The organism is Bradyrhizobium sp. 141 (genome assembly GCF_023074055.1).
Taxonomy (GTDB): domain Bacteria; phylum Pseudomonadota; class Alphaproteobacteria; order Rhizobiales; family Xanthobacteraceae; genus Bradyrhizobium.
Genome location: NZ_JADPKR010000097.1, coordinates 1 through 57,671, shown reverse-complemented (window position 1 = coordinate 57,671; position 57,671 = coordinate 1). Strand labels below are relative to the sequence as shown.

General features: G+C 63.6%; 47 protein-coding genes (1 of these 47 running past the window's edge). 21 read left to right on the top strand and 26 right to left on the bottom strand.

Annotated elements, in window-relative coordinates; all coding sequences use genetic code 11:
- On the bottom strand, positions 1-826 hold the 5' portion of the coding sequence (locus tag IVA81_RS29385) for a hypothetical protein (protein WP_247324435.1). The gene continues 659 nt to the left of window position 1, outside the view; 826 of the gene's 1,485 nt are visible here — the first part of the coding sequence; the start codon lies at positions 824-826; its stop codon lies off the left edge, out of view.
- 52 nt (positions 827-878) lie between these two features.
- Entirely contained in the window at positions 879-1,649 is a 771-nt protein-coding gene (locus IVA81_RS29380) for a helix-turn-helix transcriptional regulator (RefSeq protein WP_247324667.1), read from the bottom strand.
- Between the two features lie 187 nt (positions 1,650-1,836).
- On the opposite strand from IVA81_RS29380, the gene IVA81_RS29375 reads away from it, so the two are divergent.
- The 3 genes from IVA81_RS29375 to IVA81_RS29365 all read left to right on the top strand — a co-directional run bounded on the left by IVA81_RS29375 (position 1,837) and on the right by IVA81_RS29365 (position 5,991).
- Positions 1,837-4,095 (top strand): marine proteobacterial sortase target protein, encoded by a 2,259-nt coding sequence (locus IVA81_RS29375; RefSeq protein WP_247324433.1) that lies wholly within the window; start codon positions 1,837-1,839, stop codon positions 4,093-4,095.
- A gap of 171 nt (positions 4,096-4,266) precedes the next feature.
- A complete protein-coding gene (locus IVA81_RS29370; RefSeq protein WP_247324431.1) occupies positions 4,267-4,836 on the top strand; it encodes a class GN sortase in 570 nt (189 codons plus the stop codon).
- 162 nt (positions 4,837-4,998) lie between these two features.
- Complete coding sequence (locus IVA81_RS29365) at positions 4,999-5,991, top strand: glycosyltransferase (protein ID WP_247324424.1); 993 nt, start codon at positions 4,999-5,001, stop codon at positions 5,989-5,991.
- Positions 5,992-6,003: 12 nt separating this feature from the next.
- Here IVA81_RS29365 and IVA81_RS29360 read toward each other — a convergent pair whose 3' ends face one another.
- Positions 6,004-7,650 (bottom strand): glycosyltransferase family 2 protein, encoded by a 1,647-nt coding sequence (locus IVA81_RS29360; protein WP_247324422.1) that lies wholly within the window; start codon positions 7,648-7,650, stop codon positions 6,004-6,006.
- A 211-nt stretch (positions 7,651-7,861) separates the two neighbouring features.
- Between IVA81_RS29360 and IVA81_RS29355 the strand changes: the two genes are divergently transcribed.
- Together IVA81_RS29355 and IVA81_RS29350 are read left to right on the top strand one after the other, a co-directional pair.
- A complete protein-coding gene (locus IVA81_RS29355; protein ID WP_247324420.1) occupies positions 7,862-10,081 on the top strand; it encodes an acetate--CoA ligase family protein in 2,220 nt (739 codons plus the stop codon).
- Between the two features lie 142 nt (positions 10,082-10,223).
- On the top strand, positions 10,224-11,054 hold the full coding sequence (locus tag IVA81_RS29350; protein ID WP_247324419.1) for an MlaD family protein: 831 nt from the start codon (positions 10,224-10,226) through the stop codon (positions 11,052-11,054).
- A gap of 59 nt (positions 11,055-11,113) precedes the next feature.
- Here IVA81_RS29350 and IVA81_RS29345 read toward each other — a convergent pair whose 3' ends face one another.
- The 9 genes from IVA81_RS29345 to urtA all read right to left on the bottom strand — a co-directional run bounded on the left by IVA81_RS29345 (position 11,114) and on the right by urtA (position 22,475).
- Positions 11,114-14,104 carry an autotransporter outer membrane beta-barrel domain-containing protein gene (locus IVA81_RS29345; RefSeq protein WP_247324418.1) on the bottom strand — a complete coding sequence of 997 codons (2,991 nt, stop codon included), beginning with the start codon at positions 14,102-14,104 and terminating at the stop codon, positions 11,114-11,116.
- 324 nt (positions 14,105-14,428) lie between these two features.
- A complete protein-coding gene (locus IVA81_RS29340; RefSeq protein ID WP_247324417.1) occupies positions 14,429-15,469 on the bottom strand; it encodes an aliphatic amidase in 1,041 nt (346 codons plus the stop codon).
- A 44-nt stretch (positions 15,470-15,513) separates the two neighbouring features.
- Positions 15,514-15,891 (bottom strand): zinc ribbon domain-containing protein, encoded by a 378-nt coding sequence (locus IVA81_RS29335; protein WP_247324416.1) that lies wholly within the window; start codon positions 15,889-15,891, stop codon positions 15,514-15,516.
- Between the two features lie 103 nt (positions 15,892-15,994).
- On the bottom strand, positions 15,995-17,224 hold the full coding sequence (fmdA, locus tag IVA81_RS29330) for a formamidase (RefSeq protein WP_246920139.1): 1,230 nt from the start codon (positions 17,222-17,224) through the stop codon (positions 15,995-15,997).
- Positions 17,225-17,251: 27 nt separating this feature from the next.
- Positions 17,252-17,941, bottom strand: coding sequence for an urea ABC transporter ATP-binding subunit UrtE (urtE, locus tag IVA81_RS29325; protein ID WP_247324415.1), 690 nt, complete (start codon positions 17,939-17,941; stop codon positions 17,252-17,254).
- Positions 17,942-18,165: 224 nt separating this feature from the next.
- Positions 18,166-18,921: an urea ABC transporter ATP-binding protein UrtD gene (urtD, locus tag IVA81_RS29320; RefSeq protein WP_247324414.1), complete on the bottom strand. Its 756-nt coding sequence runs from the start codon at positions 18,919-18,921 to the stop codon at positions 18,166-18,168.
- A gap of 65 nt (positions 18,922-18,986) precedes the next feature.
- Complete coding sequence (urtC, locus tag IVA81_RS29315; RefSeq protein WP_247324413.1) at positions 18,987-20,126, bottom strand: urea ABC transporter permease subunit UrtC; 1,140 nt, start codon at positions 20,124-20,126, stop codon at positions 18,987-18,989.
- 17 nt (positions 20,127-20,143) lie between these two features.
- Positions 20,144-21,070, bottom strand: a complete 927-nt coding sequence (urtB, locus tag IVA81_RS29310) for an urea ABC transporter permease subunit UrtB (RefSeq protein WP_247324412.1) — start codon at positions 21,068-21,070, stop codon at positions 20,144-20,146.
- A gap of 145 nt (positions 21,071-21,215) precedes the next feature.
- Positions 21,216-22,475 (bottom strand): urea ABC transporter substrate-binding protein, encoded by a 1,260-nt coding sequence (gene urtA, locus IVA81_RS29305; protein ID WP_247324411.1) that lies wholly within the window; start codon positions 22,473-22,475, stop codon positions 21,216-21,218.
- A 170-nt stretch (positions 22,476-22,645) separates the two neighbouring features.
- Between urtA and IVA81_RS29300 the strand changes: the two genes are divergently transcribed.
- Both IVA81_RS29300 and IVA81_RS29295 read left to right on the top strand, forming a co-directional pair.
- Positions 22,646-26,017 (top strand): ATP-binding protein, encoded by a 3,372-nt coding sequence (locus tag IVA81_RS29300; RefSeq protein WP_247324410.1) that lies wholly within the window; start codon positions 22,646-22,648, stop codon positions 26,015-26,017.
- The gene (locus IVA81_RS29295; RefSeq protein ID WP_247324408.1) at positions 26,001-26,927 is read left to right on the top strand and encodes a response regulator; all 927 of its coding nucleotides are present in this window, start codon (positions 26,001-26,003) and stop codon (positions 26,925-26,927) included. The genes IVA81_RS29300 and IVA81_RS29295 overlap by 17 nt, the downstream gene beginning before the upstream one ends.
- Before the next feature lie 123 nt (positions 26,928-27,050).
- On the opposite strand, the gene IVA81_RS29290 is transcribed toward IVA81_RS29295, so the two are convergent.
- Both IVA81_RS29290 and IVA81_RS29285 read right to left on the bottom strand, forming a co-directional pair.
- Positions 27,051-28,553 carry an NAD(P)/FAD-dependent oxidoreductase gene (locus tag IVA81_RS29290; protein WP_247324406.1) on the bottom strand — a complete coding sequence of 501 codons (1,503 nt, stop codon included), beginning with the start codon at positions 28,551-28,553 and terminating at the stop codon, positions 27,051-27,053.
- A 124-nt stretch (positions 28,554-28,677) separates the two neighbouring features.
- Positions 28,678-29,436, bottom strand: a complete 759-nt coding sequence (locus tag IVA81_RS29285) for a trypsin-like serine protease (RefSeq protein WP_247324405.1) — start codon at positions 29,434-29,436, stop codon at positions 28,678-28,680.
- Positions 29,437-29,547: 111 nt separating this feature from the next.
- Here IVA81_RS29285 and IVA81_RS29280 point away from each other — a divergent pair, with 111 nt between their 5' ends.
- Positions 29,548-30,183, top strand: a complete 636-nt coding sequence (locus IVA81_RS29280) for an HAD-IA family hydrolase (protein ID WP_247324404.1) — start codon at positions 29,548-29,550, stop codon at positions 30,181-30,183.
- Positions 30,184-30,277: 94 nt separating this feature from the next.
- On the opposite strand, the gene mtnA is transcribed toward IVA81_RS29280, so the two are convergent.
- The 3 genes from mtnA to IVA81_RS29265 all read right to left on the bottom strand — a co-directional run bounded on the left by mtnA (position 30,278) and on the right by IVA81_RS29265 (position 32,713).
- Positions 30,278-31,384 (bottom strand): S-methyl-5-thioribose-1-phosphate isomerase, encoded by a 1,107-nt coding sequence (mtnA, locus tag IVA81_RS29275; protein ID WP_247324401.1) that lies wholly within the window; start codon positions 31,382-31,384, stop codon positions 30,278-30,280.
- A gap of 18 nt (positions 31,385-31,402) precedes the next feature.
- Positions 31,403-32,278 (bottom strand): S-methyl-5'-thioadenosine phosphorylase, encoded by an 876-nt coding sequence (locus IVA81_RS29270; RefSeq protein ID WP_247324400.1) that lies wholly within the window; start codon positions 32,276-32,278, stop codon positions 31,403-31,405.
- A gap of 162 nt (positions 32,279-32,440) precedes the next feature.
- Positions 32,441-32,713, bottom strand: coding sequence for a phosphopantetheine-binding protein (locus tag IVA81_RS29265; protein ID WP_247324398.1), 273 nt, complete (start codon positions 32,711-32,713; stop codon positions 32,441-32,443).
- Between the two features lie 357 nt (positions 32,714-33,070).
- On the opposite strand from IVA81_RS29265, the gene IVA81_RS29260 reads away from it, so the two are divergent.
- From IVA81_RS29260 to IVA81_RS29230, 7 genes are all read left to right on the top strand, one after another.
- Positions 33,071-34,288: an acyl-CoA dehydrogenase family protein gene (locus tag IVA81_RS29260; RefSeq protein WP_247324397.1), complete on the top strand. Its 1,218-nt coding sequence runs from the start codon at positions 33,071-33,073 to the stop codon at positions 34,286-34,288.
- A gap of 39 nt (positions 34,289-34,327) precedes the next feature.
- Positions 34,328-35,308 (top strand): amino acid--[acyl-carrier-protein] ligase, encoded by a 981-nt coding sequence (locus tag IVA81_RS29255; RefSeq protein WP_247324395.1) that lies wholly within the window; start codon positions 34,328-34,330, stop codon positions 35,306-35,308.
- A 116-nt stretch (positions 35,309-35,424) separates the two neighbouring features.
- A complete protein-coding gene (locus IVA81_RS29250; RefSeq protein ID WP_247324394.1) occupies positions 35,425-36,300 on the top strand; it encodes an acyl-CoA acyltransferase in 876 nt (291 codons plus the stop codon).
- A gap of 241 nt (positions 36,301-36,541) precedes the next feature.
- Positions 36,542-39,409 carry a PAS-domain containing protein gene (locus IVA81_RS29245; protein ID WP_247324393.1) on the top strand — a complete coding sequence of 956 codons (2,868 nt, stop codon included), beginning with the start codon at positions 36,542-36,544 and terminating at the stop codon, positions 39,407-39,409.
- A gap of 206 nt (positions 39,410-39,615) precedes the next feature.
- A complete protein-coding gene (locus tag IVA81_RS29240; protein WP_247324391.1) occupies positions 39,616-40,593 on the top strand; it encodes a tripartite tricarboxylate transporter substrate binding protein in 978 nt (325 codons plus the stop codon).
- A gap of 148 nt (positions 40,594-40,741) precedes the next feature.
- Positions 40,742-41,227 (top strand): tripartite tricarboxylate transporter TctB family protein, encoded by a 486-nt coding sequence (locus tag IVA81_RS29235; RefSeq protein ID WP_247324390.1) that lies wholly within the window; start codon positions 40,742-40,744, stop codon positions 41,225-41,227.
- A 4-nt stretch (positions 41,228-41,231) separates the two neighbouring features.
- The gene (locus IVA81_RS29230; RefSeq protein ID WP_247324389.1) at positions 41,232-42,740 is read left to right on the top strand and encodes a tripartite tricarboxylate transporter permease; all 1,509 of its coding nucleotides are present in this window, start codon (positions 41,232-41,234) and stop codon (positions 42,738-42,740) included.
- A gap of 107 nt (positions 42,741-42,847) precedes the next feature.
- On the opposite strand, the gene IVA81_RS29225 is transcribed toward IVA81_RS29230, so the two are convergent.
- Entirely contained in the window at positions 42,848-44,542 is a 1,695-nt protein-coding gene (locus IVA81_RS29225; RefSeq protein WP_247324388.1) for a bifunctional diguanylate cyclase/phosphodiesterase, read from the bottom strand.
- 206 nt (positions 44,543-44,748) lie between these two features.
- Between IVA81_RS29225 and IVA81_RS29220 the strand changes: the two genes are divergently transcribed.
- Positions 44,749-45,024 (top strand): hypothetical protein, encoded by a 276-nt coding sequence (locus IVA81_RS29220; protein ID WP_247324387.1) that lies wholly within the window; start codon positions 44,749-44,751, stop codon positions 45,022-45,024.
- Here IVA81_RS29220 and IVA81_RS29215 read toward each other — a convergent pair whose 3' ends face one another.
- The 3 genes from IVA81_RS29215 to mtgA form a co-directional block, all read right to left on the bottom strand.
- Complete coding sequence (locus tag IVA81_RS29215; protein ID WP_247324381.1) at positions 45,025-45,678, bottom strand: hypothetical protein; 654 nt, start codon at positions 45,676-45,678, stop codon at positions 45,025-45,027.
- Positions 45,679-45,821: 143 nt separating this feature from the next.
- A complete protein-coding gene (gene rpmF, locus IVA81_RS29210) occupies positions 45,822-46,004 on the bottom strand; it encodes a 50S ribosomal protein L32 (protein WP_007598106.1) in 183 nt (60 codons plus the stop codon).
- A gap of 168 nt (positions 46,005-46,172) precedes the next feature.
- On the bottom strand, positions 46,173-46,847 hold the full coding sequence (mtgA, locus tag IVA81_RS29205) for a monofunctional biosynthetic peptidoglycan transglycosylase (protein WP_247324665.1): 675 nt from the start codon (positions 46,845-46,847) through the stop codon (positions 46,173-46,175).
- Between the two features lie 161 nt (positions 46,848-47,008).
- Between mtgA and IVA81_RS29200 the strand changes: the two genes are divergently transcribed.
- Entirely contained in the window at positions 47,009-47,932 is a 924-nt protein-coding gene (locus IVA81_RS29200; RefSeq protein WP_247324378.1) for a polyprenyl synthetase family protein, read from the top strand.
- Positions 47,933-47,941: 9 nt separating this feature from the next.
- Positions 47,942-48,634 (top strand): DUF1345 domain-containing protein, encoded by a 693-nt coding sequence (locus IVA81_RS29195; RefSeq protein ID WP_247324377.1) that lies wholly within the window; start codon positions 47,942-47,944, stop codon positions 48,632-48,634.
- 34 nt (positions 48,635-48,668) lie between these two features.
- Here the strand turns inward: IVA81_RS29195 and IVA81_RS29190 are convergent, their stop codons facing one another.
- Complete coding sequence (locus IVA81_RS29190; RefSeq protein WP_247324376.1) at positions 48,669-50,495, bottom strand: caspase family protein; 1,827 nt, start codon at positions 50,493-50,495, stop codon at positions 48,669-48,671.
- A gap of 180 nt (positions 50,496-50,675) precedes the next feature.
- Positions 50,676-51,104 carry a GFA family protein gene (locus IVA81_RS29185; RefSeq protein ID WP_247324375.1) on the bottom strand — a complete coding sequence of 143 codons (429 nt, stop codon included), beginning with the start codon at positions 51,102-51,104 and terminating at the stop codon, positions 50,676-50,678.
- Positions 51,105-51,199: 95 nt separating this feature from the next.
- Here IVA81_RS29185 and IVA81_RS29180 point away from each other — a divergent pair, with 95 nt between their 5' ends.
- The 3 genes from IVA81_RS29180 (at position 51,200) to IVA81_RS29170 (ending at position 54,273) form a co-directional block, all read left to right on the top strand.
- Positions 51,200-51,574 carry a nuclear transport factor 2 family protein gene (locus IVA81_RS29180; RefSeq protein WP_007598116.1) on the top strand — a complete coding sequence of 125 codons (375 nt, stop codon included), beginning with the start codon at positions 51,200-51,202 and terminating at the stop codon, positions 51,572-51,574.
- A 197-nt stretch (positions 51,575-51,771) separates the two neighbouring features.
- The gene (gene bla / locus IVA81_RS29175; RefSeq protein WP_247324374.1) at positions 51,772-52,629 is read left to right on the top strand and encodes a class A beta-lactamase; all 858 of its coding nucleotides are present in this window, start codon (positions 51,772-51,774) and stop codon (positions 52,627-52,629) included.
- A 36-nt stretch (positions 52,630-52,665) separates the two neighbouring features.
- Positions 52,666-54,273 (top strand): Na+/H+ antiporter, encoded by a 1,608-nt coding sequence (locus tag IVA81_RS29170; protein ID WP_247324373.1) that lies wholly within the window; start codon positions 52,666-52,668, stop codon positions 54,271-54,273.
- Positions 54,274-54,306: 33 nt separating this feature from the next.
- Here IVA81_RS29170 and IVA81_RS29165 read toward each other — a convergent pair whose 3' ends face one another.
- The 3 genes from IVA81_RS29165 to IVA81_RS29155 form a co-directional block, all read right to left on the bottom strand.
- A complete protein-coding gene (locus IVA81_RS29165; protein ID WP_247324372.1) occupies positions 54,307-55,119 on the bottom strand; it encodes an N-acetylmuramoyl-L-alanine amidase in 813 nt (270 codons plus the stop codon).
- A 3-nt stretch (positions 55,120-55,122) separates the two neighbouring features.
- Positions 55,123-56,460: a Rieske 2Fe-2S domain-containing protein gene (locus IVA81_RS29160; protein WP_247324371.1), complete on the bottom strand. Its 1,338-nt coding sequence runs from the start codon at positions 56,458-56,460 to the stop codon at positions 55,123-55,125.
- Positions 56,461-56,641: 181 nt separating this feature from the next.
- Positions 56,642-57,538, bottom strand: coding sequence for a TauD/TfdA family dioxygenase (locus tag IVA81_RS29155; protein WP_247324370.1), 897 nt, complete (start codon positions 57,536-57,538; stop codon positions 56,642-56,644).
- Positions 57,539-57,671: the final 133 nt, after the last annotated feature.

Sequence of the window (57,671 nt, the reverse complement as noted above, 5' to 3'; positions counted from 1 at the left end):
TGTAGCGCATCAGCGCCTTCAATGCATGACGCGCGAGCGAAACGTCGTAATCATCCCGCTCGCTCCACTCGATCGGAATCTCGAGCAGCTCGCTGCCGGGATCGCGGCGTGCCTCGGCGAGGTAGCGGATCTCACCCTGAACGAAATCGAGCGTGAACTTCCTTAGCTCGCTGAGCTCCCCGACGTAATAGTGATGGAAGCGCGCCTCTTCCAGATAACCAATGGCATGGCCTTTTGCGTGATATGTCGCAGCCAGCACCCATTCGGCGAAATGGCCGAGCTCCTCCCGCAGGCCTCCGCATTCCCAATAGACGTCACGCCGCGTCACGAAGCACTGATCGAGTACTTTACGCCAAGGATGCTGTTTCATCCCGAACTCGATGTCGGCCTGGTACATCGCAGCCTCTGCCAGGGACAATCGATTGTGGCAGATCGGGACCGAATGGCAGGAAAAGCCGGCCCAGTCGGGATGAGCCTCGATGGCGCGGATGCACAGCTCGATCACGCCGGGCTCGGGCCAGCAATGCGACTCCGTGAAGAACAGATGGCTACCGCGGGCTTTGGTCGCGCCGAAAGCGCACAGCCCGATGTCATGTTCGGAGTCTGTGAACTCGATGCGAGCCTCGTCACCAGCCAGCGCCTTCAACTCCTCGCGCGCCCTAAAATCGGGTGGCACGACCAGGATGATTTCGTAGAGCGACTTGTCCGCGGTCTGCGATGTCCAGCCCAGCCAGGACTGCTCCCATTGCCCGCGGTGATATTCGAGCGGGATGATGATGGAGAACAGCGGAGATCCGCCGCCGTGTCGCCCGGGCCCGTCCTGCATGGTCTTCCCTTATAGACACATGCCAAGGCGGTGCAGGACTATTTCTTGCGGACTATAGCGTCAAAAACAGCGCGAACGACTCTTCTACCGTGCGTCGCAGATGCTTTCGATACAAGGCATGGTTGGCATCGTCGGGCGCAACCCGTCCCAAGGAAGGCTTCTGGACGTTTTTCAGCGGCACGTAGGCGATCGGCGCCGCGATCGGCGTGAGCTGCGAGCCAGGGCCTGCGCGGAGCGTCGAGATGATGCCGTACATCTCGCCGGCGACCGTCGGCCGCGACACCGTGATCACGCGATGCTGGCCATGCTTGATGATGACGAGGTAGATGAAGCCGGACTGATGGGGAACGGCGACCTCGCCGGTATGCTCGTAGGCGGCATCGGTCCGATCGCCCTCGCGGAAGACCAGCGAAGAGATTTTCGGCTCCCAGACGATCTCGGTGCGATAGGCAAAGATCGCATCCTTGTCGCCGAACGACGGCCGCAGCGTGATGTAGACGTCCTCGAGCCAGCTCACCGCGCGGTGCGCATAGGAGCCGAGGCTGTCGGGCGCGACATCATTGGCGGCCGGCGGCGTCACGACGACGACGCTTTTGCGCAAGGAGACGCCCAGCGCCTGCTCCAGCCGGACCGTCGTCGCCAACGTGAACGGCCTGCGGCCGCCGAGCACCTTCTCCAGCGTCGACAGGCTGAGCTTGGCCTGCTCGGCCAGCGCCTGCCGGGAGATCCGGCGTCGGGCGAGCTCCTCGCGAATGGTCTCGGCAATCTCGCGGCTCTGCTCGTCCGAAAGCTGCTTGTCGTTGGATTTATCCTGCATCTGTATCGTTAGCCCTGCTCCAGCACGGCCATCCTAGCAGGGCGGACAAACCAGCACAAAACCGCACATGACCGCCCACAGGCGGCGTGCCCGGGCCGGCCGCGGCGGAACATTGCCGATCATTCTGCTCGCGAAATCGGCCCCTCCCAGCAAATGCTCAGAGCCAGCAAACGTCCTTTCGGGAGCAGGCCAAATGGACACCTACGACACAGCTGACAACGACGAGCACCCCATGTTGAACCGGCTGATCAAGCTCGGATTGCTTCTTCTCGCGCAGGGCATCGCGGTGATGCTGATGGCCTTCGTGGCCCTGCTCGTCAGCTTCGGGACGAGTTGGTCGGCAACCGAGCAGGCCAGCCTGCTCCAGCCCGGCGATGCACGGTCCGGTACGCTGCTTCTGAAGGACTACGGCGCCACCACGGAAGCGATCCGCCTCGGCATCGACGTCGACATCACGGTATCGGGCCCGACGCTGCGCGCCCGGGTCACTCAGGTCTTTCGCAATCCGACGCAGGATTGGGTCGAGGCAACCTATGTCTATCCGCTGGCAACCGGCGGCGCAGTCGATACGCTGAAGATCGTGGTCGGGGACCGCGTCATCGTCGGAGACATCAAGGAGCGGCAGCAGGCCCGCGTGATCTACGAAGAGGCACGCCGCGCCGGTCAGAAGGCAGCGCTCACCGAGCAGGAACGCCCGAACATCTTCACCAACTCGGTTGCCAATATCGGTCCCGGCGAAACAGTGCTGGTGCAGATCGAGTATCAGGAGCCCGTGCATCAATCAGGCAACGAATATTCGCTCCGCCTGCCACTGGTGGTCGGACCGCGCTACAATCCGGCGCCCATCGTCCAGAGCGTCGACTTCCGCAACGACGGCTCGGGCTGGGGCGCGACGACGTCGGACCCGGTACCGGACCGCGACCGTATCGCACCGCCTGTGCTGGATCCCGCCAAGAATCCACCGGTCAATCCGACCACCATCACGGTGCGCCTGAAGGCCGGCTTCGCGCTTGGCGAGGTCAGGAGTCACCACCATAACGTCAAGATCGAGAGCCCGGACAACACGGCACGCATCATCACGCTCGCCGATGGCGCTGTTCCCGCCGACCGCGACTTCGAGCTGACCTGGAAGCCCGCCGCCGAGAAGGCGCCGTCGGTCGGCCTGTTCCGCGAACATGTCGGCGATGCCGATTACCTGCTCGCCTTCATCACCCCGCCCAGCGTCGAGCAGTCAATGCAAAAGCCACTCCCGCGTGAGGTCGTGTTCGTGATCGACAATTCGGGGTCGATGGGCGGCACGTCGATTGTCCAGGCTAAAGCGAGCCTCACTTACGCGCTCTCTCGGCTCCAGCCGACCGACCGTTTCAACGTCATCCGCTTCGACGATACCATGGACGTGCTGTTTCCGGCTTCCGTGCCGGCAGACGCTGCGCATGTCGGCGAGGCGAGTTCGTTCGTGAGCGCGTTGCAGGCGCGCGGGGGCACCGAGATGGTGCCGGCGATGCGCGCCGCCCTGGCCGACAAGCTCGGCGACACCGGCATGGTTCGCCAGGTCGTCTTCCTGACCGACGGTGCAATCGGCAACGAACAGCAATTGTTCGAAACGATCACGGCAATGCGCGGCCGCTCGCGCGTCTTCATGGTCGGCATCGGGTCGGCGCCCAACACCTATCTGATGACACGCGCCGCCGAGCTCGGCCGTGGGGCCTTCACCCATATCGGGTCCGTCGAGCAGGTGGAGGAGCGCATGCGGGGCTTGTTCGCTAAGCTCGAAAATCCGGCCGTAACCGGCCTCATCGCGAAATTCTCCGAAGCCAAGGCCGACATCACCCCGGCGATCATCCCCGACGTCTATCGCGACGAGCCGCTGGTGCTTGCGGCAAAGCTCGACAAGCTCGCGGGCTCGCTCGAGATCCGGGGGCGCGTCGGCGACCGTCCATGGTCGGTGACACTGCCGCTGCAAAATGCCGCCGAAGGCAACGGCCTGTCGAAACTCTGGGCCAAGCGCAAGATCGGTGACGCCGAGGTGGCGCGCGCCATGCGGGAACTCGCCCCCGAGGAGGCCGACAAGGCGATCCTGGCGCTGGCGCTCGACCATCAGATCGTCACGCGCCTGACCAGCCTTGTCGCCGTCGACAAGACGCCGAGCCGCCCCGAAGGCGCACCGCTCAAGCTCAGCGAACTGCCGATCAACCTGCCCGCGGGCTGGGATTTCGAGAAAGTGTTTGGCGAACGGTCGCCGATCCCGGCGCAATTGCGTGAACGCCATGCCGATGCGCGCACCTCGCCGGCCGCGCGGCGTCCAGCACCTGCAGCGCCTGATGCGGTCCGTCTGCCCAAGACGGCAACCTCAGCCGAGCTGAAGATGATCGCAGGTCTGATCCTGATCGCGCTCGCCCTGACCCTGATCGTGTTCAACCGACGTCGGCCCTTGCTCACCGACGTCGCTTGAGAGAGGAGCCCCCCGAACTCCTCTGTTAGCGCGCGCGGCTGCCCGTCCCACACCAACGGCCGCGCGCGCCTTTTTCTCCCGTCATTGCGAGCGCAGCGGAGCAATCCAGGCTGCCTCAACGGAAAGACTCTGGATTGCTTCGCTTCGATCGCAATGACGCGTGTAGAGACAATGCTCCGCCTCTTATCTCCCCTGGTTCTGGCACTGATCGGCCTCATCCTGTTCGGCGACGGCGCCTATATCCATGCCAAGGCGTGGCTCGCGCAGGTGCTGCTGGAGCGCGCCTTCGACAGAAGCCTGGCAACAAGCGAGGTGATCAAGCCGTGGTCATGGGCCGACACCTGGCCGGTGGCGCGGATCGAGGTGAAGCGGATCGGCGCCAGCGCGATCGTGCTGGAAGGCGCAAGCGGGCAGGCGCTTGCCTTTGGACCCGGTCATATCCACCAAACGGTTGATGCCGGCGAGCGCGGTATCGCTGTATATGCCGGACATCGCGACACACATTTCCGTTTCTTGCGGAATGTTGCCATTGGTGACGTGATCGATGTCACACGCCGTGACGGCAAACACTTTCGCTATCGCGCGGATTCATCCGCCGTGGTCCGCTTCGATGCATCGGGCATCGATCCCACGGCGCGGGATGTCGAACTCGTGCTCACGACCTGCTGGCCGTTCGACGCCGTCACGTCCGGCCCGGAGCGGTATGTCCTGCATGCCACCCTGACCGAAACAGGTGAATAGCGGTTCGCAATCGGCCCGATCCCGGATTGATCGAGGCCTCTGAAACCGCGCCGGATAGGCCGCGCCATCGCGTTTGACGGGACCGTGAGCTGGCGCTGCAGGCCTGAGACCTATAGAATGGCCCATTGTTTTTGTACGTTGTGATTTGTGAAAGAACGATAGATGGACGACGAGTTCAGGCAGCGCCTCGAACAACGATTGGAGCAGCTCGAAAATCGCGTCGCACTCCTGGAAAGGAACCAGGATCTCATCGCCGCCGGGCAACGGCGATCCTCGCTGCGGAGCCTCTGGCGGCGCCCGCCGATGTGGACCTTCGAGCAATATCCGCCGCGACTGCTCAATTTGAGGACTTTCCCGCCGGCCCCCTCGATCCACGAGGATGCACCGCGGATCGCGATCGTCACGCCGAGCTACAACCAGGCGCAATATCTCAGCGCCACGATCGAGAGCATCATGAGTCAGAACTATCCGAACCTGCATTATCACGTGCAGGATGGCGCCTCGATCGATGGCACGACAGATCTCCTGAAACGCCGCGGCGAGTACATCAGTTGGAACAGCGAACCTGACAGCGGGCAGTCGAACGCCATCAATCTCGGCTTTGCCGGCATCGACAGCGAGATCATGGCCTATCTCAACAGCGACGACATGCTGCTGCCGGGGACGCTGGCCTATGTCGCCAACTATTTCACGTCGCATCCGCATGTCGACATCGTCTATGGCCATCGCGTCTTCGTCGATCGCGAAGGGCTCGAGGTCGGCCGTGCCGTGCTGCCGCCCCATGACGGGCAGGCGCTGCAATATGCCGACTATATCCCGCAGGAGACGATGTTCTGGCGCAAGCGCGTGTGGGACAGGATCGGGCCGATCGACGAAAGCTTCCATTACGCGATGGATTGGGACTTCATCCTGCGAGCGCAGGCCGCGGGGTTCAAATTCGTGCGCCTGCCGCGATTTCTCGCCTGCTTCCGAATCCATGACGCGCAGAAGACGGCATCAACCTACGCAATCGGCGTCAGGGAGATGGGCATCTTGCGGCGCCGCGTTCTCGGCTTCGATCCGACACAGATGCAGATCCGCCGTGCCATCGCTCCCTATCTCGCGAGGCAGGTCGTCTTTCACTACGCCCACAAGCTGAGCCTGCTGCGGTACTGAGCGGAGCGGCGATCAGCGGTCTCGTGACGCACGGACATCGTCATCGAGCCATATCCGCTCGAGGCCGATGCCGAGGGGACGCACATCGGAGCTCAATCCCAGATCAGCGGGCGAGCGTGGATCGGATAACGACAGGGTGATGGTCAACATCCCGTCGGCGGCAATCGCGGCGGGATCGAGCATCAACCTGCGCAAGCCCGCGAACGCCCCTCTCGAAAACGTCAATTCCTGCTGGGCTCCGTTGCCGACGCGGCAAACCGCGCGCAGTTGCGGATTTCCGTCGGACACGAAGGCCCGGCACGCCAGCACGAGCTCGACCGGGCGTGACGGAATGGGTTGAACCTCGAAGCGGAGCACGCAATTCCTGGCAGCGGACCAGGTACCCCATTGCTCCGGCTCGCTCCATCCTTCGATCAACGCGGCGACGCCTGTCCCGCCACGTCTGAATTCGAGCTCCTCTGCGCCGAGGATCGGCGCGGACACGGGAGCCTCCGGAGCGGCCGGATCGAACGGCTCCTGATCCGGCACGAACTGCGCGATCACGCGCACGGCATCCGCGATCGAATTGAGCCCGAGCGCCGAACCATCCAGCTCGTAAATCACACGACTCTGTCCGATGACGCGAACACCCTTGCCGGGCGGCGGCCGATCCGCAAGGCGGGCAGGAATGATGATGTCGGCAAGGTCGAATCCGTGCGTGCGGGCGAGCTCGCCGATGGTCTGCACGGTCCGGTCATACAAAGGCGGACGGTTGTTGATATCGGTCGCGAGGGCTTGTGCCAGCGCCTTGAAGTCGAGCCGCACGTGGTCGTCATCCGGCAGCAACAATCGTTTCAGGACGAGCATATCCTTGGCGATGAAAAGGTGGAGGGCATTGAGATCGGGGAGCCGGGGATCGTCCTCGATGGGGCCGAAATCCCGCGCCCCGCGTGGCGTTTCGAGCAGATCGGTGGTCTCGAAGAACAGCGCGTGACCGGTGCTGTGCTGCGAGAATCCGGCCATGCTCAAAGGCCGCGACAGTCGGACGAAACTGACGGTCAGCGCAGCATTGGCGATACCGGATGCCACGTCGGGCGATAGGCCGATGAAGTAGCGGCCACCAACCGCACGCATCCGATCGATGACGCTGCGGCGGACGAACGAATTGTAGATCATCGGCAGGTTCGCATAGTGCGCCTGGAAGCCGAAGATGCGCGCCAATTCGTCCCGCGACGAGACGCGCTTTGCCGACGAGGTCAGGTCGATCTCGGCGAGCAGCCGATTGCGGAAAGTCGGATGGTAATAGCCCGGCCAGTAGTAGCTGTAGGCGCGCCAGCTCAGGAGATCGACCTTTCGGCCGGAGAGCAGATCCGATGCCGTGGCACATGCATAGGGCATCAACCCGTCGTCATCGCCGAGGAAGGCGATGTACTCGCCCGAGGCATGGCCGAGCGCTGCCTCCCAATTGTCGGTCATGGTCAGGACGGTTTCGCTGGCAAAATGCTTGAATCGCTGGTCCTGGAGGCCTGCGACCATCTTCGCGATCTCGGGATTGCCGCCGTTGTTCTGAACCACGAACTCGCAGTCCGCATGCGCAGGCTGGCACGCCATGGTCGCGAGCGCGTGGCGAAGCGTGTCGGGACGATCGAGGGTCGGCACCACGATGGACAGAAGCGGCATGATCACCATTCGAGAGAGTGTGCGTCACGGTTCCTAGCATCTTGCCGGATCGTTCGCACTTTCGCCAAAAGTCTCGTGATGCTAGCCTTGTCGTCAGGCCTTGTCGTCAAGACTTGCCCATTCCGTCTCGCGGCATGGAGTCCCGCCACGATCAGCCGGCGAAGCCGACGCAACAGCGCGTTGCAACAAGAACAAGAAGTGAGAGAAGCGCATGGAAGCTCAAGTGCCTGCCGCATCGGTTTCGCAACGCCCATGGTCTCCGGCTCCCGATGCCAGCGACATCGTCAAGGGCATCCATGCCATGCTGCACCCGCTCAACATCGTGCTGGTGGGCGCGACCGACAAGCCCGGCAATTATGCCGAACGCATCTGGAATAATCTGATCAAGTACGGCTACGAGGGCGGTCTCTATCCGGTCAACGCCAAGCGCGAAGCCATCTGGGGCGTCCCCTGCTACAAGGACTTTGCGAGCCTCCCGGAGAAGCCCGATCACGTTCTGGTGCTGGTGCCGGCGCGCTTTGCCGTCCAGGTGATCCGCGACGCCCATGCGGCCGGCGCGCGGTCGGCCACCATCGTCACCTCTGGCTTCAGCGAGTTGCAGGATGAGGAAAGCCAGAAGCTCGCCGCCGAATTGCAGGCGGCGATACGCGAGACGGGGCTTGCCGTCACCGGTCCGAATTGCCTCGGCAACTTAAGCGCCGGCGAAAAGCTCTTCACCAACATCGACGACCGCATCGTCACCATGGAGCAGGGCGCGGTGGCGATCGCCGGGCAGTCCGGCGCCATCGTCATGGCGATCCGTCAGGCGCTGGAAGATCGGGGTGTCGGTGTCGGCTACATGGTGACGACAGGCAACGAGGCCGGACTCGAGACGCCAGACCTGATGCGCTATTTCGCCGAGGACCCGAGCATCAAGGTGATCGTGGTTTATCTCGAAGGCGTGCGCAACACCAAGGCGTTTCGCGACGCCTGCAAGGCGGCGCGCGCCGCAAGCAAGCCCGTGATCGCGCTCAAGCTCGGCGCCTCCGAGGGCGGCCGCGCCGCGGCGATGGCGCATACCGGCGCCCTCGCGGGCTCGATCGAGACGTTCGACGCCATTGCAACGCGCGAAGGGGTGATCCGGGTCGGCGGGCTCGATGAGCTGATCGAGACCACCGAATGCTTCGTTCACGCGGCCGTGCCCAAAGGCAACCGGCTCGCCGCCGTCACGCTGTCGGGCGGCAAACGTGGCATGCTGCTTGACGCCTTCTACAAGGAAGGCCTGAACTTCGCGCCGCTCAGCCCGCACGTCGGCTCCGAACTGGCCAAAATGCTCGGACCGGGCTCGATCGTCGGCAATCCGCTCGACGCCGGCTTTGCCGCGGTGGTCGATCCCTCCGTCTACATGAAGTCGATCAAGCTGATGATCGACGATCCCGACATCGACATCATCATCGTCGACGCCGAACTGCCCAAGACGCCGCATGAGCTGCGCGAGCGCAATTTGCGCATCGTCGACGAGATGGCGCGCCAGGGCGGCAAGCCCGTGATCTACATCAGCGCGATGTCCATTGGCTTCACCGAATTCACCAAGACCTTGCGCAAATCGCTGCCGCATCTCGCGGTCATGCAGGGCATGGACCGAGCGGTGACCGCGATCAAGTCGCTGCTCGACTACGCCAAGCTGCGCAAGGAGGTGCCCGACGTCGTCTCGAGCTCGAAACCTGCCGCGCGCGCCGTGCTGGAGAAGGCGTTGAGATCGGCGAGCGGTGCCGCGCTCGACGAGGTCGCCTCGAAGAAGCTCCTGAAGGCGTATGGCATTCCGACCTCCAAGGAGGCGATTGCACAGACCGCTGCGGAAGCCGCAAAGATCGCCAAGCAGATCGGCTTTCCGGTCGTGGCAAAGCTCGTCAGCGCGGAGATCCTGCACAAATCCGACATCGGCGGCGTCGTGCTGAATCTCAACAGTGCCGCCGAGGTGAAGAAGGCGTTCGCCGACATCACGGCACGGGTGGCGAAGCTGAAAGGCAAGCCGAAGCTCGACGGCATTCTGATCGCGCAGCAGGTCAAAGCCGAGCTCGAGCTCGTGGTCGGCGCCTCGCTCGACGCCGAAATGGGACCGGTCGTGCTGTTCGGCACCGGCGGCATCGACATCGAGCTGATGAAAGACGTCGCGCTCGCCGGCGCGCCGCTGGACGAGGCCGAGGCGCGGCTCCTGATCGGTCGCACCAAGGCTGGAATCAAGATGCGCGGCTACCGCGGCAAGCCGGCCTTGCACGAGGCCTCCGCGGTGAAAGCGCTGGTCGGCCTGTCCAATTTGATCGCGGATGCCGGCGACCGGATCGCCTCAATCGACATCAATCCGTTCCTGATCAACACCAGGACGGGCGTGGCCGTCGATGCCCTGATCGTCCTGAACAACGCTGCGGCAAGACGCGCTGCCGAACATTGAGATCGCGTAGGGCGGACTAGCGTCAGCGTAATCCGCCATCTTGGATCCCGAAAGCAGCGGCGAGTTACGCTTCGCTAACCCGCCCTACTTAAATTACGGACTCCTTCCAACTTCCCTGCTTTGGCCGTAAAACCTTCCCCGCATGGCACGCGCGAGCAATCTGGTGATCGGAACGACGACGCTGGCGGTGATCGCCGTGGCGTTCGGCGGCCTGCTCGGCGCGCAGAAATGGCGCACGATCCAGAGCCGCAGCCAGTTGCGCGTGGTATTCGAGGGCGGGTCCGCCAGCGGCCTGCGTCGCGGCGGGCCGGTCAATTTCGACGGTGTCCCGGCGGGCCAGATCCTGTCGATCAAGCTGGACAATCCGCGCAGGATCGTGGCGCTGGTGATGCTCGACAACACCGCGCCGATCCGCAAGGACACCGTGGCGGGCATCGAGTTCCAGGGCCTCACCGGGGTTGCTGCGATCTCGCTGATCGGGGGCGCTCCCTCGGCGCCACCGGTGCCGCTGGACTCGGACGGCGTCCCCGTGCTGACCGCCGATCTCAGCGACGCCGAATCCATCGTCGACACCCTGCACAGTGTCGACCGCACGATCGTCAGCAACGCCCCTGCGATCAAGGACGGCCTGCGCACGTTCGAGAACTACACTGCCGATCTCCGGAGCAAGGGCGGCGAGATCGATTCCGTCATGGCCAAGGTCGACAGCGCCTTCGCCGGCTTCGACAAGGCGGTCACGAAGATCGAGGGCGTCGTGCCCGGCTTCGTCGACGGCAAGGCCGACGAGCTGTATGAGAAGATCAAGGGACTGCACGAACTTGCCGATACCATGAAGAAGAAATCGGCGGGCTATCTCGAGGACATCCGTCGCTCGCTGCTCGACGTCAGCGAAGCAGCCAACAAGATGAGTGGGACGCCAGCACCCGCCGCCGCCCCGCGTCCACCACGCAAGCCCGAGAAGAAGAGGCAGTAACTCTGCTTTCTTATCCTCCCCTGGAGGGTAGCAGTCCCGCCTAGTCTAGTGACGACATCTCACCACGCGTAGCGCACGAGGCCCTTGCCGGCGTAGGAGCGCGTGACGTTCGAGAACTCGCCCTCGAAGGTGGCCGACGCAGACCAGCCGTTCATCCAGTTCATCTGTACTGATGCCGTCGTCAGAGCAGAATCGCGCGCCTGAGCGGCGCCGTTCACGACGAAGGCCGATCCCGGCAGCGTCTGGAACACCGCAGCCGCCGTGCGATCCGGATTGTAATCATGCGCCCAGGCGAGGCGGCCGCGCAGGGTCACCAGGCCGCCGGCCGCGGCAAACGACTTGTCCGCGCGCAGGCCGAGTTCGGTGCGGGTACTGGTCACGTCCTTGGCGGCATAGTTGAGCGCGAAGATGTTGCTGCCTACCACGGCCGATTCTGCATAGCCAGGAAGGCTGAACAGAGTGGCCTGGAGCGCTGCATAGGGCGTGACGCCGGTCCACTGCGTGGCATAGCGATAACCGCCCTCGATGCGGCCCGAGACTGCGTTGGCGTTGAACTGCGCGCGCAGCTGGTCGTAGCCGGCAGCCGTCACGACGCGGTTGGTCGTGACATCCTGCCAGCCATAGGCGAGCGCCGCCGTGACATAGGCCGGTCCGGCCGTATGACGCACGAAGGCGCCGGCCTGGAACAGATCGGAGCGACCCCAGCCGAGCCCGCTGACGTTGAATCCAGTCCCGCCGCCTGCAAGGGCGAAGCCCGCAACCGTCGACGGCGAGAAGCGGTAATCGAGGCCCACGGCAGTGCCATAGACGCTGCTGCTCGTGTTGTTCGAGCCGAGGCCAGCATTGCCGTCGGTGGTCTGCGAGCCGCCGTAGCCGGCCGCCCACACATCCCAGCGCTGCTCGAACGTCGCGGTCGGTGCCTTGCGGTAGATCGAGGCAAAGGCGTCGCGCGCGTTCCTGTCCCGCGCGTTCGTGTCGACGGCAAATGGCGTTGCACCAGGCGTGCCGCTGCGTCCCGCACTGAAGACATCGGTCAACAGGCTCATGAACAGATTCATCGCATTGAAGGTCGTCTGCTGCGATCCCGTCGCTGGCTCGCCGGAGGCCTGCGTCAGGCCGTTGGGCCCAAGTCCCGCGAATTCGGCTTGCAGGAAACCATTGGCGTTGAAGAAATTCTGAAGCGTCGTGGCGACGTTCTTCTGATTGACGTTGAGAGCGTACTTCGTGCCGTAGTCGAGCGTAAAATCGAGAAAGACCTCGTTGGATCCGACGGTCGTCGTGCCGACGAGGCCGCCGGGCGCGGCGACGCCGGAAAAATTGCCGGTAGGGGTGCCGAAGAACTCCATGATCGAATAATGCTTCTTCACCGTGCTGCCCGGATACAGCGCGACGCCGACGGTGCCATCCAGTGTGACATTGCCCATGACGAGCGCGTGGCTCGTGCTGGACCCGCTACCGACCTGAACGCCATAAACCGAGCCGGGCTGGAAGGTGAGATCGCCCTGAACCTGCATGCTCGAGCCTGGACCGCCGTCGCCTGGAGCATAAATGCCGCCGCTGGCGATCACCGTATTGCCGACGATTCCGGCGCCGAACAACGCGCCGCCCGCATTGACGGTCGTCAGGCTCGATTGTGAGATATCGCCATCGACCCGCAGGATGCCGCCATTCACCGTGGTCGTGCCGGTGTAGGTGTTCGTGCCCGAGAGGATCAGCGTGCCACTGCCGACCTTTTCCAGCGAGCCGGGTCCGATCGGGCCGCAACCGCAGGTATCACCGATGACGCCGCTGACCTCGGTGGAGAGGTTGTTGCCGCCGACGACGAGGGTATTGCCGCCGCCGATGTAGTAGAAGCCGCTGCCTTCGATCGATCCTGCGGTGATGCGACCATCGCCGGCCGGACCGGTGCCTCCACCGAAATCGACGACGCCGGTCCCGGCGGTGATGAAGCGTGCGTTGCCGCCGGTGGAATTGTCGAAGAACTCGGTCCTGCCGCCGTCCTTGGTGATGATCGTGGCATTGCCGGCCGTGGTGAACGCGCCGAAATTGGTGAGACCATCGGCTTCATTGATGATGGTTGCATTGCCGGCGGTCGCCGTATCGGAGCCGGCGAACGTCCCGAACACGGTTCCACTAAAATCCTTGTTCACGATCGTTGCCGAACCCGCCGAAGATTGCTCGATGAATATTGTGCCGCCGCCATTCTGATTGGTGATGTTGGCCGTGCCTGCGTTGGTCCGTCCGAAGAAGCCGATCAGGCCGCTGTCATTGATGATGGTCGCCCGACCGGCCGTCGCGGTGTCGGACCCGCCCCCGGTCGGATCTCCGAAATACACCTGGCCGTTGTTGGTGATCACGATCGAGCTGGCGGAGCTTGCGTTGAGAAACACCGTCGTGCCGGAGAAGGCGTTCACGATCGACGTGATCCCCGACGTGTCGGCATTGACGATGCTGAAGAGGCCCTCATTGGTGACGGCACCGACAATGCTCGCAGTATGGGTCGCATCACCGAGCTGCAACGATCCGCAGGCGCAGATGAAGGTGCCCCCGGCATAGGTGTTGGCGCCGAGCAGCGCCAGGATACCTGGGCCCTGAACATTGATGCCGTCGTTGCCGACGATGCGCGAAACGATGATGGCCGACGGATCATTGGTGCCGGTCACATCGTTGGTGACGAATGTGGTGCCGCCTGAGGCCAGCCTGAGATCGCCGCCCTGGATGGTGTAGACTGAACCATCGGCGGTGAGGTCGAACCCCACGAGACCGTTGAGCTGAACGCCTCCCGGCGTGACCGTCACCGTGCCGCCCGTTGCCGGCGTCGAAGGACCGCTACTGCCGAACAGCGTGCCGACCGACGAGGGATCATAGGCCGTGCTGACCGCGCCGAAGACGTCGGTCCAGTTGGTCGTGGTGTTGTCCCAAACGCCACCTCCGCCGTTGACGGCGCCGTTCGGCGTGGTCTGTGATCCGTTGAAGACCTGCTGGGCCCGGACCGGACTCGCCAGAGCGACCGCGCTCAAGACGAGGCCCGCCCCGAACGCCGCGCGCATTGCCGCGGCACCCCGGCGCAGGCAACCCCGCCCGCTCGATCGCAACCAAGCCCCCAAGGCCCCGTCCCCTCAGCCGCGGCGCTCCCCAGCGGCGCCGCCGGGGAACTTAGGCGATCAGGATGGGCGGTAGAACTACGGCGCCTCGAGAATCTGCCAACCGGACCGCAACTCGGGCGGATTCAACAGCCCATGTTGCAACCGCGCCACGCTTTTGCCGAGCGCTATTCCCATCCTGCGCATACGCGGATGCGTCAGAACGTCCACGCTTGTGGACGGCCATTCACATCCCTGGTTGATCATCCAGCTCGTGGCGCCAGCAAGGGCTCAGTAATTGCTCGGGGCCGCCCCATTCGGGATGCCGTCGATCGGACACTCGTCGGTCCCCGGCGTCGAGCGGGTCATCGCCTCGACCATGTCTCGCGTGCCTTCGGGATCGGCGATCCAGTTCTTGTAGAAATCATAGGGGCAGGCCGCGACGCCGCGCGGGCTTTCGCCGGAATTGATCATTCCGGTGTAGCCGCGGTGGACCAGCTTGTAGAGATGGTTCTGCGATTGGCCGTTGCGGCGCGCATCGCGGATCAGGTGTTTCGACAGCTGCGCGTACTGGATCCCGTACTCCTCCTCGCCGCACTCGCCCAGAGTACGGCCGTCAAAGCCGATGATCGCGGAGTGACCGAAATAGGAATAGACGCCGTCGAAGCCGGCGGCATTGGCGACCGCGACATAGACGTTATTGGCCCACGCCATGGCCTTGGAGATCAGGACCTGCTGCTCCTTGGCCGGATACATGTAGCCCTGGCAGCGCACGATCAGCTCGGCGCCCTTCATGGCGCAGTCGCGCCAGATCTCCGGAAAATTGCCGTCGTCGCAGATGATCAGGCTGACCTTCATGCCTTTCGGCCCTTCGGAGACATAGGTGCAATTGCCGGGATACCAGCCCTCGATCGGCACCCACGGCATGATCTTGCGGTACTTCTGGACGATCTCGCCCTTGTCATTCATCAGGATCAGGGTGTTGTACGGCGCCTTGTGGGGGTGCTCCTCATGACGCTCGCCGGTCAACGAGAACACGCCCCACACCTTCGCCTTGCGACAGGCCTCGGCGAAAATCGCGGTCTCTTCACCGGGCACGGCGGATGCCGTCTCGTACATCTCCTTGGAGTCGTACATGATGCCCTGGGTGGAATATTCCGGGAAGATCACGAGGTCCATGCCGGGCAGGCCGGCCTTCATGCCCACCAGCATGTCGGCGATCTTGCGGGCGTTGTCGAGCACCTCGGCCTTGGTGTGCAGGCGGGGCATCTTGTAGTTGACCACTGCGACGCCGACGGTGTCGTTGCTGCTGGAAATGTCGCCGTGAAGCATTTGGGCCGCTCCTGTCTTTCATTCGTTTGAGGTCATCGCATGCGTTAGTGGCTGATCATCCAGGGCCGCGCCGTGGGGAAGCCCTTGGCCCCGCTCTTGGCCTTGGTCATCAGCCGCGCGGGCTTCTTCTTGTCAGGTGAGTTCTTGTCCTTCACCGTTTTGCCCGACGAGCAACAGCCGCAGCCCGGGCCGTGCGAAGCCTTGTATTGCGCCAGCGTCTGCGGCGCGTGCGAGCTCCGCTCGTTGACGGCGTGCGCCTTGCGCTTCTCCGCCGGCATGCAGAAGAAATTCGGTGCGGTCAGGATCACCCGCGGCGCCATCGTTTCGCAATGCGGGCAGCTTTGCGGATCGTCGCATTCCGCCATCGGGCGCAAGTCTTTGAAGGGACCGCAGTCGTCGCAGAGATATTCATAGACCGGCATTTACATCATCCCTAACGCTCTTGCCTGTTCACACAACTCGCTGCCACCATTCGTGTGGAGGTAGCCCCTCTCCCCGTAAGAACGGGGAGAGGGAGCTCACCGCCTACTTGTCAGGCGAGATCGGCATCTGGATATCGCCGGTGATGTGCTTGATGGGGCCAGCCGCCGACGGCATCACGTCGAAGTCGAAGATCTCCGTCGGCAGCCATAGCGTGGCGCAGGCGTTGGGCACGTCGACCACGCCGGAGATGTGGCCCTGGCACGGCGCGGTACCGAGGATCGAATAGGCCTGCGCGCCCGAATAGCCGAACTTCTTCAGGTACTCGATGGCATTGAGGCAGGCCTGCCGATAGGCGATGTGGACGTCGAGATAGTGCTGCTTGCCGGCCTCGTCGACGGAGATGCCTTCGAAGATCAGATAGTCCTTGTAGTTCGGCGTGATCGGCGACGGCTTGAAGATCGGGTTCTTGATGCCGTATTTGGCCATGCCGTCCTTGATCACCTCGACCTTGAGATGCAGCCAGCCGGCCATTTCAATGGCGCCGCAGAAGGTGATCTCGCCGTCACCCTGGCTGAAATGCAGATCGCCCATCGAAAGGCCCGCGCCGGGCACATAGACCGGGAAGTAGATCTTGGAGCCGCGGGAGAGATCCTTGATGTCGCAATTGCCGCCATGTTCGCGCGGCGGCACCGTGCGCGCGCCTTCGGCACCGATCTTGGCTTTGACGTCGCCCTTGGCGCGGCCGCCATGGGCGGTCGGCGCGAATGGCGGATTGGCAAGGCCAGGGACGCGGGTCGGGTTGGTTGAGATCAGCTCGGCCTCGCGCTTGTTCCAGGTGTCCAGCATTTTGGGATCGGGCAGACAGCCGATCAGGCCGGGATGGATCAGGCCCGCGAAGTTCACGCCGGGCACGTGGCGCGACGAGGTGTAGAGACCCTTGATGTCCCAGATCGACTTCTGCGCCAGCGGGAAATGATCCGTGAGGAAGCCGCCGCCGTTCTGCTTGGAGAAGAAGCCGTTAAAGCCCCACAGGCTCTCTTTCATCGGGCCGACGTCGAGCAGATCGACGACGAGGAGGTCACCGGGCTCGGCGCCCTTGACGCCGATCGGGCCGGAGAGGAAGTGAACGATCGACAGATCGATGTCGCGGACGTCATCGGCGGAATCGTTGTTCTTGATGAAGCCGCCGGTCCAGTCATAGGTCTCGATGATGAAATCGTCGCCGGGATTGACCCAGGCCACGATGGGAATGTCGGGGTGCCAGCGGTTGTGCACCATGTCATTATCGTAAGCCGACTTGGTGAGATCGACCTTGATCAGTGTCTCTGGCATCGAGATGCTCCCCTTTTACACGGTTGGTTAGACGGACAGATATTTCGAGACCTGCGCGGCATCGACGGCGTCGCGCGGATCGTCGCGCACGATCTCGCCGTTCTCGATCACCAACACGCGGTCGGCGATATCGAGCGCGAAGCTCAGGACCTGCTCGGACACCACGATCGAGAGTCCCTTCTCGTCGCGGATGCGCTTCAGCGTGCGCGCCATCTCCTTGATGATCGATGGCTGGATGCCTTCGGTCGGCTCATCCAGCAGCAGGACCTTGGGCTTGGTCGCGAGCGCGCGCGCGATCGCGAGCTGCTGCTGCTGACCACCGGAGAGATTGCCGCCGCGACGGCCCTTCATCTCGAGCAGGACCGGAAATAGCTCATAGATGTCGCCGGGCACCTCGGATTCACCGGAGACGACCAGCCCGGTCTCGATGTTCTCCTTCACCGTCATGGTCGAAAAGATCATGCGGCCCTGCGGCACGTAAGCGAGGCCCTTGGCGACGCGCTCAAAACTCTTGAGGTTTCCGAGCTCGGCGCCGTCCATGGTCACCGAGCCGCTTTGCGCCGGCAGGATGCCCATCAGCGACTTCATCAGCGTGGTCTTGCCCATGCCGTTGCGGCCCATGATCGCCACGATCTCGTTGGGCGCGACCTTGACGTTGAGGCCGTGCAGCACCTCGCTCTGGCCGTAGGCGACGTGGAGATCTGAGATTGCCAGCATCGATTGCTCCTAGGCCCGGTGTGTCTTCTTCCTTCTCCCCTTGTGGGAGAAGGTGGCGCGGACGAAGTCCGCGACGGATGAGGGGTCTGCATCTGCGGATACGACCGGCAGTTTGACGCGCGGAGAGATACCCCTCACCCGGATCGCTCGCGCGATCCGCCCTCTCCCACAAGGGGAGAGGTGCACCGTCCAAGCCGCAGCAAACTCACCCGACTTCGCCATCATCAGTGCCCGAGGTAGACTTCAACGACCTTCGGGTCGTTCTTGACCTTCTCCATGGTCCCCTCGGAGAGGATCTGACCCTGGTGAAGCACAGTGACCTTGTGGGCGATGTCCTCGACGAACTTCATGTCGTGCTCGATCACCAGCACCGAGCGGTTCTTGATGATGCGGTTGAGGAGCTCGGCGGTCTTGGCGCGCTCGGAGACGCTCATGCCGGCGACGGGCTCGTCGAGCATCAGGAGGTCCGGGTCCTGGATCAGCAGCATGCCGATCTCGAGCCATTGCTTCTGGCCATGGCTGAGCTCGTCGGCATAGGTGTTGAGCTTGTCCTTGAGGAAGATCATCTCTGCGACCTCCGCGACCCGCTCCTTCACGAGCTGGTCGCGCTGAAAGGTCAGCGAGCCGAACACGGTGCGACCGCGCGGAAACGAGATCTCGAGATTTTCAAAGACGGTGAGGTCCTCGAACACCGACGGTGTCTGGAATTTGCGTCCGACGCCGGTTTGCACGATCTCGTTCTCCTTCATCTTCGTGAGCTCCTTGCCACGAAACTGAATCGAGCCCGAGGTCGCCTTTGTCTTGCCGCAGATCAGGTCGAGCACCGTGGTCTTTCCGGCACCGTTGGGACCGATGATGACGCGGATCTCATTCTCCTCGACGTAAAAGGAGAGATCATTGACCGCCTTGAACCCGTCGAACGAGACCGTCAGTCCGGAGACAGCGAGCAGGAATTCCTTGGGCTGATGACCGACGAGCATGATCTATCTCCTCACTGTCAGCGTGGCATTGGCATCGTGATGACCGACGAGCATGACCTATCTCCTCACTCTGCCGGCGCGCCGTCGGCGACCGAGTTGTCTTTCCAGTCCGGTTTCGACTTGCGCGAGGCAAACAGCCGATCGATGCGCGGCTGCACGTAGTCCGCCCAGAGTCCGGACAGGCCGTTCGGGAAAGCGAGCACGACCGCAATGAACAGCGCGCCGAGACCGAACAGCCAGAGTTGTGGGAAGGATTCCGACAGGCTGGTCTTGGCGAAATTCACCAGGATGGCGCCCCATATCGCGCCGAAGATCGACATCCGTCCGCCGACCGCGGTGTAGATCACCATCTCGATCGACGGCACGATGCCGACAAAGGACGGCGACATGAAACCAACGTTGAGCGCGAACATGGCGCCGCCGATCGCGGCGAAAACCGCGGCCATGCAGAAGGCAAAAATCTTGAAGTTGGCGACGCTGTAGCCGGAGAAGCGGACGCGGTCCTCCTGTTCGCGCATTGCCACCAGGATGCGGCCGAGCTTGGTCAAGCGGATGAATTGCGCGATGCCGATGCAGGCGAACAGCAGCACCACCTCGACGAAATACAGGATCACCTTGGCGTGGTCGGGCCGGATGTCCCAACCCCTCAGCGTGCGCAGGTCGGTCATGCCGTTGATGCCGCCGGTATAGCCCTGTTGACCGACGATCAGGATGGTGAGGATGGCGGCGACAGCCTGGGTGATGATCGCGAAATAGGTTCCGCCGACACGGCGCTTGAACATCGCGGTGCCGATGATCAGGGCGAAGACGCCCGGGACCAGGATGATGGCGAGGATCGTGAATGTGAGGCTGTGAAACGGCTGCCAGAACAGCGGCAGCGACGTAATCTGATTCCAGTCCATGAAATCGGGAATACCGGGCGTCGATTGGATCTTGGTGTTCTCGACGCTGGACGCCTCGAGCTTGAGGAACATCGCCATGCAATAGCCGCCGAGGCCGAAGAACACGCCCTGCCCGAGGCTCAGGATGCCGCCATAGCCCCAGCACAGCACGAGGCCGAGCGCGACAAAAGCGTAGGTCAAATATTTCGCGACCAGATTGAGGCGGAACACATCCAGCGACAATGGCAGGATCACGAACAGCACGGCGGCCAGGGCAATGAAGCCCATGAGTTCGGATCGATTGAAGAAGCGTGAGTTGATCATGTCTTGCCTGCTTCTCGCTATTTGCGGACCTTGAGGGCGAAAAGACCCTGCGGCCGCAGCATCAGGATGCCGACAACGGCGAGCAGCGTGAGCACCTTGGCCATCGAGCCCGACATGAAGAATTCGAGCGTCGATTGCGTCTGCGAGATCGAGAAGGCCGAGGCGATGGTGCCGAGCAGGCTCGCGGCGCCGCCGAACACGACCACCAGGAACGTATCGACGATGTAGAGCTGTCCCGACGTCGGCCCGGTCGAGCCGATCATGGTGAAGGCACTGCCGGCGATGCCGGCGATGCCGCAACCGAGGCCGAAGGTGTAACGGTCGACCTTTTCGGTGTTGATGCCGACCGCGCCGGCCATGATGCGGTTCTGCACGACCGCGCGCACCTGGCGGCCCCAACGCGATTTGTACATCACGTAGGCGACCGAGATGGTGATCAGGACGGTGAGACACATCACGAAGACGCCGTTGATCGGCACTTCGATACTCTCAGTGACGTGCAGCGAGCCCAGCATCCATTGCGGCAGCTCGACCCCGACCTCGCGCGCGCCGAACACGGAGCGATAAGCCTGCTGCAGCATCAGGCTGAGACCCCAGGTGGCGAGCAGCGTGTCGAGCGGGCGCTTGTAGAGATGGCGTATCAGCGCCCATTCCACCAGCATTCCCAGCGCGCCGGATGCGACAAAGGCCAGGATCATCGCGAGGAAAAAGTAGCCGCTGAACAGGCCCGGCAGGTAGGCCTGGAAGAGATTTGAGGTCATCCAGGTGACGTAGGCCCCGAGGATCATGAACTCGCCATGGGCCATGTTGATGACGCCCATCTGGCCGAAGATGATGGCAAGCCCGAGCGCCATCAGGACATAGACCGAGAACAGGATCAGTCCGGCAAAACCCTGCATGACGAAAATGGAGCCGAGATCACCAAGCGAGTAGTCGCCGAACATCGATGTCCTCCGTCAGGGAAAGGGTCCCGCGTCGCGAGCAGGTTCGCGACGCGGGGTCTTGAGCGTGGATTTGCGGTCCACGCCAGGGAGCGGCTTGGTGTTGGGGAAAAGCGCGACGGATGCCGCGGCTTACTGATAACGCTTCTTACTGATAGCCCTTGGGGAACGGATCCGGCTCGACGAGATCGGCGGTCTCGTAGATCAGCTCGAACTGGCCATCGAGCTTGGCGCGTCCCACCCGGGTCTTCGACCAGAGATGGTGATTCTCGTGGATGCGCACATAGCCTTCCGGCGCCCCCTTGAACTCGACGCCCGGCGAGGCTGCTGCGATCTTGTCGACGTCGAAGGAGCCGGCCTTCTCGACCGTCAATTTCCACAGCCACGGCCCGAGATAGGCAGCCTGGGTGACGTCTCCGATCACCGTCTTCTCGCCCCACATCTTCTTGAACGCCGGCACGAAGGTCTTGTTGTTGGGATTGTCGAGCGTCTGGAAATACTTCATGCAGGCATAGGCGCCCGCAATGTTCTCGCCGCCGATGCCGTCGATCTCGTCTTCGGTCACCGAGATCGTCAGCAGTGCCTGCTTGGAGAGGTCGATGCCGGCGGCCTTGAGCTGCTTGTAGAACGCGACGTTCGAGCCGCCGACGACGTCGGTGAAGATGACGTCGGGCTTGGTCAGCTTGATCTTGTTGATGACCGAATTGAACTGGGTGTTGCCGAGCGGATAATATTCCTCGCCGACGACCTTGCCTTTCAGCACATTCTCGACGTGCTTGCGCGCGATCTTGTTCGAGGTACGCGGCCAGATGTAGTCGGAGCCGATGAAGAAGAAGGTCTTGGCGCCCTTCTCCTTGGCGATCCAGTTCAGGCCGGCGAGGATCTGCTGGGTCGCTTCCTGACCGGTGTAGATCACGTTCTTGGACTGCTCGAGGCCTTCGTAGAAGGTCGGGTAGTAGAGCATGCCGTTATACTGCTCCATGACCGGCAACACGGCCTTGCGCGAGGCCGAGGTCCAGCAGCCCATGATCGCCGCGACCTTGTCGTTGACCAGCAGCTTCTTGGCCTTTTCAGCGAAGGTCGGCCAGTCGCTGGCGCCGTCTTCCTGAATGAACTTGATCTTGCGTCCGAGCACGCCGCCCATGGCGTTGATCTGCTCGATGGCGAGCTTTTCGGCTTCGATCGAGCCGGTCTCGGAGATGGCCATGGTGCCGGTGGCGGAATGCAGGATGCCGACGGTGACCTCGGTGTCGGTGACCGCAAGACCCGTGGTGTTGACCGCCGAGGTCGCCGGGGCCTGCGCAAAAGATGCCCGTGGCAGCATCGTGATGGCCGGTATGGCGGCCATTCCCATCAATAATTTGCGCCGGAGCGGCGACAACAGGCCCTTGTTTTCTTCGTCCGACATGAGCACCCCACTTTTGTTCGAGAACACGCAATTGGCGCTGTGAGGATGGCTCGAATTTGTGCAGCGTAAGCATACGCAAGATCGCGTATACTGCACCGCAAAATGCCGACGTAGGCTTTTGGTACGGAATTTGCGAGGGCTCGAGGACCGTATCAGGAGTGGGGTAAAGAGTGGCAGGGCGGCAGCGAATAGACCGCGTCAGGCGCCAGTATAACCAATGGGTTGCCAACCAGACGCTGGAGGACTACGCGCTGCGCTTCACGGCGAAGAGCGCGCGTCGCTGGTCCGCCGCCCGGGTCGCCAACACGGCGTTGGGCGCGATCTCGTTCCTGGCGATGGAGGCGATCGGCGGCACCATCACCCTGAACTATGGCGTCACCAACGCGACCGCCGCCATCCTGGTGGTCTCGACCATCATCTTCTGCTGTGGCGTGCCGATCGCCTATTATGCCGCCAAATGCGGCATCGACATCGACCTGCTGACGCGGGGCGCCGGCTTTGGCTACATCGGCTCGACGGTCACCTCGCTGATCTACGCGTCCTTCACCTTCATCTTCTTTGCGATCGAAGCCGTGATTCTCGCTTCCGCGCTCGAGATGTGCTTCGGGATTCCGCGGCCGATCGGCTATCTCATCAGCGCCGTCGTCATCATCCCGTTGGTGGCCTACGGCATCACGCTGATCAGCCGCTTCCAATTGTGGACGCAGCCCCTCTGGATCGTGCTCCACATCATTCCGTTCGCGGCGATCGCCTGGCACAACCCGCATTCCTTCACGGAGTGGCGCAAGTTCTCAGGCGAGCACGGCGATCTCAACGGACATTTCGACCTGTTACTGTTCGGAGTTGCGGCCTCGGTAGTGTTTTCGCTGGTGGCGCAGATCGGCGAGCAGGTCGACTTCCTGCGATTTCTGCCGCGTGACCGCCGGGCGTCCGGCGCCTCCTGGTGGTTGGCGCTGATGAGCGCCGGACCAGGCTGGATCGTGCTCGGCGCCCTGAAACTCCTGGCCGGCTCGTTCCTCGCCTTCTTCGCGCTCAGCCACGGGGTGCCGCCCGAGGAGGCCGCCGAGCCCGCGCATATGTATCTCGAGGCGTTCCGCTATGTGCTATCGCAGCCTGACCTCGCGCTGGCGTTGACCGGCACGTTCGTGATCCTGTCGCAGGTGAAAATCAACGTCACCAACGCCTATGCCGGCTCGATCGCCTGGTCGAACTTCTTCTCACGCTTGACCCACAGCCATCCCGGCCGCGTCGTCTGGCTGGTCTTCAACGTCATCGTGGCGCTGCTGTTGATGGAGATCGGCGTCTACAAGGCCCTGGAGCAGACGCTGGCGCTCTATTCGAACGTCGCGATCGCCTGGGTCGGCGCGCTGGTCGCTGATCTCATCGTCAACAAGCCGCTTGGATTGCGGCCACAGCAGATCGAGTTCAAACGCGCGCATCTCTACGACGTCAATCCGGTCGGCGTCGGCGCGATGACAATCGCGACCATCGTCTCCATCAGCGCCTTTTACGGCCTGTTCGGACCTACCGCGAAGGCGCTGTCGGCCTTCATCGCGCTCGCGGTCGCCTTCCTCACCGCACCGTTGATCGCCTGGGCCACAGACGGCAAGTACTACATCGCGCGCAAGCCGAAGCGAAGCTGGCAGAACATGGAGGCGATCCAGTGCTGCATCTGCGAGCACTCGTTCGAGCCGGAGGACATGGCGTCCTGCCCCGCTTACGCCGGGCCGATTTGCTCCTTGTGCTGTTCGCTCGACGCCCGCTGCCACGATCTCTGCAAGCCGCACGCGCGGATCCAGGCGCAGGTGTCGGAGACGCTGGGCAAACTGATGCCGCAGCCGATCTATGCACGGATCAACTCGCAACTCGGCCACTATGTCGGCGTGTTCGTGGTCTCCGCCGGCCTCGTCGCGCTGGTGCTGGGCCTGATCTATCTGCAGACCTCAGCGAGCGTGCATGGCGAGAACATGCTGGTCTCCGACGTGCTCTGGAAGGTGTTCTTCTCGCTCAGCATCATCATCGGCGTGGTGGCCTGGCTGTTCGTGCTGGCGCAACAGAGCCGCCGCGCGGCCGAAGCCGAGACGCGGCGACAGACCACGCTGCTGATCCAGGAGATCGACGCTCACAAGCGCACCGACGCCGAGCTCCAGCGTGCCAAGGAGGTCGCCGAATCCGCGAACCTCGCCAAGAGCCGCTACGTGGTGGGCCTGAGCCACGAGCTGCGCTCGCCGCTGAATGCGATCAGCGGCTATGCGCAACTGCTCGAGCAGGACGCGACACTGAGCACCAAGCCGCGCGACCAGGTCCGCGTCGTCCGCCGCAGCGCCGATCACCTCTCCGGCCTGATCGACGGCATTCTGGATATCTCCAAGATCGAGGCGGGGCGGCTGTATCTGTCGCGCGATGAGGTGCGCCTCAGCGAATTCCTCGACCAGCTCGTCGGCATGTTCCGCCTGCAGGCCGCGGCCAAGGGCATCGACTTCGTGTTCAAGCGGCCGCCACATTTGCCGGTCGTGGTCTATGCCGACGAGAAGCGGCTGCGTCAGGTGCTGATCAATTTGCTCTCGAACGCCATCAAGTTCACCCAGACCGGCAGCGTGCAGTTCGTGGTACACTATCGCAGTCCCGTTGCCGAGTTCGAGGTGATCGATACCGGTCCGGGCATCCAGAGCGACGATCTCGAGCGCATCTTCGCGCCTTTCGAGCCCGGTGCGCTCGGTGTCTCGCAGCCGCAGACCGGCACCGGGCTCGGCCTCACCATCAGCCGTCTGCTCGCCGGCGTGATGGGCGGCGATATCAAGGTCTTGAGCAAGGTCGGCTCCGGCAGCACGTTCAAGGTCAAGATCCTGCTGTCGGAGGTGACCAATCCCCAGCGCATCGCGCCCGTGGAGGCGCCGGTCTCCGGCTATCACGGCGCGCGCAAGACCATCCTCATCACCGACGACGATCCCGTTCATCGCGACCTCCTGCGTGAGGTGCTGACGCCGCTCGGCTTCATCCTGCTCAGTGCCCCCGACGGGCCCGGCTGCCTGGCGCTGGCGCAACACTGCCGGCCCGATCTGTTCCTGCTCGATATCTCGATGCCCGCCATGGACGGCTGGGCCGTCGCGGAGACCTTGCGCGCGAGCGGCCATCACCAGGCGCGCATCCTGATGGTCTCGGCGAGCGCATTGGAGGCTCACGGCACCCCGCTGGCGCAGCCTTTCCATGACGGCTATCTGATGAAGCCGATCGACATCCCGCGACTGCTGGAGACGATCCGCCAGCTCCTCAAGCTCGAGTGGCAGTACGGCTCGGACGAAGTCGCGGTGCCATTCTGGCGACCGGAGAGCGGATCGAGGCCGCCGGTGCGGCACATCGAGGCGCTGATCGGGCTCGGCCAAATCGGCTACGTCAAGGGCATTCAGTTGAAGCTGGACGAGATCGGCAATGAGCATCCGGAGCATGCCGACTTCGTCGCGCAGATGCGGTCGCTGGTCGACCGCTTCGATCTCGACCAGTACATGAACACATTGAAGACATTGCATGCGCATGAGCATTGAGTCGAAGAAGCGCGACGTCGCGCTCGTTGTAGATGACTCTCCCGAAACGCTTCGGCTGCTGACCGACGCGCTCGACGGCGCCGGCATGACGGTGATGGTGGCGCTGGACGGCGCGGCGGCGATACGCATCATCGACCAGATCACGCCCGACATCGTCCTGCTTGACGCCGTGATGCCCGGCATCGACGGCTTCGAGACCTGCCGCCGGCTCAAGCGCGATGCGGGTCTTGCCAATGTGCCCGTGATCTTCATGACGGGCCTTGCCGAAACCGAGCATATCGTTCGCGGGCTCGAAGCAGGTGGCGTCGATTACGTGACAAAACCGATCGTGATCGAGGAGATGCTGGCACGCATCCGCGTCCATCTCGGCAATGCCCGGCTGACACAGAGTGCGCGCGCAGCGCTCGACGTCTCCGGCCGCTTCCTGTTCGCGGTCAACCGCCAAGGCAACGTGCTGTGGGCGACGCCGCAGGCGCAGAAGCTGATGTCCGACCATCAGGGCGCACAGGCCGACGACTTCGTCCTGTCGCCATCATTGCTGCAATGGCTGGAACAGGCCAAGGCCAAGGGCAGCTCGAAGTCGCAAGGAGCCTCCCTGCCCGAGAATCCGCAACTGCGGCTCTATTACATGGGCGAAGCGGCGCCGAACGAGTTTCTGCTGCGGCTCTCCAGGGAGTCCGGCACCGCACTGCCCCCCGAATTCACCAGCGAACTCGGGCTCACCACCCGCGAGGGCGAGGTGTTGGCCTGGCTCAGCAAGGGCAAGACCAACCGCGACATCGCGCAAATCCTGGGTTTGAGCCCGCGCACGGTCGACAAGCATCTCGAGCAGATCTACGCCAAGCTCGGGGTGGAAAACCGGACGGCGGCCGCGGCAATTGCGACGAATGCGACGAGACGGAATTCTTAGAACTGCTGCGAATGAGTAGGATGCCGCTTCATAAAACCTGTCGTCCCGGACACGCGAAGCGCAGATCCGGGATGACACCGGAGGATGTGGCAATCACTGTCACATCCTCTTCGGCATTACGTCTCACCCGTAAACAAACGCCTTGTCATCCAGGTCCGTCTTCGGAATCTCGTCCTTCTCGGTCCAGTAGTCCTGGCTGTGCTGCCACTCCGGCTTGTCGCCGCGCTTGGGCAACAGGTCCATGTTGCGCATCATGTAGCCGGGGTTGAAGTTTTCCGGATCGATCCAGGGCAGGATCGGCATGTTGTGGTCTTCGGCACGCAAGCTCACCTCAACCTTCTTGGCGCCCTTGCTCTTCATATGTCCGAGCAGCCGGCAGACGAAATCGGCGACGAGATCGACGCGTAGCGTCCAGCTGGCGCGGAAATAGCCGAACACCCAGACCATGTTTGGAACGCCCGTGAACATCATGCCGCGGTAGGTGACGGTGTCACCAAAGGCGAGCGGCTTGCCGTCGATCTCGAAGGCGATGTCGCCGAGGGCCGCGAGGTTGAAGCCGGTCGCGGTGACGATGATATCGGCTTCCAGCAGCTTTCCGGATTTGAGCTGGATGCCGTTCTCGACGAAGCATTCGATCTCGTCGGTGACGACAGAGGCCTGACCGCTGGCGATCCCCTTGAACAGATCGGCATCGGGCACGAAGGCGATGCGCTGCCGCCACGGCCGGTATGTCGGCGTGAAGTGCGACTCGACGTCGTAGTCGGGACCGAGGACCGCGCTGATCTGGCCGATCAGCTCCTTCTTGACCTGCTCAGGCTTGGACACGCAGAGTTTGGTGAAGGCATCCTGTTCGAACAGGATCTTGCGTCGCACGATCTCGTGGATCCACTCTTCATCGACCTGGAGCCGGCGCAGCTCCTCCGCGATTTCGATGGCGTTGCGGCCGAGCCGGAAATAGGTCGGCGAGCGCTGCAACATGGTGACATGAGCGCATTTGTCGGCGATGTTCGGCACCAGCGTTGCCGCGGTCGCGCCCGAGCCGATCACGACGACCTTCTTGCCCGTGAGGTCGATATCGTCAGGCCAGGTCTGGGGATGGACGATGCGGCCCTTGAACCGGTCCATGCCCTTCCATTCCGGCGTGTAACCTTCCGAATGGCGATAATAGCCCTGGCACATCCAGAGGAAGTTTGTGGTGAACGTCCTGGGCTCGCCGGTGTCGGTTACCACCGCTTCGATGGTCCAGAGATTCTGCTCGCTCGACCAGCTCGCGGAATTGATCCTGTGCTTGTAGCGGATGTGCCTTGCGAGGTCGTTATCCTCGATGACCTCGTTCATATAGGCGAGGATCTCCTCGGCGGTCGCGATCGGCGGGCCGACCCACGGCTTGAAGCTGTAGCCGAAGGTATGGAGATCGCTGTCGGAACGAATGCCGGGATAGCGATGTGTGCTCCAGGTGCCGCCGAACGTTTCCTGCGTCTCCAGGATGACGTAGCTGGTGCCCGGCAGCTGCTTTTCGATGTGATAGGCGCTGCCGATGCCGGAGATGCCGGCGCCGACGATCAGCACGTCGAAATGTTCGGAAGCTTGCTTGGTAGCGGTGTGACCGCGAACAGCGACATTCATTGTTGCTTCTATGCCTTGCTTGCTTTTGTGGCCGCCCTTGATGGACGACGCGTTTCCTCCGCGGCCGGCATGATCACCCGACGCGCTTCCGCTTCAAAATGACATAGATCAAGCCGCGGTCAAATCACAGCGCCGCACCCCAGCTCCGCGCGGTCTGCAAGATCCAGTCGCGGTAGAGCGTGAGCGGCGTGACGCCGGTCAACCCGCCGCAACCGGCAGCGCCGTTCGGCCCCGTGGACCAACTGATGAGCCCGACCAGCACGGCACCATTCGGCTTGTCCTCAAACACAGGGCCACCGGAATCACCGGTGCAAGCGCCAATTCCGTCGCGAACACCGTTGGTTACGGGATCGACCAGCCGAATCTGGAGCGTCCCGGGCTGGCCGGTGGCGACAAGCGCAGCAACACGCGTGACGCCGCCGCTCTTGCCATCGCCGCGAACAGTGACGCCGATGCCGGCGATCGTGAAGCGGCCGCCGACCTGAATTGGAATTTGCGGCATGCCGACCGGCACTGTGGATTTTCCCTTGAGTGGAATTTCCAGTTGCAGCAGCGCCACGTCCGCGGTGGCGCGGTGTGACTGCATCGCCTGCATGTTGAAGTTCGGATGGATCGCGACCGTGCGCACGCTCATCAATTGCGGCTGGCCGTCGGTTCCGCGATCGACGATCTTGTAGTCAGCGCCGGGTTGCACGCAGTGAGCGACGGTGAGCACGAGCTTTGGCGAGATCAGGCTACCGGTGCAGAAATTGCCGCGCGAGCCGACGATGGTGACGACGGCACGCGCGACACCCTCGGCCTGCGGCGTGCCACCGCCGACGATGGCCTGCGCGGGCGTGGCGATCAGCAGAGTAGCCGTGGCGAATGTCGCGATTGTCTTCATGGGGAACATGCCTTGGCCGTCGGTTCGGTGAACGCCTGAATTTGCTTCGGACTGGCCCTTGCCGATAGCGCATGCTAGCCCTCTTGGAAAGGATTTGACGAGGGCAGGACATTGGCGATCGAGGCGGTGATCTTTGATTTTGGCGGCGTGCTGACGAGTTCGCCGTTCGAGGCCTTCGCGCGGTTCGAGACGGAGCGCGGTCTGCCCATCGACATCATACGGCGAACCAACGCCGCCAACCATTTGGAAAACGCCTGGGCCAAGTTCGAGCGAGCCGAGGTCGATATCGACACGTTCGATCATTTGTTCGCCGAAGAATCTCGTGCGCTCGGCGCCGAGGTGCGCGGGCGCGACGTGATATCGCTGCTGCAGGGCGATCTGCGCCCCGAGATAGTCGAGGCATTGAAGCGCATCAAGGCGCAATTCAAGACCGGCTGCATCACCAACAATTTGCCGGCCAATGCCATTGGCAGCATGACTGGACGCTCTCTTTATATCGCCGAAGTCATGGTGCTGTTCGATCATGTGATCGAATCCGCCAAGATCGGCCTGCGCAAGCCCGACCCGCGGATCTATCGGTTGATGGTCGAGACGCTGAAAGTCGATCCGAACAAGTGCGTCTATCTCGACGACCTCGGCGTCAACCTGAAGCCCGCGCGCGAGATGGGCATGACCACGATCAAGGTCGCCAGCGGCGCGCAGGCGATCGCGGAGCTTGAGAAGGCGACGGGGCTAAGTCTGACATAACTCGCCAATGCCGTAGGGTGGGCAAAGCGAAAGCGTGCCCACCACAAGCATATGGTGGGCACGGCGCTTCGCGCCTTTGCCCACCCTACGAGAGCTACTCCGCCGCGGCGGCACTTCTCTCCGGAAATGCTGCTGCCAGCGAAGCACGATCCGGCTTCAGCACACCGCGCTCGGTGATGAGGCCGGTCACGAGCCGTGCCGGCGTCACATCGAAGGCATAGTTCGCAACCGGCGAGCCTTCAGGGACGATGCGCACCGTCTCCAGCCGGCCATCCGCGGTGCGGCCGGTCATGTCGGTGACTTCCGTGCCGCTGCGCTGCTCGATGGGGATGTCGCGGATGCCGTCATGGACGGCAAAATCGATCGTCGGTGACGGCAGCGCGACGTAGAACGGCACGCCGTTGTCATGCGCGGCGAGCGCCTTCAGATAGGTGCCGATCTTGTTGCAGACGTCGCCATTGGCGGCGACGCGGTCGGTGCCGACGATGGCGAGATCGACCATGCCATGCTGCATCAGATGCCCGCCGGTGTTGTCGGGGATCACGGTGTGCGGCACACCGTGATGGCCGAGCTCCCAGGCGGTGAGCGAGGCGCCCTGGTTGCGCGGACGCGTCTCGTCGACCCAGACATGGACCTTGATACCGCGCTCGTGCGCAAGATAGATCGGCGCCGTTGCGGTGCCCCAGTCGACGGTCGCGAGCCAGCCGGCGTTGCAATGAGTCAGGACATTGACCGTCTCGCTTGGCTTCTTCGCAGCGATTGCCTCGATCAGCTTCAGACCGTTGCCGGCGATGCCGCGGTTGATCTCGACATCCTGCTCGACGATCTCGTCGGCGCGCGCGTAGGCTGCCTCGGCCCTTTCAACCGGATCGATCGGCGCGAGCGTCGCGCGCATCTCATCCAGCGCCCATTTCAGATTGATCGCCGTCGGCCGCGCCACCACAAGCGTATCGTAAGCGCGCTTCAGGCCGACATCGGAGGCGTCCTCGCGCATGGCGAGCGCCATGCCATAGGCGGCGGTGGCACCAATCAACGGCGCGCCGCGCACCAGCATGTCGCGAATGGCAACAGCTGCGTCTTCGCAGGAGGTCAGCTTCGCAACGACGAACTCATGCGGCAGCCGGCGCTGATCGATCGCGCCGATCGACCAGCCGTCGCCTTCGCGCCAGATGCTGCGGAAATGCTTGCCGTCGACCTTCATGGCATTCTGCCTTTCACTTCAGCCGCGCAGGATGCGTCCTGCGACCGCATCGAGCTTCTTCAATAGCTCTGGATCGCGCGCCTCGGGCGCCGTGATCAGCGCGGTGTCGAGCGCACGGTCCGAGCCGATCGGACACGGCTCGTGCTCGCGCGGGAAATCCTTCGCCAACCGCGCCACCAGCGCCTTCGCCTTGTCGGCATTTGAAGTCAGCACACGGATGATGTCCTGTACGGTGACGGCATCGTGGTCGGGATGCCAGCAGTCGAAATCCGTAACCATTGCCACGCTGGCGTAACAGATCTCCGCCTCACGCGCGAGCTTGGCCTCGGGCATGTTGGTCATGCCGATCACGGAATAGCCCAGCGTCTTGTAGGTCATGCTCTCGGCGTATGTCGAGAATTGCGGTCCTTCCATGCAGACATAGGTACCGGTACGCCCGATTGCGATGCCCTCCGCGTCGGCTGCCGCGGCCAGATGAATGCGCAGCCGCGGCGAGACCGGGTGCGCCATCGACACATGTGCGACGCAGCCCCGGCCGAAGAACGAACTCTCGCGCTTGTGGGTGCGGTCGACGAACTGATCGACAAGAACGAAAGTACCGGGCGGCAGTTCCTCCCTAAAGGAGCCGCAGGCCGACAGCGAGATCAGGTCGGTGACGCCGGCGCGCTTGAGTACGTCGATATTAGCGCGATAGTTGATGTCGGAGGGCGACAGCCGGTGGCCCTTGTCATGCCGCGGCAGGAACACGATCGGCAAGCCGGCGATGGTGCCGCGCCTTAAGGGAGCCGACGGCTCGCCCCAGGGGCTCTCGATCACCTCTTCGCGCGCACCCTCGAGGCCCGGCAGGTCATAGATGCCCGAGCCGCCGATGATGCCCAATACCGCCTGCGTCATGTCTGCTCCACCCCGTTCGCCACGTGCGACATGGTTAAGCTATGCCAGCTTTGGGGCGGATTTGGAACGGGGGTGGTGGAATGATGCCGGTGGTGTGAGGAGTGCAAAACACTCAAAACACTCACCTCACGCTCGACAGCTTGGGGGGAGCGGCGCCCTCGCTTAAGCCGCGTTCGCCAGCCGCAGCTGGGTGGCCACCATCCGCTCCAGCGTCTCGACGGATTGGAAATTCTCCGGCGTGATCTCCGCCTGTGGGATGGTGAAGTCGAACTCGGCTTCGACGCCGAGCATCAGATTGACCATGTCCATCGAGGTCAGGCCGACGTCGACGAGCTTGGTGGACGGCGTGACGTCGGCGATGAGCGAATTCTGTTCGAGGATGCCCTTCACCAGCTTGATGATGCGATTGCGCAATTCGGTATCAAAGGCTTGCATCGGCAAATTCCCGTCTGTCTGTCAAAGGTCGGACCGGCTTCCGGCTACGATGGGCACGGCCTGCCGGTCCCGCAATGGGCGGCACTCATACTTCGCGTTTCTTAGTAAACGATGACTCAGATTGTCTGGAATTCGAGCTTCTTCCAGAGTCCTAACGCCATGCTGGAAAAACGGGAGATGCAAACAACCGGACCTTAACTGTTCATCCGGAATTGGACTTTGTTTACCCTCTATTTCATCGACGAATTTGAATTAAATCCGTAGCCTCGTCTCACAAGCAAAGATGGCCGGAGGATCGCTGACGCGCATCGCGAATGATGCCGGCGGTCTCGAACGGCGAACCGGAGGCGGACGAGCATGAACGTGCGTGAAGCAGTCCTCACTGTCGACGAAACGCAGACGAGCTTCCTGGAGCAGGGTCCCTCCCTGATCGAGCGCGCCGCCCGGACCGCGGCCGCAGCGGCGGCCGACGCCGATGGGGTCGATCGCGACGCCCGCTTCCCGCACAAGGCTTTCGAGGTCGCACGCGAGCAAAAGCTGCTCGGCGTCATGATCCCGGTCGAATTCGGCGGCTTGGGTGCCTCCATCTACGAGGTCACCGACATCTGCTACACGCTCGGACGCGCCTGCGCCTCGACCGCTATGATCTACGCGATGCATCAGACCAAGGTTGCCTGCGTCGTCAGGCACGGCCATGGCATCCCCTGGATGGAAACCATGATGCGCCGGGTTGCCCGCGACCAGTGGCTGCTCGCCTCCTCCACCACCGAAGGCCAGAACGGCGGCAACATCCGCGCCAGCGCCGCGGCCGTCGACCACGCCGGCGATACCGTTTCGCTGGTGCGCGACGCCACCGTGATCTCCTACGGCGCGGAAGCCGATGGCCTCGTCACCATTGCCCGCCGCGCCACCGAGGCCGCTGCCTCTGACCAGGTGCTGCTGGCGCTCGCCAAGGACGATTATTCGCTGAAGCGGACGCTGGGCTGGGAGACGCTCGGCATGCGCGGTACCTGCTCGACCGGTTTCGAGCTGAGGGTCGATTGCCCCGCCGACCGGGTCTTCCCGGAATCCTATGACAAGATCCACGCCCAGACCATGACGCCGTTCGCACATCTGTGCTGGTCGTCGGCCTGGGCCGGCATCGCCGCCGCAGCTGTGACCCGCGCGCAGGCCTTCATCCGCAAGGCAGCGCGCAGCTCCGGCGGCCAGATGCCGCCGGCCGCGGCGCACTTCACCGCCGCCAAGATGTCGCTGGCCAAGCTGCGCGCGCTGATCGCTGCCAACATCGACGCTTTCGCCCGCGCCGAGCATGACGAGCGCGCGCTCGCCTCGCTCGACTTCCAGTCCTCGATCACGCTTCTGAAGGTGCAGGCCTCCGAGCTTGCGGTCGAGACCGTGATGCATGCGATGCGCACAGCCGGCCTCTCCGGCTACCGCAACGACGGCGAGTTCACCATGGGCCGGCACCTCCGCGACGTGTTGTCGTCCCCGATCATGATCAACAACGACCGCATTCTGGCCAATGCCGCGACATCGACGCTGATGAGCGGTGTGCCGACAAGCCTTCGCGACTGAACCAACAAAAACAATTTTCAAATAACAGGACGCCGCGCCATGAACATTGCCATCCTCCCCGACTCGCCCGCGACCGCGCCGCAGATGATCGACCCGCTCGATCATCTCGCCGACAAGCTGTTCCACCGCATGGGCGCCGACGGCGTCTATGCCCGCACCGCACTCTATGAAGGCATCGTCGAGAAGCTCGCCGCGCTAATCACGAGCCATCGCGAGACCGGCACCGAGGTGATGCGCTTCCCGCCGGTGATGAGCCGGGCTCAGCTGGAAAAATCCGGCTACCTCAAGAGCTTCCCGAACCTGCTCGGCTGCGTTTGCGGTCTGCACGGGACCGAACGCGAGATCAACGCCGCGGTGAGCCGCTTCGATGCCGGCGGCGACTGGACCACCTCGCTGTCGCCCGCCGACCTCGTGCTGTCGCCTGCCGCTTGCTATCCGGTCTATCCGATCGCGGCGAGCCGCGGACCCTTGCCGAAGGGCGGCCTGCGCTTCGACGTTGCCGCGGATTGCTTCCGCCGCGAGCCGTCGAAGCATCTCGACCGGCTGCAATCGTTCCGGATGCGCGAATATGTCTGCATCGGCAGCCCGGACGACGTCGCCGATTTCCGCGAGCGCTGGATGGTGCGCGCGCAGGCGATCGCCCGCGACCTCGGCCTGACCTTTCGCGTCGACTATGCCAGCGATCCTTTCTTCGGTCGCGTCGGCCAGATGAAAGCGGTGAGCCAAAAGCAGCAGCAGCTCAAATTCGAGCTTCTCATTCCGCTGCGCTCGGAAGAGCAGCCGACGGCCTGCATGAGCTTCAACTATCACCGCGAGCATTTCGGCACGACGTGGGGAATCCAGGATGCCAGCGGCGAGCCAGCCCACACCGGCTGCGTCGCCTTCGGCATGGACCGGCTGGCTGTCGCCATGTTCCACACCCATGGCACCGACCTTTCCGCCTGGCCCGCCAAGGTGCGAGAGGTCCTCGGCCTGCAGCCGCGCGTCACGGCCGACGCCCATGTCGAAGGCTGGCGCTAAGAGCATGATCCGGATCCGAAGGACCGCGTTAGCGCAAAGTGCGAAGCGGTTTTCGAAAAGATCATGCTGAAACAATAGACAAAACGAGGCCTGTCATTTCCACGGGTAAGACGAGCGTGATTCACACCAAGGTCCGATGCCGCGAGATCACCGAGTCCGACGCCGAAGCGGTCGCGGACTTGCTGACGCGCGGCTTCGTCGGCCGCTCGCGGAACTACTGGATCCAGGGTCTGCGCCGGCAGGCCTTCCGCTCCGTACCGGAGGGCTATCCGCGCTTCGGCTACATGCTCGATAACGACGGCACGCCGGTCGGCGTGCTGCTGCTGATCTACACGGCGCGGAAGAACGGCGACGAGACCGCCATCCAGTGCAACTTGTCGAGCTGGTATGTCGATCCGGCCTATCGCAACTATGCGCCGCTGCTGACCAAGATCGCGCAGCGGCACAAGGACGTCACTTATTTCAACATCAGTCCGGCGCCGTGGACCTGGCTGATCATCGAGACGCAGGGCTTTCGCGCCTATTGCCGTGGCATCTTCTTCTCGGTCCCTGCACTGGCGCGCGTCCCGCGCTGGAGCGAGATCGAAGTCATCTCGCCTCACGCCAAGACGATCGAGGGGCTCTCCGACGCCGAGACCGAGCTGCTGACGCGGCATGCGCGCTACAATTGCCTCAGCCTCGTCTGCCGCACGCCAAAGGGAACATTCCCCTTCGTTCTGCAACCGGTGCGCATCCGCCGCGGCTTCATCGCTCCCCCTGCGATGAAGCTGATCTATTGCCGCAGCGCCGCCGAATACGCCGCCTGTGCAGGCCGCATCGGCCGGCTGCTGCTCCGGCTCGGCAAGATCTCGGTGGCGATCGATTCGAATGGCCCGATTCCCGGCCTTGTCGGTATTTATACCGAGCGGCGCGGTCGCAAATATTTCAAGGGCCCGAATCGGCCACAGCTCGGCGATCTCACGGATACGGAACTGGTGTTGTACGGGCCGTAGAGCAGAGCTCGGCTCTGTAGCCCGCATGAGCGCAGCGACATGCGGGAACGGCCGCCCCGGATATCGCTACGCTCATCCGGGCTACGGGCTATCGCCTTGCCGGCCGTTTGCGCGCTCGCTCTCCATCGCCGGTCACCCTCCGTAAACTACTGCGCTTAAGGGAATTTTCCGGCCTCTTCGCTACGCTCTGTGGCTGAATTAGGTTGCGTTAATCTATTGCCCGCCGAGACCCGCCGACCCCATGACGTCGATCCGCGAGAATGCGCTTGATGCACGCCGCGAGCAGGGCCCGGAAGCCCTGGTCGCGCTGAGCCAGCTTGCGCTCGACCACATGGAGCAGGGCGTCTGCGTCTACGACGCCGACAACCGGATCGTGCTGATCAACCAGCGTTACCTGTCGCTGTTCGACATGTCGGCCGACATCGTGCGGGTGGGCACGAGCTACCGCGAGGTGCTCGCACACAGCGCCCGACGCGGCAACTTTCCGGAAGGCGAGCTCGACGCGCTGTATTCGGCGCGGATCGCGGAGATCGCAGGGGGAAAGCCGTTCCGGACCGAGCAACGGCTTGCGACCGGCCTCGTCATGTCGCTCGAGCTGAAGCCGCTTCCCGGTGGCGGCTGGATGACGATCTGCGACGATGTCAGCCGCCTCGCCCGACTCGAGGCGGAATTGCGCGTGCAGACCGAGCGCAGCCAGCACGCGCTCTCCAACATGTCGCACGGCCTCATCATGTACGATGCCGACAGCCGCGTCGTCGTCTGCAACGAACGTTTCCTGAACCTCTACAACCTCGACCCCGAGATCGTGAGGCCCGGGGTCTCGCATTCCACGGCGATCGAGCATTGGGTGTCGCGCGGCAATTTGCCGGGCATGCCGGCCGACGAATTCCAGAACTCCAGGTTGGAGGACGTGCGCGCCAGAAAAGCGAAATCCCTGCTGGTGATGCGTTATGACGGACGCATGGTGCAGGCGGTCTCCCGCTTCCTGCCCGACGGCGGCTGGGTGACCGTGCATGAGGACGTCACGGAGCGGCTGCAATACGAGGAAACACTGAGGCAGCAGAACTTCATCCTCGATGCGGCGCTGGAGAACATGGCGCACGGGCTCGCCTTCTACGACAGCGATATGCGCCTGCGCGTCTGCAACACCACCTATCGCAAGTTTTTCCGGCTGTCGCCGGAGGAGACGAGGCCCGGCACACATCTCTCCGAGTTGATCGAGCGGTCGATGGCGAACGGCGCTTTTGCCTCGGAATACAGCCCCCAACAGCTTCTGGAAGCCGCCAGCGACAGAATCGCGAACCGCGATTCCTCGCCGATGCGCCGGCGTATGTCCAACGGCACCATGATCTCGGTCCGCTATTGCGCACTGGCTGAGGGCGGCTTCGTCGCCACCTATGAGGATATCACCGAGCGGGAACACGCGATCGAGGAGCTGAGCGAGCAGTATCGCCGCTTCGACGCGGCGCTGAACAACATGAGCCAGGGCTTGTGCATGCTCGATTCGAGCCTGCGCGTCATCGTGTGCAATCGCCGCTACATCGAGATGTACGGCTTGTCGCCTGATATCGTGAAGCCCGGCGTCTCGATGCGCGAGATCATGGAGCACAGCTGCGAGCTCGGTATCCATCAGAACACCACGGCCGCGCGACTCTATGCCGATTACGTCGAGCGGCTGCGTGAGGGCGAGCATACGCTGCACCGCCATTTGAGCGACGGCCGCATCATCAAGCTCAATCACAAGCGGATGGAGCATGGCGGCTGGGTCGTCACCTACGAGGACGTCACCGAGCGCCACAAGGCCCAGGCGCGCGTCGCGCATATGGCGCGGCACGATTCGCTCACCGACCTGCCGAACCGCACGCTGTTCCGCGAGAAGATGGGCGAGGGGCTGAACCAGGTCGCGATCGCCGGCGGCGCGATGGCGGTGCTGTGCTTCGACCTCGACAATTTCAAGACCGTGAACGACCGACTCGGCCATGCCGCCGGCGACCGGCTGCTGCGCTGGGTCGCAGCGCGCCTGAAGGAGAATGTCGGCGAGCACGACACTGTCGCACGGCTGGGCGGTGACGAATTCGCAGTGCTCCAGCGCGGACCGCAGCCGCAATCGGCCGAGAAGCTCGCCCGGCGCCTGGTCGAAATCATCGGCCACCCGCCACCGTTGGAAAGCCAGTCGATCCATGTCGGCGTCTCCGTCGGCATCGCGATCGCGCCCGATCACGGGCTCGATGCCGACGAGCTGATGAAATGCGCCGACCTCGCGCTGTACCAGGCCAAGGCCAAGGGGCGCGGCGCCTATCAGCTGTTCGAACCCGAGATGGAGGAAGAGGCGCGCAGCCGGCACGTGCTGGAGCGCGATCTACGCGGCGCGCTGGAGGCGCGCGAATTCCACCTGGTGTTCCAGCCGCAGATGCGGCTCGATTCGTCCGAGCTCACCGGGTTCGAGGCGCTGCTGCGCTGGAAACATCCCTCCCGCGGCTTCGTCTCGCCAGCCGAGTTCATCCCGATCGCGGAAGAGAACGGGCTGATCGTTCCGATCGGCGAATGGGTGCTGCGCAGCGCCTGTGCGACCGCCGCGTCCTGGCCCGATGTCAGCGTCGCGGTGAACCTGTCACCGGTGCAGTTCCGCTCGCGAGGGCTGGTGGCGATGGTCACGAGCGCACTTGCGGAGGCCGGCCTGCCGCCGCAGCGGCTCGAGCTCGAGGTCACCGAGACCGCGCTGCTCGACGACAGCGAGGCAACGATCGAAATCCTGCACCAGCTCCGTGCGCTGGGAGTACGCGTCAGCCTCGACGATTTCGGCGTCGGCTATTCCTCGCTGAGCTATTTGCGCAAATTTCCGTTCGACCGCATCAAGATCGACCGCTCCTTCGTCGGCACGCTCGGCGAAAGCCCGGAGAGCGTGGCCATCGTCCGCACCATCGCAAGCCTCGGTTCCGTGCTCGGCGTCGAGACGACGGCGGAGGGTGTGGAGACGGAGGAGCAACTCGACTTCGTCCGCGAATGCGGCTGCACCGCCGTGCAAGGCTATTACTTCGGCAAGCCGTGCCCCGCATCGGAGGTCGGCCGCACCATCGAGACGCTGAACACGGTCCGGCGCGTGGCGTAGCGCGCTTCGGCTCACTTAAATTCCGTATCTCGGCACGCCTTCAAACGACCAATTGTCGCACGCATCGTTTCCGGCGGAATTGGCATCTCGCCCCCTGCCCTGCAGACGCGCAATGGCGCTTTTCTTCTCTTGTGATTTCGGGAACAATCGCCTCACAAGAACGAGAAACGGCGGTCCCAAGAGGCCGCCGCGAGGGAGGAAATTTGATGTCGCGATACCGGCTGAAGACGATCGCATTTGCCGCGATGCATGCTGTCATGGGCGTATTGCTCCCGACTGCCGCCAGTGCGCAGGACTATCCCACCAAACCCATCACGCTGATCGTGCCATGGCCGGCCGGTGGTTCGACCGACATCTCGATGCGCGCGATCGCCGACAGCGCATCGAAAGTGCTGGGGCAGCCGATCGTGATCGACAACAAGGCCGGCGGAGGCGGCACGGTGGGACCAGCGACCATGGCAGCGGCGGCTAAGCCGGACGGCTATACCATTTCACAGATTCCGATCACGGTCTTCCGTCTGCCCTTGATGCAGGAAGTGTCATGGGATCCGGCGAAGGATTTTACCTACATCGTCCATCTCACCGGCTACACGTTCGGTGTCACGACCAACTCGGAATCCCAGTTCAAGAGCTGGAAGGACGTGGTGGAGTTCGCGAAAGCGAATCCCGGCAAGGTGACCTACGCCACGCCCGGCGCCGGCACCTCGCTCCATATCGGCATGGAGCAGATCGCGGGGATGGCCGGCATCAAGCTGACGCAGGTACCGTTCAAGGGCGGCGCAGAGACCAATGCCGCCGTGCTCGGTCAGCACACCATGCTTCAGGCGGACTCCACGGGGTGGCGGCCGCTGGTCGACGCCGGCAAGCTACGGCTGTTAATGGTGTGGACCGGTACCCGCTCGCCGAACTATCCCGATGTGCCGACGCTGAAGGAACTGGGCTATCCGATGGTCTATGATTCTCCCTTCGGCATTGCCGGACCGAAGGGTTTGGATCCCAAGATCGTCGCCAAGCTGCACGATGCCTTCAAGAAGGCGCTCGACGACCCCGCGGTGATCGCGACGCTGGCCAAATTCGACATGGTGCCGAACTACAAGAATACCGAGGACTACAAGAAGTTCGTCGTCGAGGTCACGGAGTCCGAACGCAAGGTGATCGACAGCCTCGGGCTGGCGAAGAAGTAGAGTTATCCCGCCACACACGATGGCGTCATCCTGAGGTGCGAGCCGCGCTTGCGGCTCGCCTCGAAGGATGGATCGGGGCACCGCCGCCCTTCGAGGGCTACGCTGCGCTTCGCCACCTCAGGACGACGGTGATCCGAGAGCATTCCAGATGAACGATCAAACCAACGTCAAACTCCGTCTCAGCAATTCCGAACTCTGGGGCGGAGTGATCGGGCTCGCGCTCGGCGGCTTCGTGATCTGGTCCGGCCTGAAGCTCAAGCTCGGCACCATCAACGATCCCGGCTCCGGCTATGTGCTGTTCTACACGGGCATTCTGATGTGCGTGTTCGCAGGCTCCATCATCGTCTCGGCGATCACCGAAGGCGGGCCCACGCTGGCCTCGCGCTGGGAAAATGTGCGCTGGAGCAAGCCGCTCCTGCTGATTGCCTGTCTCGTGGCCTTCTCCGTCGCACTGGAGCCACTCGGCTTCCTGCTGTCGTCGATCCCGTTGATGCTGCTGCTGTTGCGGTTGATCGATCCCGTCCGCTGGACGCTGGCGATTCCGGTCGCCGTGCTGGTGCCCATGGGCATGTGGTGGGTGCTCAAGCGGCTGCTGTTGATTCAGTTGCCCTCGGGCCTGTTCGGGATCGGTTGATCGCATGGATACGCTTGTCAATGTCGCGCATGGATTCGGCGTCGCGCTGCTGCCGATCAACCTGCTCTACTGCTTCATCGGCGTCTTCATCGGCACGTTGGTCGGCGTGCTGCCGGGGATCGGGCCGATCTCGGCGATGTCGCTGCTGCTGCCCGTGACGCTGTCGGGCACGCCGGAATCCGGCATCATCATGATGGCCGGCATCTATTACGGCTCGATGTATGGCGGCTCGACCACCTCGATCCTGGTCAACATCCCCGGCGAGGCGGCCTCCGTCGTCACCTGCATCGACGGCCACCAGATGGCGAAGCAGGGCCGCGCAGGGCCCGCGCTCGGCATCTCCGCCTTCGGCTCCTTCATCGCCGGCACGTTTGCACTGATCGCCTTGATGCTGGTCGCGCCGAAGCTTGCCAGCGTCGCCATCGCGTTCGGCCCGGCCGAATATTTCAGCCTGATGGTGCTCGGCCTCGTGGTGCTCACCTTCCTGACGCAGGGATCGATGCCGAAGGCGCTGCTGATGGCGTGCATCGGCGTCGTGCTCGGACTGATCGGGCTCGACAGCATCACCGCGCAGCCGCGGCTGACTTTCGGACGTATGGAGCTGATCGACGGCATTGGCCTCGTGCCGGTCGTGATGGGCCTGTTCGGCGTTGCCGAGGTGCTGCTCAACACCGAGCAGGCCATCAAGCGCGACATCATCAACACGAAGATCACTCATCTCCTGCCCAGTAAAGAGGACTTGAAGGCGAGCGCGGGCCCGGTCGGCCGCGGCACGATCCTGGGCTTCTTCCTGGGCATCCTGCCGGGCGGCGGCGCGGTGGTGGCGTCTTTCGCGTCCTACGCGCTTGAGAAACGGCTGTCGAAAACACCGGAGCGTTTCGGCCATGGCGCGATCGAAGGCGTCGCGGGGCCGGAATCGGCGAACAACGCCGCGGCGGGCGGCGCCTTCATTCCGCTGATGACGCTCGGCATTCCTCCGAATGTGGTGATGGCACTGCTGCTCGGTGCATTCGTCATTCACGGCCTGCAGCCGGGACCGCTGCTGATCACGCAGAACCCCGGCCTGTTCTGGGGCATCGTTGCCAGCATGTATATCGGCAACGTCATGCTGCTGGTCCTGAACCTGCCGATGATCGGCATGTGGGTGCAGCTGCTCAAGCTGCCCTACAACATCCTGTTCCCCCTGATCATCCTGTTCACGATCCTGGGCGTCTACTGCTCCAGCAACAACGTGTTCGACGTCTATGTGATGATCGCGTTCGGGATCATCGGCTATTTCATGCGCAAGCTCGGCTATGAGCCGGCGCCGCTGGTGCTGGCCTTCGTGCTGGGGCCGATGATGGAGAACAATCTGCGCAAGTCGCTGATCCTGTCGCAGGGCGATCTCTGGACTTTCGTGCAGCGGCCGATCTCGGCGGTGTGTCTCGCATTCGCAATGGTGCTGCTGATCGCGCCGCTATTGCCCGCGCTGCGCAAGAAGCGCGAGCTGGTGGCGCTGGATGAGGGGGCGTGAGAGGGTCTCGTAGGGTGGGCAAAGGCGCCCTTGCGCCGTGCCCACCATCTTTCAAGCGATGCAACAAGAATGGTGGGCACGTTTCGCTTTGCCCACCCTACGAGACTTCAGCTTGCCGCAGGCAGCGCACTATCCGCTGAAGCCCCCCATGGCCGCTCGGCTGACGCAAGCCCGATCAAGCGGCCCTGGATGTAGTCGCAGCCCCAGTCGCGCAGCATGTTTGCAGCCTCTTCGTCCTGCACCCATTCGGCGACGGTCTTGATGTCGAGGCGGCGGGCGAGGTCGATCAGGGTCTGCACGAAGGCGCGGTCGTCGGCGGAATGGGTGATGTTCTGCACGAAGGCACCGTCGATCTTCACGATGTCCACACCGAGCTTGCGCAGGTTTCGGAACGAGGTGTAGCCGGCACCGAAATCGTCGATGGCGATGCGGCTGCCGAAATGCTTGAGACGGCCAACGAAAGCGCGAACGTCATCGATGTCCTGGATCGCGACGGTTTCGGTGATCTCGACGATCAGCCGCTCGGCAACACCAGGATGGGCCTGCATCAGCGATTCGATTCCCGCCCACCAGTCCGGATCCATGGTGGTATCAGGCGAGATATTGAGGCTGAGGCAGATGTCGGGCGCCGCCGCGAGCTCGGCGACCACGAGCTCGAGCACGCGATGATCGACCAGGCGTATCAGGCCGAGCCGTTCGGCGACCGGCACGATGTCGGGCGCGAGCAGCACCTGGCCGTCGCCCTGGTCCATCCGCACCAGGCATTCGTGGAACGCGCGCTCGCGCGAGGCGGCCGACACCACCGGCTCATAGGCGAGCTTGATGCGGCGCTCGTTCAGCGCGGTGACGATCTCGTCGGTGACGCGGATGTTGACGCGGCGCTGCGCGTCGCGCGTGGCATCCGGGCGCCATGCCGCGAACGAGCCGACGCGGCGGCGCTTGGCAGCATCCAGCGTCTCATGGGCACGATTGACGGCCTCGTCGGTGTTGCGGGCATAGCGCGGCACGCTGACCGCGCCGATCGACGCGGTGACCGAGACCGGACCGGATTTGGTCGGCACCACCTCGTCGCGGATGCCGGCAAGGAAACGCTCGGCGGCGACATTCATGTCGTCGACGGTGCAGTTCTTCAGGATCAGGCCGAACTTGTTGCCGGAAAAGCGCCCGAGCACGTCGCCACCGCGCAGGCGCGCGCGGATGCGCTTGGCGATGTCGAGGATCACGGCGTCGGCAACGTCGAAGCCGAAGGCGTCGTTGACGCGGGCGAGATGGTCGATACCAACCAGCATGAAGGCCGCCGTCGAGCGGAAGCGTGTCGTCTCCTCGATCGCCTCGGCCAGCGCCGCGATCAGGTACGACCGGTTGAGCTCGCCGGTCAGCGGATCAAGCCGGGCCAGCTTGGTCAGCTCCTCGTCGCGGGCGTGGCGTTCATTGTTGATGCGGACGGAGCCGATCGCACGCGTGGGGCGGCCGTCGGGGCCCGCGAACCAGCGGCCGGTCTCCTCGATCCAGATCACGGGATCGGCGGCGCTCATGCGGACGCCGTACTCGACCCGGTAGGGCGTGCCGTCCGCACCATGCACGGCATAAGTTTGCGCCAGCGCGGCGGTCCGCACCGATGGCGCGGGTTCGATCAGCTTGGCAAATTCGGCGCCGGTCGCCAGTCGCTCGGCGGGAATGCCGGAAAAGACGCTGGCGACCTGATCACCCCAGACCATCGCATCACTGCCGATGTCCCAGGCGAACACGGCCTGGCCGAGGGCGGCCAGAATGTCGGAGGCTTGCGGTAATGCGGGGGTCAAAATCGCCTCGTTTCGGGACAGCAGGGGAGTCCTGAGCCGGCACAGGATAGAGCCAGATTCGCCTCCGACCCTAGGCAAAGTTGATAAACAATTTGGAAACCACGTTCCCAAACTACCGAGGAACCGATTAGGCTCGGGCGGCATAGGCCTTGCGAGACCATCATATGCACCGGCGCCAATGTCCCAAAACGCGCCAGTTCAACCTGATGAACGGTGTTGCGATGGCGACCGCGGATGGAATGGAAGAGGCAAAGCGGCAGGCCGGCACGGCCCTGGTGCCGTTGATGCCGACGTTGCAGTGGGTTCACAAGGCGCCGATGCCGCGCCCTGATCCGAGCTTCGTCGCCCAGCTCATCGCCAATGCCGAGCACCTGCCCCAGGGGAGCCGGTTGCGCCGTGCCTCTTCCGAAGACGCACAGATGGCCTATGGCAGCAAGCACCCGCTGCAAAGCGTCAGCGCACGCACACGGCAGGTGGCCTGATCAGCGCGGCGGCGTGTCCGGCGAGGACGGCGTGCCATTGCCCGGCTGAAGATGTGGCGAGGGAATTTCCGGCGAGGGCGCGCCCTGCACGGGCTTGGGCGCAGGATGATCCATCAGCACGGATTCGGCGACAGATTGCGCCGAAGGTGCGGGAGGCTCCACCGGCGCCGGCTGCGGCGCAATCACCGGCTCGAACTTGCGCTCGGACGCCACATCCTCGCCCGACGCTTCGTTCTGGCGCTTGGCCTTGCGCGGCGGCGCCACCGTCGTCTCGGCGACATAGGTGACGCGACGACGCGTGCGCTGGGCGATGCCAGCGAAGAAATCGGCCATCGCAAGCAGCACCAACAGGAAATAGGTCGAGTTGCCGAATTTGGGCCACATCACGAACTCGGCCGCCGCCGCGGCGAAGATGATCAGCGACAGCAGATGATCCATCAGGAACTTCGAGCCGGGCCGCGCGCCCTTGACCACTTCGAGCAGCAGCAGCACCACGCCGAGCGCGAGCAGGAGATCGGCCAGCGTAACCGGCCAGGCCTCGCCGGACACCATCGGCACCCTGAACAGCACGTCCGTAAAGGAAACGGTCGGCATCAGGAAGGCGATGATGTTGTAGACCGCGAGCGGAATCAGGAGCAGCGGGAAACCGACCATCGGCAAAACGCCTTCTCGATCAAGATGTCCGGACAGAACAATGCAGCGGCGAAGCATTTGCTCCGCCGCCGTCACCGTCTATCTCATGGATGGGCCGAAATCAGGCAGGCTAAATCATCCTGCCCAAAGAAAGGTCCTGAGGCTCAGGACTCTTTCTTCTTCAGGACCTGCCGGCCCTTGTACATGCCGGTCTTGAGGTCGAGATGGTGCGGACGACGGAGCTCGCCTGAGTCCTTGTCTTCCACATAGGTCGGCTTCTTGATGGCGTCTGCCGAGCGGCGCATGCCACGGCGCGACGGCGAGGTTTTTCTTCTCGGAACGGCCATTTCAATATCCTCTAGGGATTGGTGTTGTCAGGGCATCGTCCGGGAGGGACGGCTCAGCACCCGCAATACGAGGCGAGCTGAATGCCGATCAAGGCCGGGCTTATAGAGGAAGGCTGGCCGTAAAGCTAGGCTCTTGGGCCGGAAAATACGCCCGGATTGGGCCCGAAATCAGCGATTTTCCCGCCAGCAGGTCGCAAGTGAGCCCGCCTGCCCCCGCGCCATATAGGTCGCGGCCAGCCGCCGGACGCCCGGGCCGGGGGTTTTGGCGCTGCGTTTGACTGGATTCGGCAGGATTGAGGCCAGAAGGGCGGCTTCCCGGGGGGAAAGGCTGGCGGCCGACCTGCCGAAGGCATAAGCGCTGGCCGCCTCGACGCCAAATTGTCCCTGTGGACCGAGCTCGGCGATGTTGAGGTAAATCTCCAGGATCCGCGGCTTGGGCAGGACCAAATCAATCCAGAGCGCCAGCGGGAATTCCAACGCCTTGCGGACGAAATCCCGCCCCTGCCAGAGGAACAGGTTTTTTGCGACCTGCTGGGTGATGGTGGAAGCACCCCGGAACGGCGTGCCGTCCTCCTGCGCGTCGTCTATCGCCTCGCGCAACGCGCCCCAATCGATCCCATGATGCTTGCAGAAATGCGCATCCTCGGCCGCCACCACCGAGCGCGGCAGTGAGGGCGACATCGCCGCCAGATCGATCCATTCCCGCTGCATCGGCGCGCCGCGAAGAGAGCGCCATGCCATCAGCGTCGAAACGGGATGGCCGGTGCGATACAACGGCGCGATCACATAGGGCGCGAGAGCTGCGACCACGAGCACCAGGAGAAGGATTTTGACGATGCGCAAATCAACCTTTCCGGCGCAAAATGAAACGCAGCCACGGACCCTGCCATTAAGTCTGTGATAATTCGGGCGTTTTCCAGCACTTTTTAGGCCTTCCAAACGATTGACTGGGGCGGTCTCATAAAGGATTGTCCGGCCGAATTTTAGTTCTGGAGCCCTTCTTGATGACCGGCACGTCCCCGTCCGATTTCGCCAAGCGTCTGGACAAGACCGCTGATGACACCGAGGCCTTGCTCGGGCGCCTGTTGTCGGACGACATCCTGCACGATGAGATCGCCCGGCCCAAGCGACTGATGGACGCAATGCGCTATTCGAGCCTGAACGGCGGCAAACGCCTGCGGCCGTTCCTGGTGGTCGAGAGCGCCGCCGTGTTCGATGTACCGCGCGAGGCGGCACTGCTCGCCGGTGCGGCGCTGGAATGCATTCACTGCTATTCGCTGATCCATGACGATCTGCCGGCGATGGACAATTCGGATCTGCGCCGCGGCCGCCCCACCCTGCACAAGAAGACCGATGACGCCACCGCGATCCTCGCCGGCGACGGCCTGTTGACGCTCGCCTTCGACATCATCACCCGCGACGAGATCCACCGCGACGCCAATGTGCGCCTGCTGCTGACGCGTGCACTGGCGCGCTGCGCCGGCATCGGCGGCATGGTCGGCGGCCAGATCCTCGACCTCGCCGGCGAAGGTCGCTTTGGCGGCAACGAGCCAATCGACGTCGCGCGTATTCAGCAGATGAAGACCGGCGCGCTGCTGCGCTACGGCTGCATCGCCGGCGCGATCCTCGGCCAGGCCTCGCAAAAGGAATATCAGGCGCTCGACGATTACGGGCGCGCGCTCGGCGAAGCGTTCCAGATCGCCGACGATCTGCTCGACGTCGAGGGCGATGCGACAGCGCTCGGCAAGCCGGCCGGCGCCGATGCCGCACTCGGCAAGACCACCTTCGTCACCCAGCTCGGCATCGAAGGTGCCAAGCAGCGCGTGCGCGATCTGCTCGCGCGGGCCGACAGCGCGGTGTCGATCTTCGGCGATCGCGCCGCCGTGCTGCAGGCAGCGGCGCGGTTTGTCGCCGAACGGAAGAGCTGACGCGCGTCGATGGCGGCCGGCGGCAAAGAAGATCCCGCCCTCGTCCGCTTCTGGCAGATGTCGCGGCCGATGCGGCTGCTTTATGCTCGGCCGCGAACGTTCATCGCGCTCGCGGCTGGCGTCCTGGTCTGCCTGCTGCTGCCGGGGTCGCACCGGCTGGTGACCCGGCTGTTGTTCGGCTGGGACGCGCTGATCACGGTTTATCTCGTGCTGGTCTACGCAATGATGCTTTGCAACGACCATCACCACATCCGGCGCGCAGCCGCGATGCAGGACGACGGCCGCTTCGTGATCCTGCTGGTGACGGCGACGGGAGCGTTCGCCAGCATCGCCGCAATCCTCTCCGAGCTCGGCACACCACATCGGGGCGTGTTGGAGCTGACCATCGCAATCAGCACCATTGCGCTATCGTGGGCCGCCGTACACACGACGTTCGCGCTGCACTACGCCCATGATTATTATCGGCATGCCACACCTGGCGGCCTTCAGTTTCCGAGCCGCGACAAGGAAGACCAGGCCGACTATTGGGACTTCGTCTATTTCTCGTTCGTGATCGGCATGACCGCGCAGGTCTCCGACGTCGGCATCACCGACAAGACGATCCGCCGCACCGCGACGGCGCACGGCATCGTCTCATTCATCTACAATACGGCGTTGCTGGCGCTGACGGTGAACATCGCGGCAAGCGCGATCTCAAATTGACATCGTCCCGGCTTGGCCCGGACGATGTCAATTGTCAGTGACAAACCTCCGCGTTGGCGTCGTTGCCGGGGCCGCCACCGCCGCGATATTCGAGATGGCAGCCGCGGCTGACAGGACGGCACCCAGTGTTGTTGCAGAACATCTGCCCGCCGGCCGAGGGACGGCTAGCCCCAGCGGCGGCAGCAATGCCGGCCGCGGCACCATAACCACCCGCCGCGCCAGCAGCCGCGCCGCCGGCCTGACGACGCTGCCGCGCGGGACGCTCATCGCCGTCGTCGCGCTTGGCAGTCGCGGGTTTGGCCGGCTTGGCCGCACGCTGCTTTTCGCACTCATTGTCGTCGTTGACGGCATACCCCTCGCGGCAGACGATCTTGCTACACTTGTCGCCGTCGGCCTTAAAACCGTGCTCGCAAACCAGCGGGCAGACGCGCGACGACTTGGCCTTGACCGTATCCAGCGCATCAGTGCTTGCCATCTTCACGTCGAGCTTGGTGCCGGCATAGCGGTTGAACTGCGACAGCGAGCGCCGCGATGACGTATTCCAGTTGCCGTCGGCGGCACCCGAGAAACAGCCGACGCGGCCAAGCTCCGTCTGCACCGAGCGGCTGAGATCGGCCGGCGCGGTCGCAGGCGTCAGCGCCGCAACGTTGGTGCCGGCGGGGCTCGCCGTGCTGGCCGGCGCCGCGCTCGGGGCCGCGGCGGCGAGATTGACGCGCTGCTGCTCGGCCGCGGCCGCCTGCTGCTGCGCCTGCTCCTTGGCCTTCTGCGCGGCAAGCTGCGCCTGCTCGGCGGCTTTCGCATCGGCTGCGGCTTTGGCCTGCGCATCCTTCTGCGCGCCGAGCGCGGCGAGACGATCACGCTCGGCCTCGGCCTGCTTCGCCTTCGCGGTCGCCGCTGCGTGGGCCTGCTCGGCACCGATCTTCTCGACCTGGAGCTTGGCAAGGCTCGCATAGAAGCCATCGGGGTGCTGGGCGAGGAAGGCATCCCACGCCGCCTTGTTGCCAACCTGGAGCGCGAGTTCATAGTCGCGGCGGATATCGGCCTGCGGGTTCGCCACGGGTGCTACGGGTGCTGCAACCGCCACCTTGACCGGCACGAGCGGCATGTCTTCGCCGCCGAGCGAGCCGTAAACGAACGGCTCCTGCTTGTTACCGGTCGACTTGAGCACGTCGTCGCGCACGAAGCCGAAGGCGCGGCGCACGTCGAGGCCCGGCGTCGTCAGATGCTTCGACAGCGCGACTGTAAAGGGACTATTGGCGCCGTCGCCGTCCTGGGCCGTGAAGCCGGCCTTTGCCGAATAGGCGATCAGTGTGTTGGGGCTGGTCGGCTCGACCTGAGCCAGGCCACGGCCGATGCCGCGCGAGGCCACCGTGCGCTTCATCCTCTTGCCGAACGGATTGTCGCGGCAGGCATCCAGGATCACAAGACGAAGCTGCTTTGCCGGCTCGACCGCGACCAGGACGCGGTCGAGCGAAAGGGCCTCGTCATAAACGTCGGTATCGCGCTCGAGCTTGGCGTCGACAGGGATCAGATAATTCGAGCCCTCGACCTCGATGCCGTGACCGGCATAGTAGACCACGGCGATGTCGGCACTGCGGGTCGCGTCGGCAAAATCGCGCAGCACGCGCCGTGTATCCAGGGCCGATAGGTCGCGCCGGTAATCGACGATATCGAAACCGGCCTCTTTGAGCGTCTTCGCCATCACCGCGCCGTCGTTGACGGGGTTGGCGAGCGCCGGCGCGTGCTGATAGGCCGAGTTGGCAAGCACCAGCGCGACGCGGTTGCCGGCGAGAGCGGGTTCAGTGCCGAACAGCAGCGCTGCGGCGAGGAGAAGCGGGCATAGTCTGAGCAGATTGCGCATGACACGACTTCCGAAGTTCGGGCCGTTTCGAGCCCCTTGGGACCGCTTTAGCAGGATCTGGCGCAGGCGCTTGTGATGGAGGTCACGAAGGCCGCGCTGGCGACAGTCGGAAAGCCCCCCTTTGTTTGTCGCGCCAGCGCGGTCACGGTTCGCCCCCAAGCTGGTGTCGACCGAGTTCCCTTAGGCATCACCGATATGCCCCCGATATTGCGGCAGATTGTCCGTAATTTCGTGCCAGGGCGCCTTCGAGGCCACGAAAATGTGGGCGCTTGGCCGGATCGAGGGAGCGTCGACCAGGGTTCCCATGGCGACATGGACCCATTGTCCGTCACGCACCCGGGAATAAAGCAGCGAGCCGCATCGCCCACAATGGGCGTCATGGCTGGTGTCGTCGCCGAATATCATCCGCTGGTCCTCGCCCTGGACAATGCGGAGCTTGTCCTGCGCGATGCCGGCGAACGGCTTGAAGGCGGAGCCGGTGGTGCGCCGGCAGTTCGAGCAGTGGCAGTTCATCGCATAGGAGAACGCGTCGGCCACCTCGAAGCGGACGGTGCGGCAGTAGCATTCGCCGATCAGGATACGAGCGTTCGAAGTTTCTGATCCGGTCATTCCAGCGTCCCTGCGCAATTGGCGAGAGACACCCATAGCGCATTTCGATGTGTACGACTAAGTTCGCCCCAAGCCATCATGCAAAAGGATGACCCATGAGCCAGAACCGTTCGAGCGTCGAAGCCGTCGTGCAATCCTATTTTGACGGGCTCTACGAGGGCGACGCTGAAAAGCTCGGCGCCATCTTCCATCCCTCCGCGGATTTGCGCTGGGTCGAGAAGGGTGAATTGCAGGTGCTGACCGTGCCGGACTGGCTCGACCGCGTCCGCAAACGCCCATCCGGCAAGGCGGAAGGCAAGCCGCGTGAGGATTTCATCGTCACCATCGACCGCTCGGACGACAAGACCGCCTTCATCAAGGTCCGGTGCCAACTACCCCCGCGTTTCTTCACCGATTATCTGGTGGCGATGAAGCTCGCCGACGGCTGGCAGATCGTGTCGAAATCGTATCGGTACGACCTGAGGGAGTGAGGAGGCTCGACCTCCCGCTGCCCAATATCTGCCGCGCTCACCCCCCATTCTCCGTCATTGCGAGGAGCTCTTGCGACGAAGCAATCCAGAATCCCTCCGCGGAGACAGACTGGATTGCTTCGTCGCTTCGCTCCCCGCAATGACGACGCGGATGCAGCATCCGCATATTTCCTGCCTCCAGTCGCCTGAAAGTCCCCATGCTTCTCGATCGCCGCTCCCTGCTAGCCTCACTCGGCTGGATGGCCGCGTATCCCGCATTCGCCGCGGAGGCGCCGCCAGAATTCGAAGCATATGAACGCGAGAGCGCCGGGCGGATTGGGGTCTATGCGGAAAATCTGGTCACCGGCGCCAAGCTCACCTGGCGCGCCGACGAGCGCTTCGTCATGTGTTCGACATTCAAAGCCTCGCTCGCGGCCTGCGTGCTGGCGCGGGTCGATCGCGGCGAGGATCAGCTTGCGGCCATGATCCCCTACGGCAAGGCCGACCTGCTCGACTACGCGCCGGTCGCCAAGCAAAATCTCGCGGCCGGCGCGATGTCGGTCGCCGACATGTGCAAGGCGATCGTCGAGCTCAGCGACAACACCTGCGCCAATTTGCTGCTGGCGCGGATCGGCGGCCCTGCCGCGCTCACTGCATTCTGGCGATCGCTGGGCGATGCCACCTCGCGGCTCGACCACAACGAGCCCGAACTCAATCGCTCCCCGCCCGGAGATCCCCGGGACACCACGACGCCGGCGGCGATGGCCGGGAACTTGCGCCGTCTGGTGACGGGCGAAGCGCTGCCTCCGGCCTCTCGCGCGCAGCTCATCGAATGGATGGTGAATTGCAAGACCGGCGCCAACCGGCTGCGCGGCGGCCTGCCCGCAAGTTGGAAGATTGGCGACAAGACCGGCTACAATGGCAAGGACGCAGCGGGCGACATCGCGGTAGCCTGGTCGAAGCCCGACACGCCCATCCTTATCGCTGCCTATGTCCAAGGCGGCACGCCGACGGCAGCGCAGATCGAGGTCGCGTTCGCGCGAATCGGGCGGATGGTGGCTGAGCGGTTGGCGTAAGCCGCACGCATTGACGCAGGTTCAAGACAGACCATCATGGAAGCGAAGTTTCAGACCTTTCTCATCCTGCTGGCCGTATTGGCGGGCGTGGCGCTCGCCGCACGCCGCTTCAACGTTGCCCCTGCTATCCTGCTGATGCTGGCCGGCGTCGGCCTCGCCTTCGTGCCGGGCATGCCGTCGGTGGAACTGCCGCCGGAGCTGGTGCTGCTGTTGGTGCTGCCGCCGCTGATCTACTCGGCGAGCGTTGCCATGAGCTGGCGCGAATTCAGAAAAAATCTGCGCCCGATCGTGCTGCTCGCGGTCGGCGCGGTGATCTTCACCGCGGCGATGGTGGCGGCCGCCACGCATTACTTGATCGGCCTGCCCTGGACCATCGGCTTCCTGCTTGGGGCCATCGTCGCGCCGCCCGACGTGGTGGCGCCGCTCGCGATCGCGCGCCGGCTCAACTTGCCGCGGCGGCTCGTGGTCATCCTCGAGGGCGAAGGGCTCGCCAACGACGCCACCGCGCTGACCCTCTACCGCTTCGCGCTGGCCGCGATCATGGTCGGGCATTTCTCCCTGCCGCTCGCGGCCGGCGAGTTCCTGCTGATCGTCGCCAGCGAGATCGCCTTCGGCATCGGCGTCGGTTGGCTCTCCCTGCGCTTTCGCAAATGGTCCGGGGATCCGCAGGTCGAGCTGACGCTGTCGCTGATCACGCCCTACGTGTCCTACTGGCTGCCCGAGCATGTCGGCGGCTCCGGCGTGATCGCCACCGTCGCCTGCGGCCTCTATGTGAGCTGGAACGGCCCGTTGCTGATCTCGTCGGCGACGCGCCTGCAGGGCATCTTCTTCTGGGACCTCGTGATCTACCTGATCGAGGGCGTGCTGTTCCTGCTCACCGGCTTCCAGATGCGCGCGCTCTACGAGAAGTCGAAGGCGTTCCCGCTCGACGACATCCTGATCGCGACCGCATTGGTCCTGATGATCGTCGTGATCGCGCGCTTCGCCTGGCTCTATCCCGCAACCTATCTGCCGCGGATGCTCAGCAAATCGTTGCGCGAACGCGATCCGTCGCCACCCTGGCAATGGCCGTTCGTGCTCGCCTTCACCGGCGTGCGCGGCGCGGTGTCGCTCGCAGCGGCGCTGGCGCTGCCGTTCACGCTACCTGATGGCGAGGCGTTCCCATATCGTGACCTGATCCTGTTCGTCGCCTTCGGCGTCATCTTCGTCACGCTGATCGGCGTCGGCCTGACGCTGCCGCCGGTGGTGCGGTGGCTCGGCGTCGCCGATGCCGGCCGAAACGAGCATGCCGCCGAGCACGAAGCCGAGATCGCCGCGCGCCGTCAGGCCCTGGACGCCGCACTAAGGTCGCTCGACGCAATGACCGCGGAACAGGAAGTCTCCGAAGAGGTGATGCGGCTTCTGCGTGCGCGTCACGAGATCCGCGTCAACCAGCTTCCGGATTCGCTCGATCCCACCCGCCACGACGTCTCCGCCGCCGGCACCATGCTGACCCGCAACCTGATCGCCGCCGAACGAAAATTCATCCACGATCTCCTGCGCGATGGCCAGATCACCGACGAGACGCGGCGGCGGATCGAGCGCGATCTGGATCTGGAGGAGGCGAGCCTGGCGAACCGGGAGTATCGGGGCGTGCCGCTGTAGCCTCCTCGTCATGGCGAGCCAAATGTCAAACGACTACCGCCTTGCGCAAAATTCCCTGATTGCCGCGGCCACAGCCCCCGCGACCGTCTCATGCCGCTCCGGCGAGTTCATCGCCATTTCCTCGTCGCGGTTGATGATGGAGCCGGCTTCGAGCAGCACTGCGGCACTGCTTGTCCGCGAGAGAACCACGAGTCCGTCATAACGGTAGACGCCGAAATCCTTGTCGAGCAACTGGCGCCGGTAACGGCCCATCACCGGCAAGGTGTATTGGCTGGCATAGTGCAGGCCCTGCTCTTTCAACTGCCGGCCGATCATCCGGGCCAGCATCAGACTGGTGGCGAAGTGCGGATTGTGCTGCGACACGAACAGCGAGTGGCCTGAGAAGCGATCGCTGAAATAGCTCTTCGCCCCATCGAATTCCCAGGTCTCGAGCAGCTTGTCTGGCACCGAATCGTGGTGAATCGACAGGAAGAGATCGGCCCGCCCGTCATTCGCGGCACTGACCCGCTTGAACAGGCTCGGCCGCGCCTTGCCGTCCGTGACGAGCAGCCGGGTTGCGGCAAAGCCTTCGGACTTGAGTCTCGCCGTGATCAGTCTTGCGAGACGGACGTTGAAGCCGAACTCCGGATCATTGCGCGCGCTCAGCGCGCCATAGGAGTCCGGGGTGTGCCCGACATCCACGACGATCCGGAATTTGGGCATCTCACATCTGGCCGGTACCTGCGGCTTGGCCTTGGGTCTTGCAATCTTTCGCGCGGTCACGGCCTGGCTGCTGCCAACAATCGCAAGCGACGATAGCAGGATCGACGCAACCAGCCCGACGATGATGCTGCGCGGTTGCCTCAAGCGTCACTCCGCTGCCGCGATTCTGGGGCGGCCGACGAAGCCCGCGACATCACCGAAGCGCTCCAACATTACTGCGGGCAGGTCCTTGGACTTGCTGGTCACGCAGGCACCGGAGCGCACCGCATAGCGGTCCTGATGTACGACCTGCGGCGGCGGCTCGCCCTGCTGGAGCGCCCGCGCCAGACCCATCACGACCTTGCGGAAATGCATGATGCCGAGATCGGTCGGCCCGAGATGCTCGCGGGTGCGGTCGGCGATCGGCCCCTGGCTATCCTGCACGGCGGCGTCCTGCTCGGAGACGCCCTTGATGCCGGTGTAGCTTCGGGTCTTCTGGAGCTTTCGGTCGATCAGATAATCGTTGCCCTTGTGACGCAGCGGCACGTAATTGTCGTCGACCTCCGCGATCACGCCGTTGCCGCGGTCATAGGCGTCGCGCTCTCCTTGCGTCAGCGGCCGCTCCGGATTCCAGACATAGGTATAGATCCAGCAATTGGTGTCGGTCACCGGCACGAAAGTCTGCCCGAAGATGTTCTCGCCCGGCATCGCGCTCGGCGCGTAAGCGTGGAACGGCATCAGGAACTGCGCGATGCGCCAGTAGATGTTGTCGCCGCCGGTCAGCCGACCGCCGGCAATGGTCAGCCCGGCCTCGTGCGGACTGATCTTGATCACTGGGCGCGGATCCTCCGCGATCCAGCGCATGTGATCGCTCGACATCCGCGCGATGGGATTCACAAAGTGCTTCTTGATATCCAAAATCTCGTTCTCCTCCTTGTCGAAGGAGAGATGGGCAAAGGTGAAATGCGCGGTGTCGATCGAGCCTTCCAGCGCCTGCACCCAGTTGCAGTCCTGCCATTTCTTGCTGACGTAGCGATGCGAGGCCGGCAACAGTGCCATTTCGAGGTCGGGCAGCTCAGGCATGACGTCGGCGGGACCCATATAGGCCCAGATCATCTCGCCCCATTCGCGCGCCGGATAGGACTTGATGCGAATGAGATCCTTGGCGTTGAGATCGGGATAGGAGGTCGGCATGTCGACGCAGCGACCTTCGGTGTCGAACTTCCAGCCGTGATAGACGCAGCGAATGCCGCATTCTTCGTTGCGACCAAGCCAGAGATTGGCGCCGCGATGCGGGCAATATTGGTCGATGATTCCGACTACGCCTCGGGAGTCGCGGAAGGCGAGCAGCTCCTCGCCGAGCACAATGATCTTCTTCGGCTCGCCGTCGGGCTCGGGGAGTTCTTCGCAGAGAGCCACGGGAATCCAGAACCGGCGCAACAATTCGCCCATGCCCGTTCCAGGGCCGGCCTCGGTCAGGAATTTGTTATCCTCGGCGCGGAGCATTGCGATCCTCCCGATTTTTTCGGGAAGTTTGGCGCGAGAGTGCGGGGACGTCAACGCGGGAGCTGCACGGATTCTGCCGTAGGGTGGGCAAAGGCGCTCTTGCGCCGTGCACCACCATCCTTCCGCGATCATAACAGAAGTGGTGGGCACGCTGCGCTTTGCCCACCCTACGGCACCTCGCCTAAACCGGCCTTTCCCCCTTCACCGTCACGCGCGTGCCCGATCGCGTGTGCGGCCAGTAGTCCCACATCGCGCGGTGCTGGGTGCAACGGTTGTCCCAGAAGGCGATGGCGTTCTCGGTCCAGCGGAAGCGGCACTGGAACAGCGGGTTTTCGGCGTGCTGGTAGAGATAGGCTAGCATCGCATCACTCTCGTCGCGCGGAATGCCGTTGATGTAGCGGGTGAAGCCGCGGTTGACGTAGAGCGCCTTCTTGCCCGTGACCGGGTGCGTGCGCACGACAGGGTGCTCCGCGTGCGGATAGCTCGGCCTGTCCGCGACGCCATAGTTCGCATAAAGGCCTCGATAGATCGGCTCGCCGTCATGCAGCGCGGTGAGGCCGTCGAGATAGGCCTTCATGCGGTCCGACAATGCCTCGTAGGCCGCGTACATGTTGGCGAACAGCGTGTCACCGCCGCGCGGCGGACACTGCTTGATGTAGAGGATCGAGCCCATCGGCGGCTCGAGATCGCAGGACACGTCCGAGTGCCAACCCTCGCCGTTCGCGCGCGGCGAATTCTTGTCGGCGTAGATCTTCATCAGCGCGGGATCTTCGTCCTCATGCGGCGCGGCGGGATGAAAATGCAGCTCGCCGAACTTGCGGCCGAAGGCGAGATGCTGCTGCGGCGTGATGTGCTGGTCGCGGAAGAAGATGACGAGGTTTTCGGCGAGCGCGCGATGGATCTCATCCATCTGCCGGGTGGAGCGGGCGTCATCGGAGACCAGGCTGCCGAGGTCGACGCCGGTGATTTCCGCGCCGATGATGGGGGTGAGCTTTTCGACCGCGACGGTCTCATACGGTGCGCCGTCTTCGGCCGTGTGGCGATAGCGCGGGCCCTGCTTGCCGGCGAGTGAGCTCATGGCGTGTCTCCCGATCATTCTTGATTGGGGACATCGTAGATGGGGTAACGGGCCGGCCGCCCGCTCGCTACGGCGCGATTTGGAAGCGCGCTCGCGAGCGGCCTGTTGGTTGGAAGGCGGTCGTCCCTCAAAC

What these genes read in the sequence shown, in the direction of transcription:
- IVA81_RS29285 (WP_247324405.1), bottom strand. Translation starts at nt 29,436, where the DNA reads ATGAAGACAATCGCGACATTCGCCACGGCTACTCTGCTGATCGCCACG.
- IVA81_RS29215 (WP_247324381.1), bottom strand. Translation starts at nt 45,678, where the DNA reads ATGGTCGGTTTCCCGCTGCTCCTGATTCCGCTCGCGGTCTACAACATC.
- IVA81_RS29265 (WP_247324398.1), bottom strand. Translation starts at nt 32,713, where the DNA reads ATGCAAGCCTTTGATACCGAATTGCGCAATCGCATCATCAAGCTGGTG.
- IVA81_RS29340 (WP_247324417.1), bottom strand. Translation starts at nt 15,469, where the DNA reads ATGCTTCACGGCGACATTTCCAGCAGCAACGACACCGTCGGCGTCGCA.
- IVA81_RS29290 (WP_247324406.1), bottom strand. Translation starts at nt 28,553, where the DNA reads ATGAATGTCGCTGTTCGCGGTCACACCGCTACCAAGCAAGCTTCCGAA.
- mtnA (WP_247324401.1), bottom strand. Translation starts at nt 31,384, where the DNA reads ATGAAGGTCGACGGCAAGCATTTCCGCAGCATCTGGCGCGAAGGCGAC.
- IVA81_RS29355 (WP_247324420.1), top strand. Translation starts at nt 7,862, where the DNA reads ATGGAAGCTCAAGTGCCTGCCGCATCGGTTTCGCAACGCCCATGGTCT.
- IVA81_RS29190 (WP_247324376.1), bottom strand. Translation starts at nt 50,495, where the DNA reads ATGCGCAATCTGCTCAGACTATGCCCGCTTCTCCTCGCCGCAGCGCTG.
- IVA81_RS29260 (WP_247324397.1), top strand. Translation starts at nt 33,071, where the DNA reads ATGAACGTGCGTGAAGCAGTCCTCACTGTCGACGAAACGCAGACGAGC.
- IVA81_RS29365 (WP_247324424.1), top strand. Translation starts at nt 4,999, where the DNA reads ATGGACGACGAGTTCAGGCAGCGCCTCGAACAACGATTGGAGCAGCTC.
- IVA81_RS29180 (WP_007598116.1), top strand. Translation starts at nt 51,200, where the DNA reads ATGAGCCAGAACCGTTCGAGCGTCGAAGCCGTCGTGCAATCCTATTTT.
- IVA81_RS29245 (WP_247324393.1), top strand. Translation starts at nt 36,542, where the DNA reads ATGACGTCGATCCGCGAGAATGCGCTTGATGCACGCCGCGAGCAGGGC.
- IVA81_RS29345 (WP_247324418.1), bottom strand. Translation starts at nt 14,104, where the DNA reads ATGCGCGCGGCGTTCGGGGCGGGCCTCGTCTTGAGCGCGGTCGCTCTG.
- fmdA (WP_246920139.1), bottom strand. Translation starts at nt 17,224, where the DNA reads ATGCCAGAGACACTGATCAAGGTCGATCTCACCAAGTCGGCTTACGAT.
- IVA81_RS29375 (WP_247324433.1), top strand. Translation starts at nt 1,837, where the DNA reads ATGGACACCTACGACACAGCTGACAACGACGAGCACCCCATGTTGAAC.
- IVA81_RS29230 (WP_247324389.1), top strand. Translation starts at nt 41,232, where the DNA reads ATGGATACGCTTGTCAATGTCGCGCATGGATTCGGCGTCGCGCTGCTG.
- urtE (WP_247324415.1), bottom strand. Translation starts at nt 17,941, where the DNA reads ATGCTGGCAATCTCAGATCTCCACGTCGCCTACGGCCAGAGCGAGGTG.
- IVA81_RS29335 (WP_247324416.1), bottom strand. Translation starts at nt 15,891, where the DNA reads ATGCCGGTCTATGAATATCTCTGCGACGACTGCGGTCCCTTCAAAGAC.
- urtD (WP_247324414.1), bottom strand. Translation starts at nt 18,921, where the DNA reads ATGCTCGTCGGTCATCAGCCCAAGGAATTCCTGCTCGCTGTCTCCGGA.
- IVA81_RS29235 (WP_247324390.1), top strand. Translation starts at nt 40,742, where the DNA reads ATGAACGATCAAACCAACGTCAAACTCCGTCTCAGCAATTCCGAACTC.
- IVA81_RS29185 (WP_247324375.1), bottom strand. Translation starts at nt 51,104, where the DNA reads ATGACCGGATCAGAAACTTCGAACGCTCGTATCCTGATCGGCGAATGC.
- urtA (WP_247324411.1), bottom strand. Translation starts at nt 22,475, where the DNA reads ATGTCGGACGAAGAAAACAAGGGCCTGTTGTCGCCGCTCCGGCGCAAA.
- IVA81_RS29295 (WP_247324408.1), top strand. Translation starts at nt 26,001, where the DNA reads ATGCGCATGAGCATTGAGTCGAAGAAGCGCGACGTCGCGCTCGTTGTA.
- IVA81_RS29350 (WP_247324419.1), top strand. Translation starts at nt 10,224, where the DNA reads ATGGCACGCGCGAGCAATCTGGTGATCGGAACGACGACGCTGGCGGTG.
- IVA81_RS29360 (WP_247324422.1), bottom strand. Translation starts at nt 7,650, where the DNA reads ATGCCGCTTCTGTCCATCGTGGTGCCGACCCTCGATCGTCCCGACACG.
- bla (WP_247324374.1), top strand. Translation starts at nt 51,772, where the DNA reads ATGCTTCTCGATCGCCGCTCCCTGCTAGCCTCACTCGGCTGGATGGCC.
- IVA81_RS29240 (WP_247324391.1), top strand. Translation starts at nt 39,616, where the DNA reads ATGTCGCGATACCGGCTGAAGACGATCGCATTTGCCGCGATGCATGCT.
- IVA81_RS29160 (WP_247324371.1), bottom strand. Translation starts at nt 56,460, where the DNA reads ATGCTCCGCGCCGAGGATAACAAATTCCTGACCGAGGCCGGCCCTGGA.
- urtC (WP_247324413.1), bottom strand. Translation starts at nt 20,126, where the DNA reads ATGATCAACTCACGCTTCTTCAATCGATCCGAACTCATGGGCTTCATT.
- IVA81_RS29195 (WP_247324377.1), top strand. Translation starts at nt 47,942, where the DNA reads ATGGCGGCCGGCGGCAAAGAAGATCCCGCCCTCGTCCGCTTCTGGCAG.
- IVA81_RS29220 (WP_247324387.1), top strand. Translation starts at nt 44,749, where the DNA reads ATGAACGGTGTTGCGATGGCGACCGCGGATGGAATGGAAGAGGCAAAG.
- IVA81_RS29200 (WP_247324378.1), top strand. Translation starts at nt 47,009, where the DNA reads ATGACCGGCACGTCCCCGTCCGATTTCGCCAAGCGTCTGGACAAGACC.
- IVA81_RS29155 (WP_247324370.1), bottom strand. Translation starts at nt 57,538, where the DNA reads ATGAGCTCACTCGCCGGCAAGCAGGGCCCGCGCTATCGCCACACGGCC.
- IVA81_RS29370 (WP_247324431.1), top strand. Translation starts at nt 4,267, where the DNA reads ATGCTCCGCCTCTTATCTCCCCTGGTTCTGGCACTGATCGGCCTCATC.
- urtB (WP_247324412.1), bottom strand. Translation starts at nt 21,070, where the DNA reads ATGTTCGGCGACTACTCGCTTGGTGATCTCGGCTCCATTTTCGTCATG.
- IVA81_RS29170 (WP_247324373.1), top strand. Translation starts at nt 52,666, where the DNA reads ATGGAAGCGAAGTTTCAGACCTTTCTCATCCTGCTGGCCGTATTGGCG.
- rpmF (WP_007598106.1), bottom strand. Translation starts at nt 46,004, where the DNA reads ATGGCCGTTCCGAGAAGAAAAACCTCGCCGTCGCGCCGTGGCATGCGC.
- IVA81_RS29270 (WP_247324400.1), bottom strand. Translation starts at nt 32,278, where the DNA reads ATGACGCAGGCGGTATTGGGCATCATCGGCGGCTCGGGCATCTATGAC.
- IVA81_RS29255 (WP_247324395.1), top strand. Translation starts at nt 34,328, where the DNA reads ATGAACATTGCCATCCTCCCCGACTCGCCCGCGACCGCGCCGCAGATG.